At 46.7% G+C, this 57,671-nt stretch carries 46 protein-coding genes (2 of these 46 cut by a window edge); 19 read left to right on the top strand and 27 right to left on the bottom strand.

Going from position 1 to position 57,671, the window contains the following annotated elements; all coding sequences use genetic code 11:
• A protein-coding gene (locus CEQ32_RS14955; protein WP_088586317.1) for a methyl-accepting chemotaxis protein crosses the window boundary here: on the top strand, positions 1-899 show its 3' portion. It extends 973 nt beyond the left edge of the window; the window shows 899 of its 1,872 coding nt (coding positions 974-1,872); its start codon lies off the left edge, out of view; it ends in the stop codon at positions 897-899.
• Positions 900-961: 62 nt separating this feature from the next.
• Here CEQ32_RS14955 and CEQ32_RS14950 read toward each other — a convergent pair whose 3' ends face one another.
• Positions 962-1,927, bottom strand: coding sequence for a LysR family transcriptional regulator (locus CEQ32_RS14950; RefSeq protein WP_037426682.1), 966 nt, complete (start codon positions 1,925-1,927; stop codon positions 962-964).
• A gap of 115 nt (positions 1,928-2,042) precedes the next feature.
• Between CEQ32_RS14950 and CEQ32_RS14945 the strand changes: the two genes are divergently transcribed.
• On the top strand, positions 2,043-3,251 hold the full coding sequence (locus CEQ32_RS14945) for a multidrug effflux MFS transporter (protein ID WP_037423563.1): 1,209 nt from the start codon (positions 2,043-2,045) through the stop codon (positions 3,249-3,251).
• A 72-nt stretch (positions 3,252-3,323) separates the two neighbouring features.
• Here the strand turns inward: CEQ32_RS14945 and CEQ32_RS14940 are convergent, their stop codons facing one another.
• Positions 3,324-4,160 carry a putative porin gene (locus CEQ32_RS14940; protein WP_088586316.1) on the bottom strand — a complete coding sequence of 279 codons (837 nt, stop codon included), beginning with the start codon at positions 4,158-4,160 and terminating at the stop codon, positions 3,324-3,326.
• 199 nt (positions 4,161-4,359) lie between these two features.
• On the opposite strand from CEQ32_RS14940, the gene CEQ32_RS14935 reads away from it, so the two are divergent.
• Complete coding sequence (locus tag CEQ32_RS14935) at positions 4,360-4,953, top strand: tRNA-uridine aminocarboxypropyltransferase (protein ID WP_037423561.1); 594 nt, start codon at positions 4,360-4,362, stop codon at positions 4,951-4,953.
• A gap of 299 nt (positions 4,954-5,252) precedes the next feature.
• On the opposite strand, the gene pdgA is transcribed toward CEQ32_RS14935, so the two are convergent.
• Positions 5,253-7,370: a diguanylate cyclase PdgA gene (gene pdgA, locus CEQ32_RS14930; protein WP_088586315.1), complete on the bottom strand. Its 2,118-nt coding sequence runs from the start codon at positions 7,368-7,370 to the stop codon at positions 5,253-5,255.
• A gap of 282 nt (positions 7,371-7,652) precedes the next feature.
• On the opposite strand from pdgA, the gene CEQ32_RS14925 reads away from it, so the two are divergent.
• Positions 7,653-8,006 (top strand): hypothetical protein, encoded by a 354-nt coding sequence (locus tag CEQ32_RS14925; RefSeq protein WP_037426688.1) that lies wholly within the window; start codon positions 7,653-7,655, stop codon positions 8,004-8,006.
• A gap of 66 nt (positions 8,007-8,072) precedes the next feature.
• A complete protein-coding gene (locus CEQ32_RS14920; RefSeq protein ID WP_088586314.1) occupies positions 8,073-8,711 on the top strand; it encodes a class I SAM-dependent methyltransferase in 639 nt (212 codons plus the stop codon).
• Here CEQ32_RS14920 and CEQ32_RS14915 read toward each other — a convergent pair.
• Entirely contained in the window at positions 8,708-9,064 is a 357-nt protein-coding gene (locus tag CEQ32_RS14915; protein ID WP_226871830.1) for a hypothetical protein, read from the bottom strand. The genes CEQ32_RS14920 and CEQ32_RS14915 overlap by 4 nt on opposite strands.
• 93 nt (positions 9,065-9,157) lie before the next feature.
• Here CEQ32_RS14915 and CEQ32_RS14910 point away from each other — a divergent pair, with 93 nt between their 5' ends.
• Together CEQ32_RS14910 and CEQ32_RS14905 are read left to right on the top strand one after the other, a co-directional pair.
• Complete coding sequence (locus CEQ32_RS14910; RefSeq protein WP_055647308.1) at positions 9,158-10,135, top strand: hypothetical protein; 978 nt, start codon at positions 9,158-9,160, stop codon at positions 10,133-10,135.
• Positions 10,136-10,569: 434 nt separating this feature from the next.
• Complete coding sequence (locus CEQ32_RS14905) at positions 10,570-11,130, top strand: hypothetical protein (RefSeq protein WP_146128721.1); 561 nt, start codon at positions 10,570-10,572, stop codon at positions 11,128-11,130.
• A gap of 337 nt (positions 11,131-11,467) precedes the next feature.
• On the opposite strand, the gene CEQ32_RS14900 is transcribed toward CEQ32_RS14905, so the two are convergent.
• On the bottom strand, positions 11,468-12,358 hold the full coding sequence (locus tag CEQ32_RS14900) for a LysR family transcriptional regulator (RefSeq protein WP_050991407.1): 891 nt from the start codon (positions 12,356-12,358) through the stop codon (positions 11,468-11,470).
• A 280-nt stretch (positions 12,359-12,638) separates the two neighbouring features.
• Between CEQ32_RS14900 and CEQ32_RS23290 the strand changes: the two genes are divergently transcribed.
• The 4 genes from CEQ32_RS23290 (at position 12,639) to CEQ32_RS14880 (ending at position 22,095) form a co-directional block, all read left to right on the top strand.
• Positions 12,639-17,534, top strand: a complete 4,896-nt coding sequence (locus tag CEQ32_RS23290; protein ID WP_088586312.1) for a S8 family serine peptidase — start codon at positions 12,639-12,641, stop codon at positions 17,532-17,534.
• 205 nt (positions 17,535-17,739) lie between these two features.
• On the top strand, positions 17,740-19,152 hold the full coding sequence (locus tag CEQ32_RS14890; RefSeq protein ID WP_088586311.1) for an amidohydrolase: 1,413 nt from the start codon (positions 17,740-17,742) through the stop codon (positions 19,150-19,152).
• Positions 19,153-19,288: 136 nt separating this feature from the next.
• Positions 19,289-20,620: a M16 family metallopeptidase gene (locus CEQ32_RS14885; RefSeq protein WP_088586310.1), complete on the top strand. Its 1,332-nt coding sequence runs from the start codon at positions 19,289-19,291 to the stop codon at positions 20,618-20,620.
• Between the two features lie 11 nt (positions 20,621-20,631).
• Positions 20,632-22,095: a M16 family metallopeptidase gene (locus CEQ32_RS14880; RefSeq protein ID WP_413776997.1), complete on the top strand. Its 1,464-nt coding sequence runs from the start codon at positions 20,632-20,634 to the stop codon at positions 22,093-22,095.
• Positions 22,096-22,176: 81 nt separating this feature from the next.
• Here the strand turns inward: CEQ32_RS14880 and CEQ32_RS14875 are convergent, their stop codons facing one another.
• Positions 22,177-24,204 (bottom strand): alpha/beta hydrolase family protein, encoded by a 2,028-nt coding sequence (locus CEQ32_RS14875; protein ID WP_088586308.1) that lies wholly within the window; start codon positions 24,202-24,204, stop codon positions 22,177-22,179.
• Positions 24,205-24,449: 245 nt separating this feature from the next.
• On the opposite strand from CEQ32_RS14875, the gene CEQ32_RS14870 reads away from it, so the two are divergent.
• The gene (locus CEQ32_RS14870; RefSeq protein ID WP_088586307.1) at positions 24,450-25,004 is read left to right on the top strand and encodes a hypothetical protein; all 555 of its coding nucleotides are present in this window, start codon (positions 24,450-24,452) and stop codon (positions 25,002-25,004) included.
• 197 nt (positions 25,005-25,201) lie between these two features.
• Here CEQ32_RS14870 and CEQ32_RS14865 read toward each other — a convergent pair whose 3' ends face one another.
• Together CEQ32_RS14865 and CEQ32_RS14860 are read right to left on the bottom strand one after the other, a co-directional pair.
• Positions 25,202-26,491, bottom strand: coding sequence for a hypothetical protein (locus CEQ32_RS14865; RefSeq protein ID WP_088586306.1), 1,290 nt, complete (start codon positions 26,489-26,491; stop codon positions 25,202-25,204).
• 94 nt (positions 26,492-26,585) lie between these two features.
• The gene (locus CEQ32_RS14860; protein ID WP_088586305.1) at positions 26,586-27,266 is read right to left on the bottom strand and encodes a hypothetical protein; all 681 of its coding nucleotides are present in this window, start codon (positions 27,264-27,266) and stop codon (positions 26,586-26,588) included.
• Between the two features lie 466 nt (positions 27,267-27,732).
• Between CEQ32_RS14860 and CEQ32_RS14855 the strand changes: the two genes are divergently transcribed.
• Positions 27,733-28,047, top strand: a complete 315-nt coding sequence (locus CEQ32_RS14855) for a hypothetical protein (protein WP_088586304.1) — start codon at positions 27,733-27,735, stop codon at positions 28,045-28,047.
• Between the two features lie 349 nt (positions 28,048-28,396).
• Here CEQ32_RS14855 and CEQ32_RS14850 read toward each other — a convergent pair whose 3' ends face one another.
• On the bottom strand, positions 28,397-29,296 hold the full coding sequence (locus tag CEQ32_RS14850) for an IS982 family transposase (protein WP_088585327.1): 900 nt from the start codon (positions 29,294-29,296) through the stop codon (positions 28,397-28,399).
• A 104-nt stretch (positions 29,297-29,400) separates the two neighbouring features.
• The gene (trmL, locus tag CEQ32_RS14845) at positions 29,401-29,865 is read right to left on the bottom strand and encodes a tRNA (uridine(34)/cytosine(34)/5-carboxymethylaminomethyluridine(34)-2'-O)-methyltransferase TrmL (RefSeq protein WP_011624457.1); all 465 of its coding nucleotides are present in this window, start codon (positions 29,863-29,865) and stop codon (positions 29,401-29,403) included.
• Between the two features lie 196 nt (positions 29,866-30,061).
• On the opposite strand from trmL, the gene CEQ32_RS14840 reads away from it, so the two are divergent.
• Complete coding sequence (locus CEQ32_RS14840; protein WP_122040770.1) at positions 30,062-30,916, top strand: DMT family transporter; 855 nt, start codon at positions 30,062-30,064, stop codon at positions 30,914-30,916.
• Positions 30,917-31,852, top strand: a complete 936-nt coding sequence (locus CEQ32_RS14835) for a LysR family transcriptional regulator (RefSeq protein WP_088586303.1) — start codon at positions 30,917-30,919, stop codon at positions 31,850-31,852.
• On the opposite strand, the gene CEQ32_RS14830 is transcribed toward CEQ32_RS14835, so the two are convergent.
• Positions 31,845-32,717 carry a patatin family protein gene (locus CEQ32_RS14830; protein ID WP_088586302.1) on the bottom strand — a complete coding sequence of 291 codons (873 nt, stop codon included), beginning with the start codon at positions 32,715-32,717 and terminating at the stop codon, positions 31,845-31,847. The genes CEQ32_RS14835 and CEQ32_RS14830 overlap by 8 nt on opposite strands.
• Before the next feature lie 79 nt (positions 32,718-32,796).
• Entirely contained in the window at positions 32,797-33,759 is a 963-nt protein-coding gene (locus tag CEQ32_RS14825) for a LysR family transcriptional regulator (protein WP_088586301.1), read from the bottom strand.
• A 121-nt stretch (positions 33,760-33,880) separates the two neighbouring features.
• Here CEQ32_RS14825 and CEQ32_RS14820 point away from each other — a divergent pair, with 121 nt between their 5' ends.
• The gene (locus tag CEQ32_RS14820) at positions 33,881-35,872 is read left to right on the top strand and encodes a ligand-gated channel protein (protein WP_088586300.1); all 1,992 of its coding nucleotides are present in this window, start codon (positions 33,881-33,883) and stop codon (positions 35,870-35,872) included.
• A gap of 54 nt (positions 35,873-35,926) precedes the next feature.
• Here the strand turns inward: CEQ32_RS14820 and CEQ32_RS14815 are convergent, their stop codons facing one another.
• The 3 genes from CEQ32_RS14815 to CEQ32_RS14805 form a co-directional block, all read right to left on the bottom strand.
• A complete protein-coding gene (locus tag CEQ32_RS14815) occupies positions 35,927-36,868 on the bottom strand; it encodes a DUF4424 domain-containing protein (protein WP_037429199.1) in 942 nt (313 codons plus the stop codon).
• A 30-nt stretch (positions 36,869-36,898) separates the two neighbouring features.
• A complete protein-coding gene (locus CEQ32_RS14810; protein ID WP_037423496.1) occupies positions 36,899-37,132 on the bottom strand; it encodes a hypothetical protein in 234 nt (77 codons plus the stop codon).
• Positions 37,133-37,249: 117 nt separating this feature from the next.
• Entirely contained in the window at positions 37,250-38,587 is a 1,338-nt protein-coding gene (locus CEQ32_RS14805) for a coproporphyrinogen III oxidase family protein (RefSeq protein WP_037429197.1), read from the bottom strand.
• Between the two features lie 386 nt (positions 38,588-38,973).
• Between CEQ32_RS14805 and CEQ32_RS14800 the strand changes: the two genes are divergently transcribed.
• Complete coding sequence (locus CEQ32_RS14800; RefSeq protein WP_088586299.1) at positions 38,974-39,900, top strand: bile acid:sodium symporter family protein; 927 nt, start codon at positions 38,974-38,976, stop codon at positions 39,898-39,900.
• An 844-nt stretch (positions 39,901-40,744) separates the two neighbouring features.
• Complete coding sequence (locus CEQ32_RS14795) at positions 40,745-42,802, top strand: TonB-dependent receptor (protein ID WP_037429215.1); 2,058 nt, start codon at positions 40,745-40,747, stop codon at positions 42,800-42,802.
• Positions 42,803-42,882: 80 nt separating this feature from the next.
• On the opposite strand, the gene CEQ32_RS14790 is transcribed toward CEQ32_RS14795, so the two are convergent.
• The 12 genes from CEQ32_RS14790 to CEQ32_RS14735 form a co-directional block, all read right to left on the bottom strand.
• Complete coding sequence (locus CEQ32_RS14790) at positions 42,883-43,866, bottom strand: formate dehydrogenase subunit gamma (RefSeq protein WP_037423443.1); 984 nt, start codon at positions 43,864-43,866, stop codon at positions 42,883-42,885.
• A 76-nt stretch (positions 43,867-43,942) separates the two neighbouring features.
• A complete protein-coding gene (gene fdh3B, locus CEQ32_RS14785) occupies positions 43,943-44,512 on the bottom strand; it encodes a formate dehydrogenase FDH3 subunit beta (protein ID WP_037423445.1) in 570 nt (189 codons plus the stop codon).
• 29 nt (positions 44,513-44,541) lie between these two features.
• Positions 44,542-47,394: a molybdopterin-dependent oxidoreductase gene (locus CEQ32_RS14780; RefSeq protein ID WP_037429193.1), complete on the bottom strand. Its 2,853-nt coding sequence runs from the start codon at positions 47,392-47,394 to the stop codon at positions 44,542-44,544.
• A gap of 17 nt (positions 47,395-47,411) precedes the next feature.
• The gene (locus CEQ32_RS14775; protein WP_037423451.1) at positions 47,412-47,612 is read right to left on the bottom strand and encodes a twin-arginine translocation signal domain-containing protein; all 201 of its coding nucleotides are present in this window, start codon (positions 47,610-47,612) and stop codon (positions 47,412-47,414) included.
• Positions 47,613-47,991: 379 nt separating this feature from the next.
• A complete protein-coding gene (locus tag CEQ32_RS14770) occupies positions 47,992-49,020 on the bottom strand; it encodes a formate dehydrogenase subunit gamma (protein ID WP_037423454.1) in 1,029 nt (342 codons plus the stop codon).
• A 49-nt stretch (positions 49,021-49,069) separates the two neighbouring features.
• On the bottom strand, positions 49,070-49,666 hold the full coding sequence (fdh3B, locus tag CEQ32_RS14765; protein ID WP_011074129.1) for a formate dehydrogenase FDH3 subunit beta: 597 nt from the start codon (positions 49,664-49,666) through the stop codon (positions 49,070-49,072).
• A 26-nt stretch (positions 49,667-49,692) separates the two neighbouring features.
• The gene (locus CEQ32_RS14760) at positions 49,693-52,542 is read right to left on the bottom strand and encodes a molybdopterin-dependent oxidoreductase (protein WP_037429190.1); all 2,850 of its coding nucleotides are present in this window, start codon (positions 52,540-52,542) and stop codon (positions 49,693-49,695) included.
• A gap of 17 nt (positions 52,543-52,559) precedes the next feature.
• The gene (locus CEQ32_RS14755; RefSeq protein ID WP_011074127.1) at positions 52,560-52,757 is read right to left on the bottom strand and encodes a twin-arginine translocation signal domain-containing protein; all 198 of its coding nucleotides are present in this window, start codon (positions 52,755-52,757) and stop codon (positions 52,560-52,562) included.
• A gap of 166 nt (positions 52,758-52,923) precedes the next feature.
• The gene (locus CEQ32_RS14750) at positions 52,924-53,601 is read right to left on the bottom strand and encodes a molecular chaperone (protein WP_037429186.1); all 678 of its coding nucleotides are present in this window, start codon (positions 53,599-53,601) and stop codon (positions 52,924-52,926) included.
• A 10-nt stretch (positions 53,602-53,611) separates the two neighbouring features.
• On the bottom strand, positions 53,612-55,288 hold the full coding sequence (locus tag CEQ32_RS14745) for a 4Fe-4S binding protein (protein WP_088586298.1): 1,677 nt from the start codon (positions 55,286-55,288) through the stop codon (positions 53,612-53,614).
• 171 nt (positions 55,289-55,459) lie between these two features.
• Positions 55,460-56,116, bottom strand: coding sequence for a DUF3306 domain-containing protein (locus CEQ32_RS14740; protein ID WP_037429184.1), 657 nt, complete (start codon positions 56,114-56,116; stop codon positions 55,460-55,462).
• Positions 56,116-56,580, bottom strand: coding sequence for a DUF3305 domain-containing protein (locus tag CEQ32_RS14735; RefSeq protein WP_037429183.1), 465 nt, complete (start codon positions 56,578-56,580; stop codon positions 56,116-56,118). The genes CEQ32_RS14740 and CEQ32_RS14735 overlap by 1 nt, the downstream gene beginning before the upstream one ends.
• Positions 56,581-56,878: 298 nt before the next feature.
• Here CEQ32_RS14735 and CEQ32_RS14730 point away from each other — a divergent pair, with 298 nt between their 5' ends.
• A protein-coding gene (locus CEQ32_RS14730; RefSeq protein ID WP_055646686.1) for a formate dehydrogenase accessory sulfurtransferase FdhD crosses the window boundary here: on the top strand, positions 56,879-57,671 show its 5' portion. It continues 104 nt past the right edge of the window; the window shows 793 of its 897 coding nt (coding positions 1-793); the start codon lies at positions 56,879-56,881; its stop codon lies beyond the right edge, outside the window.

Raw genomic sequence — 57,671 nt, 5'->3', positions numbered from 1 at the left:
ATGAAGTGGGCGTACTGGCCGACAGCTTTAACCGATTTGTCGGCAGTCAGCATCAGCTCATCAGCCATATTCGTCAGTTGGCCAGTGAACTGGATGCGGACGCAGAGCGTAGTCTCAAAACTAACCATATTGCCGTGGCCGAATTACAGCGCCAGCAACAAGAAGTTGCCATGGTCGCGACCGCCGTAACCGAAATGGCAAGTGCTACTAATGAAATTGCCGCGAATGCGGAAAATACCGCTACAGCTGCGCAGCAATCAGCAGCGAGCAGCTTCCAAGGGAAAGAGTTAGTTAATAAGACCCGTAGTTCGATTAATTCTTTAGCGGATGAAGTCACTCAAGCAACTGAGGTCATTGAAGATTTAAGTCGTCACGCTCAGTCGATTTCTAGCATTTTAGCGACAATTCAAGGGATTGCTGAGCAGACTAACCTGTTAGCCCTCAATGCGGCGATTGAGGCTGCCCGTGCGGGTGAGCAGGGCCGTGGCTTTGCGGTGGTGGCCGATGAAGTGCGGGTGTTATCACGCCGAACACAAGATTCGACCCAAGAAGTACATGTGACCATTGAAACTCTGCAACGTACAACGGCGAAGGCGGTGAGTTTGATGGAAAGCAGCCAAGTGTTAGCGGGTCATAGTGTTGAAGATGCTAATGCCGCAGCGAAGGCGCTGGAGGAGATTACTCAAGCCGTACATGTGATTTCGGATATGGCAGGCCAAATTGCGACCGCAGCTGAAGAGCAAACCCAAGTAACGGGTGAAATCACTCAAAATACGGTGGCCATTAAGGATGTGACCGACGAAATTACCGAAGCAGCGAAGTCGGATCTGACCCAAGCTCAGGCATTAAAGGCGCGTGCTAATGATCTTAATGCGCAGGTCGCGACGTTTATTCTGTAAGTTTGCTTGAATAAAACAGCCCAGAATACGTCAGTGTTCTGGGCTGTTTATTGGTCACTCCATTAACCCTGCGGCAGCATCAGCTTTTCGACACTTTGGCAGATAGTGTCGCGCATCCATTTATGGCCTTGATCTTCATCATTACGTTGATGCCACAGTAACACATAGGCCATTGGCATAAACTCAAAGGGTAAAGGCAACAGCTTTAATGGATAGAGTTTACAGGCATGTAGGGCAAAGCTAGAAGGTAAGGTAAAAATCAAATCACTGTGGGCGCAAACACTCGCCGCGCCATAAAAATCTGGTACTGTGGTGCTAATTTTGCGCCTGTGCCCTAGGTCTGCCAGAAAATAATCCAGCGCCCACCAATCACTCCCTTCACAGCGCACTTGCACATGCGCCATCTCTAAGTACAAGGATAAATCCCATTGGGGCGAGGTGAGAGCGGCCATCAAGGGATGAGCTTGGCGCACCAAACATACCTGTCTATCGGTAAACAGGGTTTGGCAGGCAATGCCTTCTGGTAGTCGGTCAGTGTGTGAATCTGAGAGTGGGTGTAGATCCCGTCCTGAAATCCCAAAGTCAATTTGCCCTTGCTGCAAGTCATGCATAGATTTTTCGGTCCAGACATAGGAATCGAGCTTGATATTGGGCGCACTATTTAATAGTGGACCTATAAAATAGGGGATCAAGGTTTCGTAGGCACTTTCGACCATGGCAAAGGAAAACTGCCTATTACTGCTGGCTGGAGTAAACGTCGGTGGCTGAGTCAGTTGATATAAGTCCTGCAGAATATTCGGCAGCTTTTGTCCAATATTGAGCGCATGTGCTGTGGGTTTTAGGCCATGGGCAGTACGTTGGAATAGGGGATCATCTAACGTTTCTCGCAGGCGATTCAAGCTCTTGCTCAATGCCGACTGGCTAATGTGTAATCGGCTCGCTGCGCGGGTGACACTTTGCTCTTCGAGCAAAACCTTCAATATCACCAGTAGGTTGAGGTCGATTCTGGCTAAGTTGTCGAGATTCATAGATATTCCTCAAAGGAAATTCACTTTGGAAATTATACCATTTCTGTTCATACCTTGAGTTATTTAAACTACCGCCCACTGAAATACCTTTTACTGTTAAACCGAGATACATGTTATGCGGCGCAATCTGTTACCTATTTTGATGTCTTTGGTGCTACTCAGCCCATTGGCAATTGATATTTACTTACCTTCTATGCCCACCATGGCGGCAGAGTTCGCCGTATCTGCCAGCGAAGTGCAGTCGACACTGGTATTATTTTTATTTGCTATGGGCGTTGGGCAGATATTGATTGGCCCATTAGCAGACCGTTATGGTCGTCGCCCTGTGGCACTCTTTGGCGTGTTGTTATATGGCGCCAGCAGTTTGCTTGCGGCCGCCGCGATTGAATTCCATTGGTTACAAATTGCCCGGGTATTACAAGGTTTGGCTGCCTGTTCGACCTCCATTGTGGTCTTTAGTGCAGTGCGCGATTGTTACTCACCAAAAGAAGGCGCCAAGATTTACAGTTACTTAAATGGGGCTATTTGCGTGATCCCTGCTCTGGCGCCAACCTTAGGGGGTCTATTGGCCATGCAGTTTGGCTGGCGATCAACCTTTGTATTTATGACCTTGTACGCGATTTTGATGATGCTATTGGTGGGCTACCGTTTACCGGAAACTCGCCCAGCCAATACCGTGAGTACTGGACCTTTGTACCGTTGGAGCCGTTATAAACCCGTACTGAGCAATACCCATTTCCTGTTCTATGCCTTTGCTTGTATGTCAGCTATGGCGGCGATTTTAAGTTATGTGTCCTACTCACCCGTGTGGCTTATTGGCCATTTAGGGGTATCCGAGCTGGCCTTTAGTGGGTTATTTGGATTGAATGCATTGGTCAATATTGCCGCTTGTTTTGTTGCGCCAGTAGTGATCCGTAAATTAGGTAATCGTCCCACCGCGATCTTCGCATTAGCACTGCTGGTGCTCTCGGCGATATTAATTGTCACAGCGCAAGCCTTTGGCCCGAGTGTAGGAATGGCTGCTGCTTTTGCCTTTATGTTGCCTATGATGTTGTTGTGTATTGGTTTTGCATTCTTGTTAGGCCCAGCAACCAGTATGGCGCTTTCTGCCTTTGGCGAGCGAGCGGGAACGGCAACGGCAATGTTAGGTTTTATCCAAATGAGTGGCGCATCAGTGATCGCAGGCCTAGTTCAGCAAACAAGCCTGACTGCACCCTATGCGGTGGCGTTAGTGATGGGATTTTTCTCTATCGGCTTACTGTCAATGATGGCGTTAAGCCGATTCGACCACTGGCACCAAGAGCAATTAGCCGCAGAGCATTAATACGCCCTAAACGGCTAATTAAAGAAACACCCTTTGCCCGTAGCTTATTTGACCATAGCTACGGGCATTTTTTTAGAAGCGACCGTTAATTCCCAAGCTTAAACTAACGCCATCTTCATCGGGCTCGAAGGATTTTGAGGCGCGGGCGATGGCACTAAATGAATCGCTAATACGCCAATGATATGTTGTGTTGATACCGTAAGGGTCGGTTTCTTCTTGGACGCTATAATTGGCGCCTACAGACCAAGATCGTGTGAGATACCAATCTGCTGACAACATAAGCGCTGTGGTTTCATCGCTGTCCCTGACATCGCCGTTAGGGGTATTCTTTACCGTGAACTCCGATTGGCCAAAATAGAGTTGTGCGGTTAAATCTACGCCTGCGGTGCTTTGTAATGGAAGAAAACTTCGAACACCGAGGCTCAAGGTATCAAGGTCTGCACTCGCTCTGTCATCGAAGCCAATATCATAGTCTTTCTCGCTCTTGGTATAACCCAAGTAAACGCTTGAAGTTGAATTGAAGTAATAACCTACTGAGACACCATAAGTATCACTGTCAAATAAGTCTGTGCCTAGATTTTGGTAATTCGCACCTACAAACCATTTGGAGGTAAACACGTATTGGCCGTTCATTCCATAAGCATCTAAGTCGCCCTCAAAACCAGCATATTTGGCACCAATATTAGATGTTTGCGCTAAAAATCCGCTAAGTGCATAGGGAGTCGTCTCTTGGCTCACCGCGGTAAAGTAATAGCGGTAACCCGCATTCCAAGTACCCTCACTGAATTCTTCCGTTGAGCTAACGTAATCTAAGCTTGCATCGTGCTGATAAATATTATCTGTTGCGGCGAAGGTTGTTGAGCTGGCAAGAGCAAATAGAAGGGCGAGGTTAAGTCTTTTAATAAGCATTGCATTTCCTTTTGTTATGCTGACTGAGAGTGGTTTCCGGCAGTAGTGGAGACTTTTATCAGTCGTTGCGTCCTGTTAGCGGAAGATACACTTTGTTAATTTATTGTCAATAATGCTTTAGATTCAACCAGTAAACTGGATGTGATTCTTGATAATTCAAGCTGCTATACTGCTAGAAATTGTTTATCGAGAACGCGCTTTGAGCCGCCATTATTGCCCTACTTGCTGTTATCCAATCAATGCGTGCTTATGCTCCCATGTACAGCAGATAAAACCGCAGACGCAGCTGTTGGTATTACAGCACCCCTCTGAAGTCGAACATAAAAAGAATAGTGTTAGGGTGTTAAGCCTAGTGATACCCAATACTCAAGTATATGTGGGTGAGTCTGAAGCGGATTTTGCCTCGCTGCGGGAGCAATTAAGCCGATGTCAGCGCCCTGTTTATCTTGTATATCCCTCTGAGCAGAGCGCGAGTGTTGAAAGTCAGTCTATATGCGCTGATTGTGTGTTGCTATTAATCGATGGTACCTGGAGAAAAGCCTTTAAAATCTTGCAATTAAATCCATGGTTAACACAATTTCCGGCAGTGCATTTGGCCGAAGGCTATACGTCAAGATACAAGATCCGCAAATCAAGCCGCAGCGATAGTCTCTCAACCTTGGAGGCGTGTGCTTACATGTTAAAAGCGCTTGATGAGGGTTTAGATGTGAACCCGTTATTGGTCGCCTTTGATGCTATGGTTGCGATGCGATTGCAGGCGATGCCCGCAGAGGTGAGGTTGCGCTATGATTAATTTCACTTTTTAGAATTGCGGCAAGTGATTTTCATTTTTTGCATTTTTGAGACTCTGTACGAATTAAAATAGTTAAAATCTTATTCAGATCACGCTAACGTAACGTAAAACAAGGTTTAATAGTGACGATTCATTTGCACAGCAAATGATGAGATAGCTTTGCCAGCCAATTGCTTTGCAGGGGAGTGATTCCATATTTTATGGTGTGCTGGCAGGGCTATCGAGCCTATCGATAGCCAATCTATATTATCTTAATAAACAATCAGTCACTGTGTTTAAGCGCCTTTAATTGTCTCTATTTAAGCAATGTATTTCTCGGCTAAATAGGACTGAGTAAACTGCTCAACATAACTTGGATAACCAAATAAAAAGCCTTGGGCAAAGCCTTGTCCCATATGGGTAATAATGTCTTTTTGCTGTTGTGTCTCAATGCCTTCCGCCACAAAGTGAATGTTGAGCGCCTGTGCTAATTGCACAATGGCATGGCAGAGTTTTTGGCCTGATACATCATTCAAACGTAGAACAAACTCAGCATCAATCTTGACACTATCAATGGGCAAGGTACCTAAGCGGCTTAAAGAAGAAAGGCCAGTACCAAAGTCATCAATGGCAATGCCTACACCTAAGGCTTTAATACGTTCTAGCGTATAGCGAGCCTGTTCTGGTTGGCGTAGCAGTGCAGATTCGGTGATTTCTAAAATTAAGGCTTCAGCGGGTAGGGCGACCATTTCCAGCGCACTGACGACTTGGCCGACAAAGTCTACATGCTCTAATTGCAGCGGAGAGACGTTAACCGAAATCTTAAAATCGGGCTGATATTGTGCGCGCCATAGTGATGCTTGCTTGCAGGCTTGTTCGAGTACCCATTGTCCTATGCTGACAATGAGCCCCGTTTCCTCCAATAAAGGCACAAACTCAGCTGCCTCATAATGCTCGCTGGGAGACTTTTGCCAGCGCAGTAGTGCCTCTGCACCAATGGGGGTGTTGGTGTGCAAATCCACAATGGCCTGATAGGCGAGTTTAAACTGCTTTAAACTGTGGGCATGCCTGAGATTATTGATGAGTTTTAATTTAAGCTCAGCGGCTTGGCTCATCGCTTTATCATAAAACACTAAATGAGGCTGGTTCTTCTTTGCGCAATACATGGCGGTGTCGGCCAAACTAATCAGTTGGCCAGCCTGATCACCGTGTGTAGGAAACAGCGCGATACCAATACTGGTACCGAGGAAAAACTTTTGCCCTTCGATTTCGAACGGACTGTCGAATAAACTTAAAATTTGCTCTGCGAACTCTTGTATTTCTTCCTTACAACTACAATCTTGTAGCACTAAGGTAAATTCATCCCCACCCATACGGGCAATATCCGCTTTTTCGATACAACCCGCTTCTAAACGGGCGGCAACGAGTTGTAATACTCTATCGCCCATTGAATGGCCAAAGCTGTCATTGATATTTTTAAAGCCGTTGAGGTCTAAAAACATCAGTGCGCCGAGGGCGAGAGGATCGTCTTTTAATTTCTCAAGTGCGCCATTCAGTATCTGTTTAAGATGAAAACGATTTGGCAACCCCGTTAACGTATCATACATGGCGCGGGTGGTAAGTTGTGTCTCGAGCAGCTTTTTGGTGCTGATATCACTAAAGATATTCACATGATATTGAATGCCATCCGCAGCGATGCGCCGACTACTCTGCCATGCGGGAAACGTGCTGCCATCTGAGCGTTGTTTTAAGGCTTCACCCTGCCAAAACCCGCGCTGTTTTAAGGCCTGCAAACACTCGCTTTGTTCACTGAGATTAAGCGGGTTGGCTTCTAAAAAATCGGGCGTTTTATTGATTAATTGTTCCGCGCTATAGCCACAAATACGACACATCGCCTTATTGACCGCCAATACCTTATTGTCGGTGTCGGTGATATAAACGGCCTCGGCACTTTCTTCCAAGGTCGTCGAGAGGATTTCTTTCGGGATATGGGCAAAACCATCGGCAATGGCTGGCCTGACTTGAGTTCTACGGTTTAATGCTTGTAACTCGACCAGTACAACAGGTTGTTGCTGTAAATAACAACGATAGAGGTTTACTCGGGTGGGCAGTTCATTCCCTTGATGATTAAGGTGGAGCCAACTGAATTCGACATTAACCCCCGAGACGGCTTCAAGGATCATCTCCCGCGCAAATTCAACACTGTTACGCCCAGATGATTGAATTCTAGGGGAAAAATCATAAGGTGTGGCATTGACAAAGGTGTCATATTCAGTACCAAAGTAGTCTAAGGTGGCACTGTTTGCGCTAATAAAACTAAAGCCTTGGATCAGCGCGAGGGGTGTTTTATGGGGATGGGCTCGCCAAATAGAGAGTTTCTCTTGCAACAGCGGATCATCTGTTGTGAGTTTATTTAGCAAGTGCTGCCATCGAATCATTAGGATACTCCCTCGGTGACACAGATTAAGGTCACATCCTTTCCCTTAGTTTTTGTTTATATCAAATCGTACATCATTCATATGGGGTTAAAAATAAACCGAATCGATGTTTTGCTCAAATATAAATTAAAAAATAACAGTTTAAGATAGGTTCATTTGATTTACTTCAGCGAAAATCATGCTAACTCATCACGGCAAAATAATGTTTTATGCTATGTTTTGCCATGCAGGCTCAGTTTGGCCTGGCCATTTGTGAATTAAGGACTCTAGAGAAGGTGTAGGATGCAAAGACTAGTCAAAACTATCGTTTTAGGTATGTGTCTCGCCGCAGTGTTGCCCGCGGCGCATGCTGCTGAACAACCCAAACCTCGGTTAACCTTGGAGCAAAGGGCTGATAAGGCGCGTATCGACTCTGAGCGGATTGAACAACTGCAACTTGAAAAGGCGCGCCAAGCAGCCAAAACAACCTCAGCACGGGAAGAAACAATAAAACAGCAAACCAATCCGCAGGATTGGGAAGTGCAACAAAAGCTCAAGGCGCAAAAGCAATTTGATGAAAGGGAAAGCCGTGAGCAAAAATATCTGCAAGAAGCCAAGGAAGCTGCGGCCAAAGAGCGTAAAATCCCTAAACCTTAGCTGTTAATCGCGATCTATTTAAAGGCAATCTCTGCCGTTTGCCTTACGACTTTTTAGGAACTGCTGTTGAATACCTGTCCGCTGTGCCATAGCACCGATTTAGTGGCTTATCATCAAGATAAACGTCGTTGTTACCAACAATGCCAGCGCTGTGCTTTGGTGAGTGTCCCCGCCGAGTTTTATCTAAGCTCTGAAGCTGAAAAAGCCGAATATGACAAGCACGAAAATCACCCTCAGGACCTCGGTTATCAGCAGTTTTTAGATAGAACTCTCGCTCCTTTGTTGACCCGCTTTACTCCATCAGCGTTAGGGCTCGATTTTGGTTGTGGTGAAGGCAAAGTCTTAAGTCTGATGGCCAAAGCGCGGGGTTATCGGGTCGAGAACTACGATCTTTATTACGCTAACCACCCCGAGTTACTGACTCGGCAATACGATTTTATTACCCTGACCGAAGTTGTTGAGCATGTGAGTGATGCCGATGCTTTGCTGACTCTGTTGAAGGGGATGATCAAACCTCAAGGCATTTTGGCCGTGATGACCAAGCGAGTGCTTAATCCCACGGCATTTAGCGCTTGGCATTATAAAAATGATCCCACTCATATTAACTTTTACTCCGAAGCCACCTTTCAATGGCTCGCCGAGCATTACGGCTGGCGGCTCGAAGTGATAGATAAAGACGTGGTGTTTTTGCACCAAGCCCACTAATGCGTTGGAGGCTTTTGCTGTCGCAGATAAGTTGGGATTTGCAACTTGTCTAAATCAAACTTCGATTGTGCTGGTTCGGGTAAAGGTAAGGCTGGACGCTTAATAAAATCATGCACATTGATATAGCTATCATCAACAATCTGCACAGGGTCTGGTTTTGCTGTCTGCTCTAATCCAATTCCCGTGGCAATCACCATGATTTCGAGCTCTGACTCGAGTTCAGGATCTATGGTAAGCCCAATAATAACAAGCGCATCCTTGGGTAATTGCTTATGCACTGTCGCACCGATTTGGTTGTATTGACTGAGTTCGATGGTGTCTTTCACCCACCAGGCAATCGGAGACGCAGGCACGCAGACAATCGGACACCCAACCTTAATCGCGCGAATCGCGCGGTAGTTAATCTCCGACTATGCTTTGGTTAAGCATTAAACAAGGAGGTTTGTATGCCGCGCCCTCGTAGAACCCAGATAAGCCTTGAAGACACGCCTTATTACCATTGCTGTAGCCGAGTTGTTCGGCGGGCTTTTTTATGTGGCGATGATAGTTACTCGGGTAAAAACTATGACCATCGCCGCGCTTGGGTAGAATCGCTACTGTTTGAACTTGAAGCCGTTTTTGCTATTGATGTGGCGGCCTTTGCGGTGATGTCGAATCATCTGCATCTGGTGCTACGAGTCGATATCGAGACGGCAAATCACTGGACTGACCGCGAAGTGCTTGAGCAGTGGCATAAGTTGTTTAAAGGCGATGCGTTAACGCAAAAGTTCGCAAAAGGTGAGTTGGTTGAAGCGCATGAGGTGAGCAGATTAAAGCATTCAATCGCCCTTTATCGTAGTCGTTTGTGTGATATTTCATGGTTTATGCGCTGCCTCAACGAACCAATTGCAAGACAAGCAAATCAAGAGGATAACTGTACAGGTCGTTTCTGGGAAGGTCGTTTTAAATCGCAAGCCCTACTCGATGAAGCTGCGGTATTAGCCTGTATGGCCTATGTTGATTTGAATCCGATTCGAGCGCAACTTGCTGATACACTAGAACAATCCGACCATACCAGTATCCAACTACGTATTCGGGCCGCATTAAAAGGTGAGCAGCCGAGCAATCTCCTGCCATTTATTGGTAACGAGTGCGACAACCAACCCAATGGCATTGCGTTTTCCTTAACCGATTACCTTCAATTGGTGGATGATACAGGCCGAATTATTCGCAACGATAAACGTGGAAGCATCAGTGAAAGTAGCGGTAAGATACTGAACAGATTAAATATCCCCCATGATAATTGGCTTAAGCTGACAACCGAGTTTGGCAAGCTATTTTACGGTCCTGTGGGAACCTTGCAAGAACTGACCGATTACTGCGAACATCTCGAAAAGCGACGACGGCACTTTGCTGCAAGTTGTCAGCATTTTCACAGTAACTGATAACTGCTTATATTACTTCGAAAGCAATGCTTACCTTGCATCCCAAAAACACGATGGGATAACTTACCTCGTCTAAAACACTCTATTTTTGAAAGAATTAACTCAATTTATTGCCTCAGATACTGCCCCTGTGACTTTTGCACTCTCATTTAGGCAATTTTTAGATCTTACAAGTTGTAGACAAACGTAAAGTACATTATGTTGTTGATTTATATTGGGTGGCTAGATTTATTTTTGATTTAAAATGGGTGGCCGACTTATTTTGTTTTGGCTTTAGATAGCTCACACGCTGTATCTGAAAGGGGTGAGTTTGCCTTAAAGAAATTAGACGAGGCAGGGCGTGCCAATGTATCTTAACAAGCGCATGTTGTCGGACTGGCTTTCCGCTGTGCTCCAAACCAGCCGCAAATGCGGGCGTTAGTTTTTTTGATGCCATGAATAATCAAACTTTAAAAATACTTAATAATCTAAAAATATCTATAGATGAATCTATGCGGCACTATGAAATATGGTGGGAACTTGGGTATTCTCAGAATAGGATACAGTTTAAAGATCAGTTTGCATCACAACGATTTAATCACTTTTTACATGCATCATATGAAGCCCATGGAATAACAATGTATTTAGCTTTTGGAAGAGTATTTGATTCTGATTCACGTTCATCAAGTATCGCTTCTCTCAAAGAAAATTTAAGATTATTTGGTCACGCTGAATTAGTTAAAACTATTGAAGCCCAGTTGAAACCTCACGCCAATCTAGTCAAAAAAATATTAGATATTCGTAGTAAAACGATTGCTCATTCTGATTTGTCGCACTCCGAGAATTCTGTGTTCAAAAGCAATGCAATAACACCTGATGAATTAAAAGAATTGATTCATCAAATTAGAGAAACATATTACGATGTGTTGCGATATTTCAGTCTAACAACAACGCAACTTGAAGATGGCATATTTAGTGAGTCAACTTTAAATATGCTCAAACAATTACAAACCTAACAAATAATTATTGTGGGACAGCTACGCGGCACGCAATTAGACGTTATCTCCATAGAAATTTTAATCCGAAACTGACGAGTTAGAGCTAGGGGTCTATCACGCTTCTGTCCCAATCTTGTCCGGTAAGGATATCTATTCGTCGTTGTCTGATCATTTAACGGGGCGTAACTAATTCAGCATTCGTAATAAATGCCAAGGTTAATAAACTATATTTGACAGAATGTATGGCTAAAAATTATCTATAGCTTAATCGAGTGTTATCTTGTTTTTAATGCTCATTTTAATACTCATTTTAATGTCAGTGCGCTATATCTTCCGTAGTAAATCCAAACATCACTTAAAGTAGCAAACTTAAAAGGCGTTTTGCGGGAGCACTGATTTGGTTTTTAAGCATTACCACACTAAAAAATACGTTTAGTTTAGGCATATCGATGGGGGTTATTACTCGTACCGCATGCTTAATATCATCATCAAATAAGGTGATTTGTGGTGTTAATGCGACAATTTGAGAGTGTAATAGGGCGCCTTTTATCGGTGGGAAAGAATCGTAATGTAATAATCCCGAAAAGTCATTGCGATATTTATTAAACAGATCGCCAAATTGTTCACTGACGCCATAAGGTAAGTTTTTGGGTATGGCGAGTGGATATTTACGAATATCTTCTAGGGTTAAGCGATCTAAATACGTCAACGGATGTCCAGCTCTGGTACAAAAAACCGCTTCAAAAGAAGGTAAATTAAAGGATTGTATCGAGCTTTCGTGGCCAATAATCTCACCTTCAACATCAGTAATTAATAGTGTGAGTTCTCCGCGTAGCAATTTTTCCAGTTGTTGTTGCCAGGTACCAACTTCGAGATCGATATGAATGTCTGGGTATTGCTCAAAAAAACGTCCGAGAATCGGCCCTAGAATGGTATTTGCCGGTACAGGGCTTGCACCTATTGATAAATAGCCACTGCTCTTACCCTGCATATAGTGTAATTCTTTTCGAAGGGCTTCGACGTTTTGCAAAATATGCTGACTATGGCTGAGAACGAGCTCCCCAGCAGGGGTTAAAGAAGTTGATTGATTTCCCCTCAGCAACAGCTCTGTACCCAGTATATGTTCGAGTCGTTGAATGCTTCGGCTTAATGAAGGTTGAGCAAGATTTAATTTTTGGGCAGCTTTTTGAAAATTACGCTCTTTGGCTAAAATCTGGAAATTTTTAAGATGCTTAAACTCAATCACAAGTTATTTGTCAAGTAATTACAACATGTGTGCAACATACCCTTGTGGCTCAGTATCGACAAGTAGACGTTGGTGACAATTTGTATCTTTATCTTCATGTGAATAATTAACAATTATGAGTAAGTGTTTGTTTTGATTTTTTAATTATTTGGCGCTGTTCTCGTATAGTTTTTTGTCATCAACTGATACGTAAAATGCATTGGCTTTAAAGTATTGCTGACGGTAACTATTCATTCTGCAAATAACAAATTTGCAACATAAATCTAACAAGGAATGAGTAATGAAATTGAAGAAGATCAGCATAATGACCTTTGCGGCGCTATATGCGACCGGAATAGGGACGTTAGTTGCCAATCCTTTAGATAGGAACCAAGCCGAGCAAAAACTTATTGGTATCAAGCTGGCACCCGAACAAATATTAGCCAATAAAAATAAACCAACCCATCCGGCTTTGAATCGCGCTAATAGACCGGGTCAAATTGGTATGAACGTCCATCGCGCTGTAAATGGGAGTAGCAATAAGGCGCCATTTGCATGGGAAAAGGACATTGATGGAACGCATACCTATATTATTCAATTAATGGATGCTCCTGTTTCACTTTATCAGGGTGATAGACCTGAGTTTGCCGCCACGTCGCCTCGTAGCAATCAGCCCGCAATACGTTCTAATGAGCGTTTTGGGACAATCGATTTAAAGAGCAAAACCGTTAAAAACTACCAAGCTTTTTTAACGCGCTCTCAGGATGAAACCGCTAGCCAAATCAAGCGTGTTGCACCAGATGCTGAAATAAAGCGTCGCTTTAATGTGGCACTAAACGGTATGACCATGGTGTTAACTCAGGAGCAAGCCGCTGAAGTGGCTAAGTTGCCCAATGTTAAAGCGGTGACTCGGGCGAAGGAATATCAATTATTCACCGATGTCGGCCCTAAGCATATTGGCGCTGATATGATTTGGCAGGGCACGAGCACTCCCGACGGCGTTGCGATGCGTGGTGAGGGCATTATTGCCGGTATTATCGACACTGGGATTAACTCAGATCACCCCTCTTTTGCCGCAGTTTCGGCAGACGGTTATAAGCACGTCAACCCATTAGGCGAAGGCAATTATCTGGGCGACTGCCAAGAATATCCTTTGATGTGTAACAGTAAGCTTATCGGTGTACGTTCTTACGATATGATTACCGATACCTATAAAGATCCGATTTTCCAACCCGATCTGCCACCGTGGGAAGTGGATTATAAACGCCCACCCAATGGTGAAGATTACAACGGCCATGGTTCACATACTGCCAGTACTGTTGCGGGTAACGTGCTCTACAATGTGCCCTTTAAACTGAGTGGAACTGATGAAAAATCAGATGGTTTTGATACCTCTTTAGTCTTCCCCGAAATTTCAGGCGTTGCCCCAAGAGCCAACATTATTGCCTACCAAGTGTGTTATCCCGGTGGTGGTTCGTATGGCGAAAACTACGGTGGTTGTCCTGGCGATGCATTAGTCGCTGCTATTGAAGATGCCATTATCGACGGCGTCGATGTAATTAACTTCTCTATCGGTGGACTTGAAAGTCTGCCTTGGTACGATGCCGTTGAAATGGCGTTTTTAGCTGCGCGTGAATCGGGGATCTCTGTTGCTGCTTCGGCGGGTAACTGGGGACGCTATGGCCCAGGCTATATCGACCATGTCTCGCCTTGGTTAACATCCGTTGCTGCCAGTACCCATGGTCGCCAAATTGAACCTGTTGAAGGCTCGCTCACTTTTGCAGGTGAAAACGCACCTAATAAAATGGCAGGTTATGCCGTAACGGGAGATATCACTGGCCGTTTAGTTGATGCCGCAACCTATAGTGATCCACTGTGCTTGGCTCCTTTCCCAGCTGGCACATTCAATAGCGATGATATCGTGTTATGTAAGCGCGGTGAAAATGCTCGCGTACAGAAAGGTGTTAACGTTGCTGCGGGCGGTGCAGGTGGGATTATTTTATATAACGCCGTATCTTGGGACGATGGTACTGGCGCGAATAGCCTAAATTTAAACCCTTTCCCTATCCCTGGAATGCACATCGACGCGGCATCAGGCAATCAGCTTGTTGAATGGATTGCCAACACCACAGAGCCTAAAGTCACCATCACTGCGGGTAAGATTATCACCACTGAGCGCGAAGCCGATGTGTTAGCTGACTTCTCCTCCCGTGGTCCAAGTAGCACTAACCCCAATGTAATGGTGCCAAACGTGTCAGCCCCCGGGGTGGACGTGTTTGCTGCTTATTCTGACGAAATGCCTTTTAGCTTGTATCCCTCACCGAGTGATTATGAAGCCATTAGTGGTACTTCTATGGCAGGTCCACATGTGGCGGGCGCTTTAGCGTTATTAACCCAAGCGCACCCACAATGGACGCCTGCGATGATCCAGTCGGCACTGATGACCACCGCCGTGTTAGGTAAAGCTCCAACCTACGATAATCCGCCAAAATTAGTGGATGCAGCTTTCTACGATATGGGTAGCGGAGTGATTAACGTAGCCAGAGCGGTAAAAGCGGGTCTGGTGATGGATGAAAACGGTGACAATTATCGCGCAGCCAACCCCATGGAAGGTGGCGATGTGACCGCGTTAAACGTGCCTTATTTAGTCAATGCGGAATGTAAAAGTAGCTGCACTTGGATGCGTACCTTTACTGCCACGACAGACGGTGAGTGGAACGTGAGTGCGACCGAAATTACCACAGAAGGCGCGCCTTTCCTTGAGCTAAGTGTTTATCCGCAAACGATTAAGTTAAAAGCGGGTGAGCAGCAAAGTATTATGGTAACGGCGAAAATCCTCGATGTAACCTCTGTCAACGCTAACTCTTCCTCAAACGAAGTGTTTGGTAAAATTGACCTGAAACCGACGGATGCCAGTTTGCCAGATCAATACTTGCCCGTAATGGCACGTTTTACTGGCTCTAGCTTGCCTGAAATTGTCGCAGGAAAAATCCACCGCGATACTGGCACTATGTTGACACCAGAGTTAATGACCAAAGAAATCAGCGCGCTGAATGTCAAAGTGAGTGGCTTAACCGCAGGTACAGTCACAGAGCACAAACTTAATGCCGCCTATGTTGACTTTACAAAGCCTGAAACAATGGAAAATAATCCGGGTGTTTCGGTGCATTTCTTTGACGTACCAGAAGGCACTCGCCGCATCGTATGGGAAGAAGTCTCTGCAGATAATGCCGCATCAACGTCTTTAGATATTGGTATGGACTTGAATAGCAACGGCAAAGTGGAATGGTATGACGAGGCGATTTGTTACTCCTATACCGATGTTACCGACTATTGCGCGATCAATGATCCAACGCCAGGCCGTTACTGGGTGATGTTAGGTAACTTTAAGCGCCCATGGGGAGACGAGATTGATACCAAAGACAGCATTAAAGCGAGTCTGGCGATTATCTCCGACACTGATACTAAGCAACTGAATGTAACAGGGCCAGCAAGTACCAATGGTATCGATCCTTACCAATTGCAAATGAACTGGTCTGTCACAGGCAGTAAAGCGGGTGATCGCTTATACGGCTTGGTTGAAGTCGGTAATGGTGCGCAAAACGTTGGCAACATTGGCAAAATGGCCGTGCATTTAGTACATGAGGGCAATGATGTCAGTATCACGACCAGCCAACAACAAGCCAAAGAAGGCGATGTTGTTGAGGTTAAGATGCTGATGGCACCAAACCTACTCGGATTAGAGCGCGATGTGAATATTGCCTTAACACTGCCTGAAGGTTTGCAATTATTGCCTGACACGCTAAAAGCGAACAGCAATAACCAAGATCTTAAAGCTGGTCTCACTGTTGCTGCGCAGCAAATTACTCTGAAAGCGATGCAACAAGCGAGTAATGCGCAAAAACGTCAATACACCTTTACCACCAGCGAGACCGACGAGAGCTGTCGAATTCCCATCGGTTCAAATCCTTATTATTTGGATTTATTTACCGAGGCTGGAATCGCGTCTGAAGCGGCAATTGCTGGTCGGGTGAATGATACGGTAACTGTGCCATTAAGCGCATTTGGTATTGATCGTATCCCGCTGTATAACAATCCAGAGGAGTATTCACACAAAGATACCTTAAGTATTTCTCCTGGTGGATTTATTCAGCTCGATCAACTGCCACTGTTTTGGGCTGCTCACTATCCAATGGAAGAGCAATATTTCCCCGATACTGTGATTGCTCCGTTATGGCGTGGAGATGGTGTTACCATCCCTGAATATAATTTGGATACCGAAAGCATGGACGGCGTATCGCTTGCTGTTACCAATGACCGACGTTATCTGATTGTTGAATGGGATAATATGCGTCAGGATTTTGCCTTTGGTATTAACCATGATCCTGATTACGATGCCCGTTACAGTTTTGAGCTATTAGCCTCAACTCAGCTTAATTTTGCCCCTGGTGAACATGAGTTTATTTTTGCCTATGACAAATTAACCGGTAACAAAGCGCATTTAGGCTCAATTGGTTTACATGGTTACTATGGACCACGTGGCACCTTTGGCCCTGCGTATGGTTATATCGGTGATGGCTTTGCCTTTAACGATCTGGATAAGAAAATTGCAGAAGGCTTAGTGGTCTGTGCTAACTACACTGGGCCTGAAGCGACAGCAATCGAACTATCATTCTCAGCCCGTGTTGGTGCTAAAGCGGTAGGTCAAGATCTGCAGATTATTGCTAAAAGTGATTACACTGGCAGCAGTAGTGTGACCTCTAGCGGAAGCCTCAAAGTACCTTCAAACCTTGCGATAGGTGCACTCGGCAATATGTCTGTTGCTGAAAACACCAGCATCAGTTTTGAGGTGCTAGTGCAAGACAAAGAAAATACCGCTAATGGTATCCAAGTCACAGGCGCGCATATCACCTCAGTTGTTAATGGTAACCAAGTCACCATCACTCCCGAAAAAGATTGGCACGGTACAACCACTGTCACAGTGAAAGCCTTTGATAAGGTTTATCAAAATGACATGGTGCAAACGAGCTTCAACTTAGTCGTGAACTCTGATGGTGTGGAGCCAACGCCACCAACACCTCCAACACCACCTGTTGAAGAGACTAAAGAGAGCGATGGCGGTAGCTTGGGCTGGCTTGCTGTCCTGATGCTTGGCTTGATGGCCGCATCACGTCAAAAATGGAATGTTAATAAGTAAACTTCACCTTTAAGTAGTACCTTGTCTTTGGGCCTTCTAACGGAGGCCCTTTTTTATGCGTCCAAGTGTGGATTGTCATCGGCCATAAATGATGTGTTTATCCCACATTAATTCTTCGTTACAAGCCTTGCTATTAAATCTATTAACAATTTCTCAATGTCCGTGTAGTTTAGATAGCTTATAAAAACAACAATAGGTTATCGCTATGACTGTATCCTCGGTATCGCGCGCTTTATCAACATCTTCTGTCGCCACATCCTTTGCACCTTATGTGAGTTCATTCGGTGTGAGTACATCAAAATTGGCCAAGAGCTTACTGGCTTCCATCGTCACTTTGAGTTTAATGGGTGTAGGCTTAAGTTCTGCCTATGCGGCGCAGCCCGATGCGGCTAAGCTGGCGGCGGGTGTGGAGCAAAAGGTGCTCGACTGGCGCCGAGATTTACACCAGCATCCAGAGCTATCTAATCGCGAGTTTCGCACCAGCAAAATTATCGAAAAGCATCTGAAATCCCTCGGATTAGAAGTACAAACGGGCATCGCCCATACCGGGGTTGTTGCTATCTTGAAAGGCGAAAAGTTAAAGGGCGGTAAGCCCGGCCCTTTGATTGCGATCCGCGCTGATATGGATGCCTTGCCCGTGACCGAAGTCGTCGATGTGCCCTTTGCCTCTAAAGCGACAGATACCTATCGCGGTCAAACCGTAGGGGTGATGCATGCCTGCGGCCACGATACCCATGTGGCCATGCTGATGGGCGTGGCCGAGAACTTAGTGAAAGTGAAGGATAGCCTTGCCGGCGATGTGATGTTTATCTTCCAGCCTGCTGAAGAAGGTGCGCCCGATGGCGAAGAGGGCGGCGCGGAATTAATGCTCAAACAAGGGCTGTTTGCCAAGCGTAAACCCGACCAAGTGTTTGGGATGCATGTGACCTCGAGTATGCCAAGCGGCATGATTGGGGTGCGCAGCGGCCCAGCAATGGCGAGTGAAGATTCCTTTACGATCAAAGTGAAAGGTCGCCAAACCCATGGCTCGCGTCCGTGGAATGGTGTCGACCCTATTGTGGCCGCGGCGCAAATTATTACCAATGTGCAAACTATTGTCAGTCGTCAGGTGGATATTACCAAAGCGCCTGCCGTGGTGAGTTTTGGCGCGGTCAATGGCGGCATTCGCTCGAATATTATTCCTGATGAAGTCGAGTTGATTGGCACCATCCGCACCTTTGACCAGCCTATGCGTGCCGATATTAAGGTGCGCTTGGCCGAAATCGCCGAGTTATCGGCAAAAACCTTAGGCGCCACCGCGACAACCGAAATCCATCAAGGTTATCCCGTGGTGGTGAACAATCCCGAATTGGTCGCCAGTATGCGCCCCGTGCTTGCCAGCGTGGTTGGCGATAAGATGCTGATTGAGCCTGGATTAATCACAGGTGCCGAGGACTTTTCCTTCTATGCCTTAGAGTCCCCTGGGATGTTTTTCTTCCTCGGGGTGACGCCAAAGGGCACCGATCCTGAAACGGCGGCCAGTAACCATTCGCCAGCATTTTATGTGGATGAAAGCGCGTTAAAAGTTGGTGTTGAGGCCATGACTAAGGTTGCGCTTACGGCACTTAAGGCGCAATAAACCGCTTAAGCCTTATTCCGTCAGCTTTTCGGTATAACTTGAGCTTACAAAAAATTGGGCGGGAAGATCTTTTCGCCCTTGATTTGTTAATCAATATGCCCTCTTATGTGAATTTTTACAGCAAGGAGCGAACAAGATGAAGCGCACGCTATCGGCGCTGGTATTGGCGATGGGACTCTTTAATCCCTTGAGCCAAGCTCAGGCCACCACGGCAGAAGACATTAAGAGTTTCACGCTAGATAACGGCATGAAAATCATGGTGCTAGAGGACTCTTCTATTCCCAATGCCAACATGTATCTATTTTGGAAAGTCGGTTCCCGTAACGAAGTCCCGGGCATTACTGGTATCTCACATTTTTTCGAGCATATGATGTTTAACGGCTCGAAAAAATATGGCCCTAAGATGTTCGACCGTACGATGGAAGCTGCGGGCGGGGCTAACAATGCCTATACCACAGAGGATATGACGGTTTACACCGACTGGTTCCCAGCCAATGCGCTAGAAACTATGTTCGACCTCGAGGCCGATCGTATCGCCAACTTGGATATCAATCCAGAAATGGTGGAAAGCGAGCGTGGCGTAGTGCAGTCGGAGCGTTCAACTGGGCTTGAAAACTCTAACTGGAATACCCTCGAAGGCGAAGTTAAAGGCGTGGCCTTTTTAGCGCATCCCTATTCTTGGTCTGTGATTGGTCATGAATCGGATATCGCCGCTTGGACCTTGGAAGATTTAGTGCAATACCATAAGACCTATTACGCGCCAAACAATGCGGTCGTGGTGATTGCGGGTGATGTGAAGCTTGCCCAAGTTAAAGCCTTGGCCGACAAGTACTTTGCGCCTATTCCTGCGCAAACACCGCCAAAGGCCGTGCGTACCGTGGAGCCTGAGCAAAAGGGTGAGCGCCGTACCTTTGTTCAAAAAGCCTCGGTCAGTACGCCTAATGTGATGCTGGCTTACCATATTCCGGCAGCGACTCACGCAGATTTTTATGCGCTGGATTTATTAAGTTCGATTTTAAGCCAAGGCAATAGCTCGCGTTTATATCAAGCGCTGGTGGATAAACAAGTGGCCTTAGAAGCGCAAACCTATATGCCGATGTCGGTCGATCCCAATCTCTTTTACGTCATGGGTGTAGCTACGCCAGAGGTGAAAGCATCGACGCTAGAGCGGGGGCTGATTGAACAAATCGATGCCATTGCGACCCATGGCGTTAGCCAGCAAGAGCTAGATAAAGTTAAAAATATCAAGTTGATGGATTTTTACCGCGCGATGGAAACCATTAATGGTAAGGCCAACACTATCGGCACCTATGAAATGTATTTTGGCAGTTACGACAAGTTATTTAATGCGCCAGAGGCCTATAACAAGGTAACGCCTGCGGATATCCAACGTGTTGCCCAAACCTATTTACGCAAATCGAATCGCACGGTCGCGGTATTGGCGGCAAACGAGGAGAACTCTCAATGAAATCGATAGCAATGAAACTCTCCTTTGTAAAATCATCCTTTGTCAAATCATCTTGGCAACCGACGAAGTTATTGGTCGCATTGGCCCTAGGCACTAGCTTAGCCTTATCCGGCTGCGCCTCCACCACTGCATCCAAACGCGTCGATACCGGCAGCTTTGCCATGCCAAGTTACGACAAGTTAGTGCTAGATAACGGCCTTACAGTGTATTTAATGCCACAGCGCGAAGTGCCGTTGATCACCCTAAACGCGGTCGTGCGTGCAGGGGCGGTAAACGACACCACAGCAGGTATCGCCCAAATGACCGCCCAAGGTTTACTCCTTGGCGCGGCGGGTAAATCCAAGGCCGAGATTGAGCAACAAGTGGATTTTCTCGGCGCTAGCTTAGGGGCCGAAGCCGATAAAGAAGGTAGCTATCTGGCCGCCGATTTTATGGCGAAAGATACCGATGTGATGCTTGGCCTATTCAGCGCCGCGCTATTAAGCCCAGACTTTGATTCAGCAGAATTCGACAAGCTTAAGCAGCGCGCCATTGCGGGTTTACAGCAGGATAAAGAAAGCCCGCGCGCCGTGATTGGTCGTTACTTCGACAAACTGGTGTTCGGTGCTCATCCTTACGGTAATGCCTCATCGGGTAATCGTGAGTCACTTGAGCAAGTCACAGTGTCGCAGCTGCGCGCCTTCCATAAAAGCTACTATCAACCCGCCAATACCGCATTAACAGTGGTGGGGGATTTTGATGTGGCGGCGATGAAGGCCAAGCTAACTCAGACTTTTGGCCAGTGGAAAGGCAGCGAAAAACTCGTTCAGCCCGACTTAAACCAAGGTTTGCCTAAGTTAACTGAGGCCAAAGTGCTGCTGGTGGATAAGCCAGATGCAATGGAAACCACCTTTGTTATCGGCGGTTTAGGCATTAGCCGTGATAACCCAGACTATGTGGGGCTAACGGTAGTGAACACGATTTTAGGTGGTCGCTTTACCTCTTGGCTGAACGATGAGCTGCGGGTGAATGCGGGGCTAACCTATGGCGCGCGCTCCGGCTTTAGTCCTTATACCGACTCGGGCGTGTTTACCATTAGCACCTTCACTAAGACGGAAACCACTCAACAGGCGATTGATTTAGCCCTGAAAACCTATGCTCGTTTATGGGAAAAAGGCGTCGACCAAGCGACTCTGGATTCGGCTAAAGCCTATGTTAAAGGTCAGTTCCCGCCTAAGTTCGAAACCTCGGGCCAATTGGCAGGACTCTTATCTGGCATGTATCTGTACGGCTTCGATGATAAGTTTATCAACGAGTTCCAAGCTAAAGTGGACGGTTTAACCTTAGAAGAGACTCAAAGGTTAGTGAAAACTTACTTCCCGCAAAAGGACTTACAGTTTGTGCTGATCGGCAACGCCAGCAAGATTGCGCCTATCGCGGCCAAGTATGGCCAAGTGCAAACCGTTGATATTAATGCGGTGGGTTTTGGTCAATAACCACTGGCGTTAGTCTATTTCGCCCAATAAAAAGGTCTGCATAGTGCAGACCTTTTGCTTTTCTGTTCTAGGTTCTAGATGTTATTGCGCACCGGGCTTGGCGTAGTGAGCCATCCAATCTTTCACTTGGTTATACCAATAGATGGAGTTGTTAGGCTTCATAATCCAATGGTTTTCATCGGGGAAATAAATCATCCGCGATTCAACATTACGGGTTTGTAGAGTACGGAATAGCTCAAAACCTTGGCCGACAGGCACACGGTAATCGAGCTGACCATGGCTGACTAAGGTTGGGGTGTTAAAGTTGGCGGCAAAGTAATGGGGTGAAATCGCTTTATACAGCTCAGGATTATCCCAGTAGTTACCAAAGCGGGTGCTGTGGACGGCAAAGTCGGCCGACATTTGTGCGTACATGTCGTACACCGCGGCATGGATCAGCAGCGCCTTAAAGGGATGTGGCTGGCCTAAAATAATCGAGGTTAAGTAGCCCCCATAACTGGCGCCGCCGGCGACCATACGATCGCTATCGATCCAGCTTTGTTGCTTAAACCAGTCTGCCGCTTTGAGTACGTCTTCGAGGGATTTGTTTTTCCAATCTGGGTTAATGGCATCGGCAAACTCTTGTCCAAAGCCGCTAGAGCCGTGGAAGTTTGGCCACGCGGTGACATAACCCCAAGAGGCAAAGGTTTGCGCATTCCAGCGGTAATGGAAACCATCGCTAATGGCGTTGTGTGGGCCGCCGTGGATTAACATAAACAGCGGATACTTTTTGCTGCGGTCGAACCCGGGAGGATAGTGCACCCACATTTGAATGTCTTGGCCTTGGTAACCTTTGTAGGTGACCGACTCATAGGTGCCTAAATCGACATCCTTTAAAATATCGTCGTTAAACTGTTCTAAACGCTCGGTTTTACCATTGCGAGGATTGATGCTGACTAAACGCGCTGGATACAAAAAGCTTTGATTGGTCGCAATCAACTGGCCATCTTTAGCGATAGCAGGTTGGCTAAAGTCGGTAGCTTGGGTGATGGCCTTGGCCTTACCGCTCTTGGCATCGATATGGTAAATACGGTTAGTGGCGGCATCATCAATGCTGGCATAGAACCCCTTGCTGTCGGGTGTCCAGTTGAAGTCAGACACTGAGCGATCCCAATCCGCGGTGAGCGTGGTGAGTTTGCGACTGCTTACATCCAGCAGCATTAGCCTTGCCGTATCGGCATAAAATCCGGGGATTTTTTGGCGAGTAAAGGCGAGGGTTTTGCCGTTAGGGCTAAATGTTGGGTTCAGATCCGGCGCTGGGTTATCTGGAGTGATGTTTTCAGCCTTGCTGCTACCGATGGTGGCGAGGAACAAATCTAACTTAGGATCAACCCGATTATCCGAACCATAGGCGCTGAAGGCGATTAAGCTCTCATCGGGGGAAATATCATAACTTGAGCTGCTTTGGCTTGAGCGTGGCAGTTCATGGCCTAAAGGCTGAGTCACGGCTTCAACCGCGCCGCCTGTGGCTGGGATCCTAAATACATGGGCCTGACGACGCTCATCTAACCAATGATCGAACTGCGAATAGGGCAGCGCATTCCACTGGCGGGCGGAGACTTTATTATCTTTATCTGTCTTAAGCTGGGCCTTCATTTGCTCCCAATTCTGCTCAGGGAAGATATTGCTGATAAAATACAAATGCTTGCCAACCCACTTGATGCCATTGACGCCGGTGGGGATATCCGTGAGTTTGCTGGCTTCACCTGGGCCATCCATAGGTAACAGGTAAATTTGGCCCGCGTCATCATCGTTACGTTCGCTGATAAAAGCCAAGGTTTTACCATCTGGCGAAAACACCGGCTCGCTGACTTTTAAGCCTTTGGCGGTAATCGCACGGTTATTTTTACCTTCACCGTCGAAGCGCCACAGTTGGGTTGAACCTTTGTCTTCCTTAAGGTCGTACTCAGTCACAGGCGCAATAATATGCTCGCCCGTGGAGGATACCACTGGGCTACCTATGCGTTTGAGTTGCCAAAGTAATTCGACTGAGAGTGGTTTGCTTGCTTCTGCAAATGCCGTGCTGAAGGGCATGAGTAAGCTAAGCAGTAAGATGCCTGCCTTTTTCACTAGATGTCTCCTTATCATTCAGAGCGTTATTGTTATTTTTAGCTATTAATCCCCAAAGTATAGAAACTGAGCATGAAATCAAACTGAGTCTATCGGTGGCAAGAGTGACTTTTATGTAAGTAACTGTAACCACTGAGCACATTTTGATGGCAAGGTATGTTGGGTATGGCGAAAAGTGTTATGGCGTATTTGTGGCTAAGGTGTTTTAACGCTAATGTATTGGGAGATTGAAATAGGACTCGAATATGGCGTTAATCATCCCGCAAAAACTGGGCAAGCTATTGATCAAAAATGTATTGATACTCGCCTTGGGCTGCTTGGCTATCTTTCCTGCGCAAGCCGCTAAGGTCAGTTTTAAAGCCTTTTGCCCGCAAATGGTGGGGCAGTGGCAGGGCAATGCCGCTAAGGCAAGTGACACCCCTAGACAAGTGACGGTCAATGGATTTTGTTCCCATGATCAGCGCCAGTTGCTCCTCTCCGTAAGTGTCGGTACGCACGCTCCCTACAGCGAGACATGGTGGTTTCGAGAGCAAGGCGAGCAAGTGCTGTTAACCTACTACGACGGTGTCTCGCAGGAAAAGCAGCAACTCTTTAGTTTATATCAACAAAATGGCGATTATTCCTTGCTGGGCGAGGGAGTCGTGAATGCGCGCGCCGCCTTAATCCAACTGTTATTCGAAGCTAAATCGCCCCAAGGCGCATGGCAGTGGACGCAAAATATCCAATATTTAGACGATGATATCGACCGCTATCAGCTATTTCGTGGGATAGAGATGGCGCCTATCGCACCACCTCATTAAGCCGACTAATTCATGCTCGACAATACGCAACTCACTTTGGGACAAAAACGTTTTAGGTCGTCGGTGTATCAGGTGCATTTCGCATAAAAATTTCTATGGGCTAACGCCCGCCTCAACTGCCGGAGGCTACTGGCGCCTTTTGTGTGGGGTTTTGCACAAAAGGTGACAGTAGCCGGAGGTCAGATTGCAGGCGCTTGTTATAAGCTGGGCGCATATATAATGTCAGTGAAAGAATTTTGAACTATTCTCCAGTGACCACCCGGTATAGACCTGACCGAAGGATTATTTTCTAAGTCTTGATATATTGCACGTATCGAAACTTCTTTAAATTTTGTTTGCTCATCAATTTCAAAACGCAGCTCTGCTATTACATGAGTAACTGCTGCAGCTTGATCATCGACACTCAATACTTTGAATGAAGTCGGCACATGCTTTCCAAAATCTTGACGCGCCATACCAGCTTTTTTACCCTTAGGAGTGTCGGTAAAGTATAAAAGGGCATCAGCGATAGGGCCAAATCGCTTATTACACCAATGATCTAAAAAGGCAGCCACTGCATGTTCAGGTGTATTTTCAGGAAGTCTGGAAATATCCCCTTCAAATGGCAGATATGGAATATTCTCAGGTATTCTTGGCTTCCATTCTTCAATGGATTTTTTCATTAGGTTTGTTTCAGAGATTTGCTTAAATAGCTGTTTCCAGCTCACCTCCTCTTTTGGTTTTGGTTCCTTCTTCCCATCATCAAGTGCTCCAGCCCAATCTCTCGCTGCAAAGAGAGCGGCCCAGCACTTTGCTGCCACTACTTTGTTATCAAAGGCTAACTCTCGACCATGAAGTATCCCGTTTCTATATGGGATAGATATAGGGTCTTCATTAGTTTTATTTCTGCCTTTAGTGAGAATTGAAGCTAGTGTCTGGAGCCCTGACTCATGAGCTGCAATGCAATCCCATGCCGTTAGATCGACGTTCTCTGCAAAAAAACCTACATGCTTCGATACATCATTTACGAGACCATCAAGCAAGCTAAGCAATAGTGGAACACATGCATGATATCTACCACACAAGTAATCCTCACTGGCCAATTCCGCAAGCCTTATTCTTTTTCTAAAATCACGATTCCCATTAAATCGTAATATTCCCCACTTTAATGTTTCTTCATCATACGAATCGGCTAGATATTCTTCAGCACGCTCCAAGCCTTCCGATGCCTGTAATTCTATTGCAGTTTTCATGACATCAAAATTCATACTTTCATAGGCGATCCACCCATGCGAGGAGAAGGTTTCATTGAATTGGTCTGGCACCAAGAGAATATTCGCTTGCTCTTTTAGTTTTGAGAAATCTGAAAAAACACTATCCAATTTTGGGAATAGCTTTTTAGAAAATGGGATTAAGCGATAGAGACTCTCAAAGCTATCAAAAGCATTCATCTGCTCAATAATATCTTTTGCTGACGGGTTATCCGCAATCTTTGATTCCTTGCTCATACTATCCTCTAGGCTTATAACGTTTGGTTAAGGGGCGGGCTTTAGCCCGTCCCAGTGAGCGAGGCGAACGGTTTGAACCAGTTGTTATGCACAACTACCCACCTTTTTGTGACTGCAAATTTTTCAGCGTGCTTTCAAGCTTATTGATTCTTGATAAATTAATTCGGGCGCGCTTCCAAAATGACATTTTAGTAAAGTCAGATAAGGTTTGTGTGTAGATCTTGATTTCGTTGTACTTGCTCAATAGATAACGGTCGTATTCTAAGCGAAGCCCTACTAGCTCCCACTCTTGTTGGCCCTGAGGTGCTTTTCTTATTTCTATTGATAGGCTGTCGCGGAGTTTGACTACATTGACTAATTGAGAGTGGTGAGTGTTCAAGGCCGAGATTTGCATTCTTAGTAAAAATAACTCTGGGCTTTTGAATTTTGCTGGTATTTGTAAAAGTAAAGGTTGGTAGTCGATTAGGTTAGAGATGCCAGTGAGAGTCATGCGGCCAGTGCCTGGGCTTAAATTTGAAAGTTCATTATTTAAGATTCCAACATTTGAATCGCACCTTGTAATATTATCGAAAGCCAAATCCCTTACTTGCATTCTGACTATTTCATTGTATGAAATGGTTTTTAAGTAACCTGAAATCCAACCAGAAACTACAGATAAACATACACCAACTATAGCTCCAAGAACTGCTGCGAACAGAGTGAGATAAGTATTTGATGAGCTTAGCTGAGTAGAGAGAGCTAGCAGGTACTCACTTAGAAAATCTGAAAAGCTCATTCGGTAGTACCTTAATTTGTTAGCGATGACCTGCCTGAAAGGCTACGGTGTTTAAACTAGATTGTGCATAACATTTTATTAGTGCGCATGCGCGTTTACCTCGTTGGACCAGTGAAAACGCGCACAGTTAACTATCTGTATGCAAAGAACTTATCAGCATTCTGTTAAATATACCATCTGGAAAAACGCGCATGCGCGTTTCCCAAACCTATTATCTAACCTATAGGTTTTATAATTGCATGATTTTAATAATATTTATTTATATTGGAATGTGAATACGCGCACGAAGTTAGGATAAAAATCGTCATAATTTCAATATGACTGTATGCCTGTCCAGCTTTTAGGCATTCAAAGAATTGCAAAATTTGAGTGAATTGGATGAGAATTTCTAGGCGAGAAAGTCTGCGTTTGACTGCGCCACAGACAACGAGTCAACTCGTTTTGGGGCAATTAGCTTTTTTGCCAAATGAACCGTTCAATGGTCGTTAAGATTGCCATTGTTGCAACAGTGACCGTTGGCGACATGGATGTCGCCGTCGAGCCTATAGGGACATATTCACGGCGTGTCACTGAGGAAACAATGACAATTCATCCTACACACCTGACGACAAACTTATCTCGCTTTGGGGCAAAAGCTTTTAGCCAGATGAACAGTTCAATGGTCGTCAAAATTGTCACTATTGCAACAGTGGCCGTTGGCGGCATGGCCGCTCTTTCACATCTGACCCATAGGGATATGGGAAATGCCACAATGATGTTGGGAACATCATTGGCCATGTGAACGCGGCATTTACACTTCCATGTGTTGCAGATGCCGCCGTCGAGCCTATAGGGATAACTCTTGTTAAATAAAAAGGCGGCGTGTCACTGAGGAAACAGTGGCAATGTATACCGCTTCAGCCGTCGAGCCTAGCGGGACAACTCTGTTAAATAAAACCGCATTGTGTCAGTGGGAAACAATGATAATTCATCCAACATACCTGATGGCAAGGTTATCTGGTTTTGGTGTGAATTGAGTTAAAACAATTTTTCGGCGTGGATGGCTGAATGATTTGGCTGAGTGATTAGAAAATTGGCTGGTGAAGTCCAGCCTAATCCAAATCAGTATTCCTACCTAACCTCAGATCTGGTTAAGCCAGCACTAAATTAGAGCTATCTAACAGTTCAAGCTCCTGAGCTGTTAGATTTAACGATGGCTTTTCTTCTTTTAAACAATATGCAATCAATCCACCAAGTAGATTGAGCATGAACCCATGCTCGCTGCGGTGTCTTGAGTGTTCAATATAGGAAATGTTCTTCAATTGGTCATTCACTGTTTCAATGATGAATCGCTTTTTTAAGATTGCTCTATCCCATAGAGAAATAAACTTTTTCTTCATGTTCTTACGAACTGTGGTGATTAACTCAACGCCCTTTTCCAAAAGCTCACCTGTTAGGGCTTGGCTAATATAGCCTTTATCACCATAAAGCTTACCAAAAAGAGACTCAGCCATTTCACTGACAGGTTGCCTGTCATCGACATTACCTTTCGTCAGTTTTAACGCTACAATTTCACCCAAGTGATTGATAATAAGATGCAGTTTAAATCCAAACGACCAGCCCATAGTTCCCTTTCCATGTTCGGCAATGCCTTCAAAAACCTTATTTCGCTTCGCTCGAATAATATGACAGACTTCAATTTTAGTGGAGTCGACAAACTGAATTCCCGTTGGCTTTCCAAGCTTTGAAGTCAGATAGCTACACATAGGGACAACGACGCTAGGCATTAATGCAAGGAAACGAGTGTAGCTCAACAACTCTGGAAAATAGGGTTTTAGCTGGCGACAAACATAGTGCAGATAATAATTTTTGAAATCTCGGTAATGTGATTGATGGAAATGAATGATAATGGTCATCACTTCTGCGGGAGAAAGGCGACAAGGTCTATTACGCTTCATTTCACCATTATCAAGCAATAAGCGTTGCCAATGTGGGATAAATAACTGACAGAAATCATCGACATCACAGTAAGTTTCAACTAGTTTGTTCATGCTCGTTCCTTTTTCTAATCACTCTTGGTCGAATGATCGGATCAGGGAACGAGCATTTAGTTCCTTTTGGGAGCTAAATTCTTATCCGAAGCTCAGGTTACCTATTAAATTGCGCCTTCAAACCCGAGCTGACGCCAGGCTTCGTAGCTGATAATCGCCACGGCATTGGAAAGATTGAGGCTGCGACTGGTTGCCGCCATCGGAATGCGTAATCGCTGCTCGGTCGGGATCGACTCAATAATCGGCATCGGTAGACCACGGGTTTCAGGGCCAAATAACAGTACGTCATCCTTAGCAAAACTGAGTTCAGTGTGAGGGCGGCTGCCCTTAGTGGTACAGGCCATAATGCGTTTGCCTGCCATGGCTTCGAGGAAGGCATCGAAGTTTTTATGGCGAGTCACATTGGTTAAATCGGCATAGTCTAGGCCCGCGCGGCGCAGTTTTTTCTCTTCAAAATCAAACCCTAGTGGCTCAATTAGATGCAGTTGGCTGCCGTTGTTTGCGCAAAGGCGAATGATATTACCCGTGTTGGGTGCGATTTCTGGCTCATAGAGTGCGATATGGAACATGCTTGCCCGCCTATAAAAAATGACGCCCGATTATACGGCAAACAAGCCTTAAGCGCAGCTCTGCGTGCGCATATCTAAAGCGGCATAAATGCGAATCCATTTTCTTTTCTCCCTATTAACCTTATCTCAGCACTTGCCTGTTTTATTCTCTCAAAGTAATATATCTCAATATCAAGATACTTTTTAAGAAGTCATTATGCCGTTTGTGATTGCGTTACTCGCCCCAGTGTTTTGGGGGACTACCTATGCACTGGTGAGTCTTTACTTACAGGATATGTCGCCCTACTGGGTGGCGGTTTGGCGCGCGCTGCCTGCGGGCATATTGCTGCTGATGCTGCGACCACGTTTGCCGACGCTGGCATGGTCTAAATTAAGCTTGCTGGCGTTTTGTAATATTGGCGCCTTCTTTGCGCTGCTGTTTATCGGTGCCTATCGGCTACCGGGTGCCGTTGCGGGCACGCTGGGTGCGACATTGCCATTAATCTTTTTGATCCTCGCTTGGCTGATTGATAAAAAACGCCCGGGGATGAAGTGGTTACTGCTTGGCTTAATGGGTCTCGGTGGCGTGATTTTATTGCTTAATCCCTCGGCGGATCTCGACCCGATTGGTGTCCTGTGTATGCTGAGCGCGACAACGTTGATTGCCTTTTCTTCCCGCTGGATGCAGCGCTGGGATGTGGGCGACTTTTTAGTGCTCACCGCTTGGCAATTACTCTTGGGGGGATTGATGTTGATCCCGCTGGCGTGGTTTATGGCGGGGCCGCCACAGATACCGAGTATGAATGTGGTTCCTTCACTCATTTGGTTAGCTACCGCCAATACCGCGGTGGCTTATTGGGCTTGGCTCTGGTCAATGCGAAATTTAGGACCAGAAATCATGGGGATGGTGGCTTTAGTCAATCCCGTGGTTGCCGTATCATTAGGCGTATTGATTGTGGGTGAAGCCTTAGATATGCGCCAGTGGGCAGGGATTTTAGTGATTTTACTGTCGCTACTGCTGATGAAGTTGCCGCAAAACTTGAGGTGGAATCCCTTAAAAGCGAGGGGTTAGATGCTAAAACACTTAGACTTAAACTTACTGCCCGTACTGGAAATTCTCCTCGAGGAGCAGAGTGTCACGGCCGCGGCGGCGCGGCTGCATTTAAGTCAGTCGGCGGTGAGTAAGCAACTAACTCGCCTGCGCGAAGTGTTTGACGACCCCTTATTCGAACGTACCGCCTACGGTCTCAAGCCGACGCCCAAGGCACTGTCGCTGGCGCCCGACTTACGCCAATGCTTACAGCAATTAGCGCAATTTACTCGACCAGATAGTTTTGAGCCCGCCCTAAGCCAAAGGCAATTTCGAATGCATCTGGTCGAGACGACTTATTCGCTGACCTTTCCACACTTTATGCCTTCGCTTTTAGCGCAGGCGCCCGGTGTGAGCATTAATTGCCAAACCTGGCGGCTGGATACCATGGAAAGATTGATGCGCTGCGATATCGATCTCGCCATAGGTTGCCGCGAATGGGATGAACGTTCGCCCATGCATGTAAACCATATCCCGGATGATATCCATTATGTTGAATTGGTTCAGGATTACACAGTATGCCTGATGCGCCGTGACCATCCAGCCCTTTCGCAGGAATGGAATCTCGACACCTTTTTAAGCTATCGCCAGTTACAGGTCGCCTTTGGCGGCTTGGAGCATTGGTTGTTAGACGATGTGCTGCAAATCCAAGGGCGTAAACGGGATATTGCGGTGAATATGACGGATTTTCAGAGTGCGCTGGCCCTGTGCGAGCAGAGCGATTTGATCCTCTGTGCCCCTTCCCGTTATGCCTTAGCTGTGATGAAGTCGTTTGACCTTAAGTATTTACCTTCGCCAATTAAGCTGATCCCCGGTGCGTATCTGCTTATGTGGCATAAGCATTTTGAACACGATCTCAGCCATAAATGGTTGCGGGAACTGATTATCGACAATGTCCTTACCTCGCTCCCTAACTAACTTCTGCCCTAGTGTTTAGCCAAGCCCGCAGCTTAGGCAAAATCGCCTGTCCATCGGCGAGGCCTTGCTGATACACGGCGGTCACTTTATCGATATTGCGGTCAAGCCGCGAGAGATTAAGTGGCGCAGCAGGGCGGATCACAAAGGACTGGCCGCTGGCAACACTCTTGGTGAGTTCCTCGAGGGATTGGTTATAACGTTGGTGACGCACTTTAAGTGCAGCGGCTACCGCCGGATAAGCTTGATAACGCTTGCGCGCTAACCAATTGAACTTCATCGGTGATTTTCGATAGTTTGCGTCTTGAGTTAGGATCACTACTTGGCGTGAATAGCCCTCTTGCTGCGCCTTGGCTACAGGAATGGGCGCGGCGATACCGCCATCGAGGTAGGTTTGGTGGTTTATCCGATAGGGATTGGCCATAAAAGGCAGGCTAGAGGAGGCGATCAGCACGTCGAGCAATTTGTCGTGCTCCTGAAAATCGGCCATGCCAAAGTAATCGGTTTGTCCTGTCTGGCAATTAAATGCCCCGACCTTAAACTCGGTTCCACTGCCTAAAAAGGTTTTAAAATCAAAAGGCAGTAACTCATAGGCCATGCGCTTATAGGTAAAATCGGTATTGACGTAATTACCCGTGGCCAACCAGTGGCGTAGCCCCATATAGCGCTTATCCCGCAGATATTGCTGCTGAATTTTTAAATTGCGGCCAAATTGGCGTGAGACATAAGAAGCGGGATAAATCGCCCCCGCCGAAACACCAATGACATAGGGGAAGTGCAATTGTTGCTGCAAAAAGGCATCTAACACGCCGGCGGTATAAATTGCCCTCAGGCCGCCGCCCTCTAACACTAAGGCCACATCTTGCATTGAGTTACTACTGTTTAATCGAATGGATAGAACAGCATACTCTAACTCCACAGAGAAATGAAACGCGTGTCTACAAGGGTTAGGCGGGTATGGCTAATCTCGGTGTGCGCTCGCAGGCGCTGGACAGAGTTAGTGATGCTGGGCTTGGGTTAAAATCCATCTGGCTAAAATATTGGCTAAGGGCTGCGATGGCTTCTTTCACTTTGGCGGGCTGTTTATCCCGCGCCGAGGTCACGCTATAAACGCTGTAGGTGCGTAGCGACCATTCGGGTAAAAGTGTTACCAGTTGGCCAGATGCAAGGTATTGATACACTTCGGGTTCTGGCAATACGGCATAGCCCAATCCATCGAGGGTGAGTTGGATCAGCGTCTGCATATTATTGACGTTGATGCGCTGGGCTGGAAGCTCTATTCGCTCTTGAGTCTGTGAATGGGTTAAAAACTCGGGCTTAGCATAGCTGTGGCTAATACGGTTGAACCCTTGTAACTCGTGAGGATGCTGTAGGCTATGATGCTGGGGAATATAGCTCGGAGCGGCGCACAGCAGCATGCGCCAATCTGCCAAGGGGCGAGCGATAAGGTTCGAATCCGACAGCGGGCCGATGCAAATTGCCAGATCGATTCCTTCATTAACTATATCAATTGGGCCGTCCTGCAATTGCAGATTGAGACTGATCTGTGGATGGGCTGCCAACAAGTGCGCTAATGGTTGGCTGAGTAAACCGCTGCCAAAGCCGACTGGGGCGGCAATTTTAAGCTCCCCCGAAGGCGTGCCCTTTAATGCATGCAGCTGTTGTTCGGCGCTTTCTACTATTTTTATGATTTTAATGCAGTTTTCATAGAATAACGTTCCCGCCTCTGTGAGTGTGAGGTGGCGGGTATTACGGTGAAACAGACTAATTCCCATATCCATTTCAAGCTTGGCGACTTGTTGGCTCACCGCCGATGAACTCAGATTAAGCTGTGTTGCCGCAGCGCTCATCGAGCCTTTTTCCGCGATGGCGGCAAACACGATCATGCCCTTGACCATATTTCTATTCATTCTTAAGCAACTCTTACAAGTGATTACTCAAAGTCTAACTTGAGCCGATTGTAACATAGGGATACATTGGCGTATTGAAAATTATTATCATTTACAGACGGTCAAGGGAGATTTGTTGGTTATGTTGTTACGTCGTAAAAAGATCCTCGCACAGCTAGTTTCTGCCGCATTATTGCTACCAGCCACTCAGGCTTTGGCGGATGCCGCACTCGATCAAGACAAGATGATGGAAAGAATTGTCGTCACCGCATCGGGCTTTGAGCAGCAAGTGCGTGACGCGCCGGCATCGATTAGCGTGATTACCCGTGAGGATCTCGATACTCGTTTTTACCGTGATTTAACCGACGCAATGTTAGAGGTGCCTGGCGTGGTGGTGACTGGTGGTGCCGACCGTCGGGACATTAGTCTACGGGGCATGGGCAGCCAGTACACGTTGATCCTCGTCGATGGTAAACGCCAGTCTTCCCGCGAGACCCGCACCAACAGCGATGGTCCAGGTGTTGAAGGCGCTTGGACGCCGCCGCTCGCCGCAATCGATAGGATTGAAATTGTCCGCGGCCCCATGTCATCGCTTTATGGCTCTGACGCCATTGGTGGGGTGATCAACATCATTACCCGTAAAGTGCCCAATGAGTGGCAGGGGGAACTGCGCCTCGACACCACGCTGCAGGAAAAGTCGGCCTCGGGCAATGTGTATCAGGGCAACTTTTTTGTGAACGGTGGCTTGATTAAAGATCTGCTCGGCGTGCAGTTATACGGCCAATATACCCAGCGTGAAGAAGATAATATCTACGGTGGTTACCGAGGCCGTGATGCGGATAATCTCACCGCCAGATTTGCCCTTACGCCGAATCAAGACCATGACATTATGTTAGAAGTGGGCGTAGCCAACCAAGAACTGGACAGCACCTTAGGGAAAACCGTTGCGCCATTAGTGCCGGGGGCCAGTTGTGGCCGCAGTGGTTGCCCTGCATCGTCGACAACCGAGTATGAAAACAGCACGATTTCATTGTCGCATACCGGACGTTGGGACTTTGGCACATCGGATACTTATATCAAGCACGAAGTGTACGATAACAAGTCCCGCAAGATGAAAATCAAGAATACCGATGCTCAAACCAGTGTGATCGCCACCTTAGGTGAAAGTCATACGGCAACCTTTGGTGCTGCTTTCAATTATCAAGATCTCACCGATGAAACTGGTAATCAGGTCAGTGACTTAACCGATATTAGTCGCCGTCAATGGTCGGTGTTCTCAGAAGATGAATGGCGTATTGTCGATAATTTTGCCTTAACCTTGGGCCTGCGTTTAGACGATGATGAGAACTTTGGTGACCACCTTAGTCCACGGATTTACGGTGTTTGGGGGCTGACCGAGCACACTACCTTAAAAGGCGGTGTGTCGACGGGCTTTCGGGCGCCGAGCCTAAGGCAAACCGTGCCAGATTGGGGGCAGGTGAGCCGAGGCGGCAATATGTATGGTAATCCGGATTTGCAACCCGAAACCTCTGTGAACTATGAGTTAGGCATTTACACGGATTTGACCGATTCCATCACGGCCAGTGCTGGTGTGTTCTATAACGAGTTTGAGGACAAGATCACCCGTGTCGCTTGCCCTGCGACTCAATGTACTGATGGGCCGAATCAGTTTGGTTCCGACCCAACCACCTATGTGAATATCGATGAGGCAGTCACCCAAGGGGTTGAGCTGAGTATCGACTATAAAATCCTCAGCAACTTAGCGCTCACGGGTAACTACACTTATACCGATTCGGAGCAAAAAACGGGCGCTTACAAAGGGAGTCCATTGAACCAGCTACCTAAACATCTGGTGCAATTGTCGGTTAACTATGAGCCGATAGATAAGTTAAGCACTTGGCTGCGGGTTAACTATCGTGGTGAAGAGAGCCAACCAACCACTGGGCCTTCTTCAAGCAGTTTGATTGCGCCTTCCTATACGCTGTTAGATTTAGGGGCCAACTATCGCGTTAACGACAGCATTAAGTTCAGCGCGGGTATTTATAACGCTTTCGATAAGGAAATCACCCAAGAAGAATATGGCTACATCGAAGATGGCCGTCGTTACTGGTTAGGTATGACATATAGTTTTTAAATTTAAAAACAGTGATTTATAAAGAAGCCAGCACCTAGCTGGCTTCTTTTTTGATTATTCAATATTCGGTTTACGAATAAACAGGATGCTGAGATCTTGTTTTGGCGTGAACTGTTTTTGTTGGAATTCAAAGGTGAGTGGATCGGTTTTTTTAAGTTCACCATCAAAACACAGGCTAATGAGATCTGTGGGCTGGGATTTTTTCAGCGTCAGTTTGAAGTCCTTAATCGCCCCTTGCCAGTTATTGGCCGTGACCAAAATATAGCTAAGGTGATTCCATTCCACGCCATATTCAACATCTTCGCCGTCTTGTTTAACGATAAGGTTTCGCTTTCGAATGCCTTGCTTAGCGCTTTCATCTAAACAGGCAAGTTCAGTGTAAGTATCGATAATACTATTGGCAGTATCGGGGATGCCTGTTGAGAGGCTCGGCGTGTAACTGTGGCTGATGGAGACAGATTGGCCCGCAGGGAAGGTTTGCTGCCACACAAAGTAATCACTTAGGGTAAAGGCGATTTGTTGGTCCTCATCCAACCATTGACTGGGGAGCGCAGGTTTGCCCTTGGGGACTTTGCTATATTCGGCAAAATAGGCGACTTCCTCTACACCCCAGCCGAGTTTTTTAAGCTCGGCAGAAATATCGGTTTTATCGGCAAGTTGGGCGACGAGCCTGTGCTCGGTTGGCTGGGTTTTGCCATTCACTTTTAGGGTGAAGTTATCGATGCTGCTGTGATCGGCGGAGCCAAAAAACATCGGTGGCATAGGGAAGGCGATGGGGACGATAAGATCCTGCGAACTGGTGTTGGTAAACACATAATCGACCCTGATTTCGGCCTCGCTGATAAAGAGTGACTCTTTGTCCATACTGATATGCGGCTGATATTTAAGGGTGATTGAACCATTGGCATCCCCGAAACTGCTGTCGTTGGCAAAAACCGATGTGCTAAATAACAACGCGGTTAGAGTGCAAGCTAAGATGCGTAAATAAGATGGCATAAATATCTCAACGAATTGGAAATCAAAAGATTATTGATGGCGGGCAAGTTCGATGGCTGCGGCAATAGCATTGCGTGCTTGCGGGCTGTTTTTCCAGCAAGTGGTGCGTAACATGCTAGCGACGAGGTTGGCGATATCCTCGACCTCATGCTCGGCCAACTGCGCAAGTGAGCTAATACCGATTTCTTCAAAGCGTTTAATGACAGTCGGGCCAACGCCCTTAACGGCGAGTAGTGCTTGTTTTTCTTGATCAGTAAAACCCATAACGAATACTCCTTTATTACTGGGTTGGTCACGAATGCGAATAAACCGAGGCAAGAGTAGCGCGAAATCACCTTAACAAAAAGGCCCATAAAGGGCCTTTAGTGGTTTTACTCTTGCTTACATATCGCAGGGTTTGAGTGGTTTACGCAATTGGGCGCGCACGTTATCCATGCCAGCGTAAAACTCTTTCATCATTAACAGGCCCATCATCTTGCCGTTATCTGTGATGATCAGATTATCGGGATCGGTGGGGTCGTTCTTGATGGCGCCAATCAGCTTCATCGAGGTCATTTCCTTAAATAGGGCTGTGTCTAAGTTAACGCCAAAGGTTTCGCGGAAATATTTACGCGATAGGCGACCGGAGAACATCCCCAGCAGAAAGCGATATTGCATCACATCTTTTTTGCTGTAGTTCTTCTGTTGCTCGACGCCCATCTTGCCAGCGGCGATCCGCTCTTGGTATTTACGTAGCGAGAAGGTATTGACGTATAAAGTGTCATTCAAAAAGCTAAATGAGCCTGAACCAACCCCTAAATACTCATCGTAGTCGATTACATATTCATCAAAACCTTCGTCATTTGCTTTACCAAATGCCCATGCAGACAACTGATTATATTGACCATTTAAGCTGTTTAAGATCTGGCGATATTGGTTGGCCATATCCGCCTGTGGTGCGGCCAGTTTACCTTTAACACTCTTACGCGTTTGGTGCGTGATCATCAGCGGATAGGTGGTGATCTGTCTCGGGTCGAGGCGCGAGGCCATATCTAAGTCGTGCTGGATCACTTCATCGGTTTGGCCGCGGAAGCCAAAAATCAGGTCGACGTTGATAATGGGGAATAGCTCTTTAGCCGCCATAATCTTGTCGAAGGTTTGTTGACCTGTGCCGAATTTTTCAAGGCGGTCGGTCATTTTTAAAATGTCATCGTTAAAGCTTTGTACGCCGATGGACATACGATCCACTAAGCCCTTGAGTTGCTTAAAGCCTGGGCTGTCTAAATGCTGTGGATCCGACTCGCAAGACACTTCTTTAATGCTTGGGAATAAGGTCTTTGCATGCTCAATCGTACGGGCGAGTTCGTCTTCTAATACTGTGGTGGTGCCACCGCCAATGTACATAGATTCAAAGTCATAGCCTAAGGCTTTGACCATCTCCATCTCTTTACGTAGGGAGATAAAGTAAGCGCGCGCCTTGTCTTCCTTAAACATAAAACGATGGAAGGTGCAGTAAGAACACAAGGTATGGCAGAAGGGCACATGGGCATAAAGCATGTACTTTTTACCTTCGACCGGAGCGGGCATGATGTCGGCGGAGAGTGTATCAAGGCGAAGATTCTTATCGACATAATACTGCATGACTCGTTCCATCGAGCTGAGCATCCAGTTAGGGACGGTAATATTCGCTTGATAAGGCGTTGCGATCGCGCCGCTGAGCGTTTGAATAACTGAAGACATAACGATTCCTATCTGAGAGTGCTAACCGTAAACACCAAAATTGCTTTAGGTAATTCACGACCACCTAGCGCAATTAGACTACCTCGTATGGAGTAAATAAAACGTGAACTGGTTATAAGTTACGGTTTCCTAACAAGGAAATCACGGGCTTTTTGTTAAGCAGATCATGTTTTAGTAAACATAGATGCATATTTACTGAGGTTTTTGGCTCTTTGTTATTGAATTTGAGCGATTAACTTAAGAGCTCAATCGAAAGGCTGAAATGATTAAAAGTTGAGGTTCTTACTTGTGGACGCTTTGGCTTGTGCTGAGGGAGTCAGGCTGTCATTATCCCAGCGGACATTGCTTAATTTCCTCAAATCGCCTGAAATCTTGGAGGATTCCCATTGGTTAATATCAACCGCTTTTTTCCGCTATTTGCCTTACTCGGGGCGGGTACGGCGTATTTGATGCCCGCATGGTTTAGCGGATTAAAAACCAGCATAGTGCCGTTGCTGGTGGTGATTATGTTATCCATGGGATTGACCTTAGATTTGCAGGATTTTACCAATGCATTTAAGCAGAAACGCGCCGTTATCACTGGCTTAATCTTGCAATTTACCCTAATGCCCTTAAGTGCCTTAGTCATCAGTTTACTGTTAGGGCTCAATCGGGAGTTGACCATAGGCATGGTGCTGGTGGGGAGCGTGGCAGGCGGCACGGCATCGAACGTGATCTGCTATTTGGCCAAGGGGGATGTCGCCTTATCCATCACTATGACGGCGCTATCCACCTTAGTGGGTGTGGTGCTCACCCCGTTGATTATCCAGCTATTAATCGGCGAGATGGTCGCTATTCCTTTAGTGGATATGCTAGTCAGCCTCGTTAAAATCGTGCTTATCCCAGTAACTGTGGGTGTGGTGTTGAATCATTTCTTTAAACCGCAGGTGGCTAAACTTGCCCCCGCATTGCCCATTATTTCTATCGTGGCGATTGTGCTGGCCATCAGTATTATTGTGGCCTTAAATGCGGGGCAATTTGCGCAGGTGGGACCTGTGATTTTACTCGCGGTGTTTCTACATAATGGCTTAGGACTCGCCTTGGGTTATACCTGTTGCCGCTTGCTCGGCTTTAGTCACACCGTGTGTAAAACCATTTCGATTGAGGTGGGGCTGCAAAACTCGGGTCTCGCGACCGCTCTGTGTATCAAGTTTTTTAGCCCAGTCTCCGCCGTCCCCAGCGCGATTTTCTCAATTTGGCATAATCTCTCAGGCGCCATGCTGGCAGGCTACTGGGCGAGCCGAGTACAGAAACAGGCAGATGTATTGAAATAATTCCTGTAATGGTAGCGCTCGATTTATGGGTTGATAAGGCGAGAGTTACTGAGGGAAGATTTTTGCTCTGATTAGGGAAAACTTTGGTATCTATTGCGTTTAACCTCGGGACGAACAAGCAGAATATCAACTGCATTCAAAAAGATTTGTACCCGCGGAATAACCGTCCGACGCCAGTGTTGGTCATGAATTTACGACTGACTATTCGCTTCACGACTATCACTTCATTCAGTAAGCATGTGATCGAAACCCTTATCGCCAATACAGGACAAAAATATGGCCACTAGGCGCTTAATTGGACGTTATATAAATCCACCACGACACAGGTAGTAGGCTGATTGATATAAAGAAAGTTGCAATTCGAAATTGATGACTATTAGAGGGAGGAATTCCGACCATTAGTACTAACCAGCCTAATATGGATGCAATTCCTAAAAATAAATTGCTTATCGATAGTGATAGGTTGCCAATAATGATCCCCATGAACACTCCTATCGCTAGGTACATCAATTTTGCTTTTGAAATATCACCCATGGTTTCCGTGTTTCCGCTAATCCTCCTATTAGCAACTTAGAATATAGGCAGAAACAGAAGAACGCTATAGGGTGACTGCTTAAGTCTTTGTGGCCGAATATCTGTAGATATAAAGTTATTGTAACTGACTTATCTTATTAACACTTAAAGTGTTTTTCCTTTCAATACCTAATGTATTTGCGTTATATCACAAAGTGATTTATTGAATGTAAATGATATCGATTATCAATTGTGATTAAGGTTGTTTTAAGATAAATTGTCGGCATTTTTAGTTAACACCTTTTTATCAATGAGTGCCGTCGAGGTTTTTATGAAATGCAGGGCGTTTAAGAAAAGTGCAATTGCCGCAATAGTTTCGAGTTTACTGGTCTCTTCCGTTTATGCTGGTGTGGATGCGGAATCTTCAGAACCGATTGAAAAAATTACTGTTTATGGTGAAAAGATTGAGCGTAGCCTGAAGGATACGACGTCATCTATTTCAGTGATTGATAAGGAAACCCTCGATAGCGGCCAATACCAATCAACCTCAAGTGCCTTATCAGAGGTGCCGAACGTGGTGGTGTTATCCGGCTCTGTGCCCGATATCCGTGGGGTTTCTGGTAATGGTTCGGCCTCCGGATTTAACTCTTTCACCGGTGGGGCTCGTGCGCGGGTATCAACCTTAGTCGATGGTGTGGCGGAGCCTTTTGTTGCGGATCTTACCGGTGATACTGGGCTGTGGGATATTCAACAAATTGAGGTTTTCCGCGGTCCGCAATCGACGATTAATGGTCGTAACAGCATTGGCGGTACGGTATTTATTAAAACCGAAGATCCGACCTTCGATTGGCAGGGCGCGGCTCGCGTGGGTTATCGCAATCAAGATAACTTTATCGACAGTGCCGTGATGCTCTCAGGCCCCATCCTCGATGATGAGTTAGCATTTAGGGTGAGCGGGCAAAATGTGACGGGCGAAACCTACAATAAAGGCTTGGAATACGAGACGAATCCCGCCACATTTGACCAAAATGAGTTGATCACCAATCGCTGGCGCGGCAAATTTTTGTGGCAACCGAGCGCGATTGAGGATCTCAAAGTGCTTTATAGCTTTTCTTACAATGATGAGAAAGGTGACTCAGGGCGTAACTATTTTACCGGTGACGATCCATGGGCATATAAGCCGATTTCCCAACGTTATATCGAGACTAAATCGACAACTCACTCAGTGAAAGTGGATTATGACCTCGGGGAAGGGCAAGCCCTCGATCTGATTGTCGCCTATATGGATTACGATTGGGGCTTTGAAACCTATGAGCCTCTCGTGACCGCCCAGCAATATGTTGATATGGAGGACAAGAGTTATACCGTAGATGGCAAATATAGCTTTGGCCTTAAAGACAAAGATTTCAACGGTTTTGTTGGTTTAGCCTATTTTAAACGTAGCCAAGATTTTGGTAGTACTGGCAGCTCAATCTATAGTGGTGATGACAGCACTAAGTCAGCCTCCGTTTATGGTGAAGTCACCTATGGGCTCGCCGACTCGATCTGGATTACTGTTGGTGGCCGCGTGATGCGTGAGGAGCAATTACGTAACTTCAACATGCGCTATCAAGGTAGTCTACTTGAGGAAAAACTCGATGACGCCAATACCGTTACCCTGCCGAAGTTAGTACTGCAATACGCGCTGAATGATAATACCACCTTAGCGGCCAGTGTTCGTCGTGGTTATAACTCGGGTGGTGGCGCGCTGTCTTTGGTGGAAAGCGAGTATTACTACTACGATGAAGAGTTTGTAAATACCTATGAACTGAGTAGCCGTAGCGCATTTGCCAATGGCGATGTCAACTTAAGTGCTAATATCTTCTACAACGATTTTGATGGTTATCAAGCGTCTAATAGCGCCCGCAAAATTACCAATATCGATAAAGCCGTCAGTTACGGTATTGAAGCCGAATTCAGCGCCATGTTAACTGAAAACTGGCAGTTTATTTCGGGCGTAGGTTTACTCGATAGCGAAATCAAGCAAGCCGACCCTAGCTATGGGGATATTATCGGTAATCAGTTGAACTCAGCCCCGCACATTACTGCTAATGCCGGATTCAAGTATTGGATGAATGATGCGTTCTCTTTCGGTTTTTCAGGCAACTATGTTGGCGAGTATTTTGCGGATATTAATAATACCGAATCTAGAATAGCGGGTGATTATGTTGTTGCGCGTGTGAGCCTTGATTATCAAACCGATAGCTGGAGAGTTAGCGGCTTTGTCAACAACCTGTTTGATGAGCAAGCGTTGACGGTAAATGAACCCGCCAGCCGCAGTTACCCCGATGGTTATGCCGCGATTATCGATCCCAGAAATATCGGTGTCTCTGTGATGTATCGCTTCTAATCACTGGATCTAACGCACTTATTTTACCCATAAAAAAACCTCCACAATATGCTGTGGAGGTTTTTTATTTTCAGCGACTTTTACTCTTTATATTTCAACGTGCCGTTAGCTTTGATTTCGTCGTACCACAGGTTGTGGTGTTGGGTTGCCCAGTTTTCATCACAATAACCAGACACCATACACTCCATACCGCCTTCTGACATTACCGTTGCCATGAAGATATGCACGATAGAGAAAGCACAGATCACGATGGCGCTCACTGAGTGCAATACCAGCGCGATTAAGCTTAAGGTGCGGCTTGGTTCGAAAAGATTTGGGAACAGTAACAACATGCCCGATGCTGAAATGATTAACCCGAACAGGGCAAAGGCCCAGAACCACATTTTTTCACCGGCGTTGGCAAAGCCTGCATCAGGGTGTTTACCTTTGAATGGACCAAAGTTGATGTAACCACCAACAACCAGGAACCACTTCACGTCGTACATTTTTGGCAGCTGGTTCTTCGCCCATAACACTGTCATCAATGCCCAGCCGATCATAAACGGAATCGCCATCACATCATGGATTTGCTTAGCGCCATAGACGATAGCTTCCCAGATGCCTTCGCCCAACCAAGGTTGGAAGAAGAAGCGACCTGCTAATAAGGTTAAGCCCGTTAATATCAATAGTAAGCACGGAATCGCACCTAACCAGTGAATAGAAACGTCGAATTTAGACCAGCGATGCACTAACTTGCCTGAAAAACCATGGTGTAGCTTAGAAATGCCGTTCACCTTGATAAATAAGACAAAGATAATGATCATGCCGAATAGCGCTGCCATTAAAGCCGGCGCTAACCAGTCGCTACGTAGCTCCAACACCCGTAGATCATAAGTATTGATCGGCTGTGCGTGGAACTCGCTTTGTGAGGTAGTGTATCCCGTCGCGCCATCCTTCAGCTGTGCCCAAATTTGGGCATCAGAGGCTTGAGGTTGGATCGCCTGTCCATCACCACCATTGGCTAGACACACGGCACTAAATAGCAGTGCTATGGCTAGACCTATGTGTTTGAACCATTTGTTCATCATACATCCTCTCTCGCTTAGTGGCGCCTGCAAGCAGGCACCAAGCTAAGTCTGTGGACAGATCCTGTGACCTGAATTAATTCCAAGCCGCGTTTTTAGCACCACGGTAAGCCACGCGCTCACGGAAGATGTTCGAAACAACTTCTGCATCACCCGCTAATAAGGCTTTAGTGGCGCAGAGTTCTGCGCACATTGGCAGTTTGCCTTCAGCAATACGGTTTGAACCGTACTTCTGGCGCTCTGCCTCTGAGTGGTTTTCTTCTGGGCCACCGGCACAGAAGGTACATTTATCCATCTTACCGCGGCTACCAAAGGCACCTTTTTTCGGGAACTGTGGTGCGCCAAATGGGCAGGCGTACAAGCAGTAACCACAACCAATACAGGCATCTTTGTTATGTAGCACAATGCCGTCATCGGTTCTGTAGAAGCAGTTTGCTGGGCAAACCGCCATACATGGTGCATCTGAGCAATGCATACAGGCGACAGAGATTGATGCCTCACCTGGTTGACCATCGTTGATGGTTACCACGCGGCGGCGTTGGATACCCCACTCGAGAGCGGAGTCGTTTTCGTTTTTACATGCGGTGACACAGCCGTTACATTCGATGCAGCGCTTGGTATCACACAAAAATTTCATTGTAGCCATAGTGGCAATTCTCCTAGCTTAAGCTGCACTTACGCTTTAACGATCTGACAGAGCGACGCTTTGGTTTCCTGCATTTGGGTCACAGGGTCATAACCATAGGTCAGTGCTGTGTTACAGGATTCACCGATAACGTAAGGCACTGTGCCCTCAGGGTAGTTAGGCGCTAAGCTTTCGCCGTGCATCACACCCGCAAAGTGGTAAGGCATAAAGGTCACACCTGGTTTAACGCGTGGCGTTACCATGGCTTGTACTTTAATGCGGCCACCTTCGGCGCCCTCTAACCATACAAACTCACCGTTGCGGATACCGCGGTCGGCAGCGTCGCCTGGGTTGATTTCAACAAACATTTCCTGTTGAAGCTCAGCCAGCCATGGGTTAGAACGAGATTCTTCACCACCACCTTCATATTCCACTAAACGACCAGAGGTCAGTACTAATGGATATTTACCGCTGAAGTCTTTCTCTTGGATTGACTTGTACAGTGTTGGTAGACGATGAACTTGCATATCGTCGTAGGTTGGGTACTTAGCGACTAAGTCACGGCGTGCGGTGTATAACGGCTCGCGGTGCACAGGTACTTGGTCTGGGAAGGTCCAAACGATACAGCGGGCTTTGGCGTTACCAAATGGGATACAACCGTGCTTAATTGCCACGCGCACGATACCGCCTGACAGGTCAGTCTTCCAGTTTTTACCTTCGGCTTCGGCTTTTTCCTCGGCAGTCAGATCATCCCACCAACCCAATTGCTTGAGCATATCGGCAGTAAACTCAGGATAACCATCTTGGATTTCCGCACCTTTAGAGTAAGTGCCATCCGCCAAAATGCTTTGACCGTTGTATTCAACACCATAACGAGCACGGAAGTTACCGCCGCCGTCTTTTACGTGTTTGGCTTGGTTATACAGAATTTGGGTACCAGGATGTTTAGCTTCTGGTGTACCCCAACATGGCCAAGGTAAACCGTAGGTTTCGCCCTTCGCAGGCCCCCCTGCGGCTTCAAGCGTTTTATTGCTGAAGGTGCCCCAGTTTTGGGTGTGTAACTTGATACGCTCAGGGCTTTGACCTGTCATACCGATAGTCCACATACCGCGGTTAATTTCGCGAGTAATGTCTTCGATTACTGGTAAGCCGTTTTCTTTGGCGATGCGTTTAGTGTACTGCTCGTCAATACCGAGTTTTTGCGCTAAACGGTACATGATTTCGATGTCGGTTTTTGACTCGAATAAAGGTTGGATAACCTGCTCACGCCATTGGATAGAACGGCCTGAGTTAGACACTGAACCTTGTGTTTCAAACTGAGTCGCAGCAGGTAACAGATACACGCCATTCTTACGACGGTGCATAACACCTGCCATTGTTGGGAATGGGTCGACAACGACGACTGTATCCATCTTGTCTAAGGCATCACGCACTTCACGTTGACGGGTTTCAGTGTTGACCGATTGACCCCAGAAGAAGGCCATACGGATATTGTCTTTCTGAGCCAGTTTGCTCTTGTCTTCTAACACGCCATCGTGCCAGCGAGAACAAGGAATGCCTGGAGTGGTCATTGGATCTTTGCCTAAGTAGGCGTTTTGATCGAAACGGCTCTTCACCCATTCCATATCCAGATCCCACACGTGGGTCCAGTGAGTCCAAGCCGCAGAGGTTAAACCGTAGTAACCTGGTAAGTTATCGAATAACAGACCTAAGTCAGTCGCACCTTGTACGTTATCGTGACCACGGAAAATGTTAGTACCGCCACCAGATACGCCCATGTTACCTAAGGCTAATTGCAGAATACAGTAAGCACGAGTGTTAGCGTTACCGACGTGATGCTGAGTACCACCCATACACCAAATCACAGTACCAGGACGATTATCGGCCATCAGTTTAGCGGCTTGATAAACCACTTCTTCGCTTACGCCAGTGATATCCGCCACTTCTTTTGGCGGGAATTTTTTCACTTCTCTGCGGATACTTTCCATCTCGAATACGCGATGTTTGATAAAGGTTTTATCTTCCCAACCGTTTTCGAAAATGTGCCACAACATACCGTAGATAAACGGAATATCAGTACCAGGACGAATTGCACAGTGCAGATCTGAGTGCGCTGCTGTGCGAGAGAAACGTGGATCAACGACGATGATTTTCGCGTTATTTTTCTCTTTAGCGATCAGAATGTGTTGCATTGAAACCGGATGCGCTTCCGCTGGGTTTGCCCCGATCAGGAAGATAGCATTGGCATTCTGAATATCGTTGAAAGAGTTAGTTTGCGCACCGTAACCCCAAGTGTTAGCAACACCGGCTACCGTGGTAGAGTGACAAATACGAGCAGAGTGGTCGACGTTGTTTGTGCCCCACATGGCCGCCAGTTTGCGGTACATATAGCAGCCTTCGTTAGAAAACTTAGCGCTACCCATGAAGTACACTGAGTCTGGGCCAGATTCTTTACGAATGTTGAGCATTTGGTCGCCCACTTCGTTAATCGCATCTTCCCAAGAGATTTTTTTCCACTTGCCATCAACCAATTTCATTGGGTATTTCAGGCGTTTTTCACCGTGGCCATGCTCACGCAGTGCAGCACCTTTAGCGCAGTGACCGCCGGCGTTGAATGGGTGATCAAATGCGGGTTCCTGACCTGTCCATACACCGTTTTGTACTTCGGCATATAGACCGCAACCGACGGCACAGGCACTACAAATCGTACGTTTAACTTCGATAGGCGCATCGTGCGGTACATCTTTGGCTTCTGCGCGGCGCATCATGCCAGTACCCATCAGAGAAGCGGCTGCGATACCACCGGTAGCAATACCTGCTTGCTTCATAAATTGACGACGGCTAATGCCTAACGTCGGTTTGTCGGCCACTTTGGCGACATCGGACTTGCGAGTTAACTTCATCGCTGACTTCTCCTAGATTAGCTACGCAGGCTATCGTAATAGCTGATAATGTGCGCAGTTTCGTGGTAACCCTTAGGTTCTTTAGTTGTTACCTTGCTGCTCTCGCTGGCTTGGGCTGCACTGATGCCGGTAGCGGCAATTGCGGCGCCGGCTACGCTGCCAACGGTGAGTGCTTTAAGCAAAGAACGGCGAGTTAAATCGCTAGGTTGTTGCTTCATGCTGACTCCTGAAATAGGGATTATGGTTCTTGGGATGGCGCGACTTTTCGAGGAGTGGTGCTTGTTATCAAAAAGTGAAGATTAGAGGTGAAAAAGATAATAAAATCATCTTGCTTGCCGTTAATCATCGCGCGTGACGGCAATATAGTAGGAAAAGATTGAGTAGGATTTGATCTAGAACAGTTTGCGGTAACAGAAGATGATACGCCAATCCAAAAGCGTTAACTTGCTCATGCTTTGGCGGTTTATTTGAGATGACAAAATTGCCCGATTTCTACTTCAAAACAAAATGTTTGTTAATAAGTTGTTGGTTTGGTTTGGATAAAAAAACACCCCGCAGTGCGAGGTGTTTTTATCGGGTTAAGTATAACCCCTTGCGTTAGTCTTTATAACGCAGACTGCCGTTGGCTTTGATTTCGTCATACCATAAATTGTGGTGTTGGATTGCCCAGTTTTCGTCACAATAGCCTGACTTCATGCACTCCATACCGCCTTCACTGAGTACGGTCGCCATCCAGATATGCACTATGGTAAAGGCAATCAGGATAACGGCACTGATCGAGTGGATCAGCAGCGCGCCCATCGAGGCTTCACGGGGTAGGTCTAAGCCGGGTAATACCAACATGATGCCAGATACACTGATAAACAGCCCGAATAGGGTCAGTGTCCAGAACCACATTTTCTCACCGGCGTTGGCAAAACCACTGTCAGGGTGTTTACCTTTGAATGGGCCAAAGTTGATATAGCCACCGACCACTAAGAACCATTTAAGATCGTACATCTTAAAGGTTTGAAGTGGCATCCATTTCACTACGCAGACAATCCACGCCATGATAAAGACGGGGCCAGCCCAGTCATGCACAGTTTTACTACCGTAGATCAGTGGTGCCCAGATATCTGGCCCAAGCAGCTCCTGCACGACATGCTTACCGAGCATAATAGTTAAGCCAGTAAACATCAGTGCAAGACAGCTAATTGCCATGATCCAATGGATCCACAAATCTGCCTTTGACCAACGTACAACCATCTTGCCCGAGAAACCGTGGCTGAGTTTTGAAGGACCATTCACCAGATAAAACAGTAAGAAAGCACCAAACACACCCGTCACGGCCAAGGCCATAATCGGGGTGATATATTGATTCCTTATTTCTTTACCTTGGTTACCGGCAACGTTAATCAATACCCCAGTTTCGACCCCTTTGGCCGTGGTATAGCCAGTTTCACCCGACTTTACCGCACGCCACAGATCGGCTTCGCTGGTTTGCGCTTTCGCCTGCTGTTGGCTCGATTGCTGATCACTTGCCAGTACTGAGCCTGCGCTCATGACTGAGCCAAGTCCCAATCCCATCACGAGTACCATCAGAGCAAACAGACTGCGCAGTGATTTGTTTAACTGTTTGTTTAACATTTTCACTCCTTGCCAGAGGTTAGGGATCACTCCCTAACCTTCACTCTGCTTAGTTAATCTCACCGGTTTTTGGGTTGTAGCCCCAAATCACGTTAGGATTGCCTCGAGATGCCATACGTTGACGGTAAATGTTTGATACCACTTCCGCATCGCCAGCGAGCAGTGCTTTAGTTGCACAAAGCTCTGCACACATAGGTAGCTTGCCTTCAGCAATACGGTTGGCACCGTATTTCTTGTGCTCGGCTTCGGAGAAGGTTTCTTCTGGGCCACCGGCGCAGAAGGTACACTTATCCATTTTACCGCGGCTACCAAAGGCGGTTTTCTTCGGAAATTGCGGTGCACCGAATGGACAGGCATAGAAGCAGTAACCACAACCGATACAGGTATCTTTGTTGTGCAGCACAATGCCATCGTCAGTACGGTAGAAACAATCTGCCGGACATACGGCCATGCAAGGAGCGTCGGTACAGTGCATACATGCGACTGAAATCGATGCTTCACCTGGTTGACCATCGTTAATTGTCACCACGCGGCGACGTTGAATACCCCACTCCAGCGCGGAGTCGTTTTCGTTTTTACATGCTGTGACGCAGCCGTTACACTCGATGCAGCGTTTGGTGTCACACAAAAATTTCATGACTGCCATAATGGCTTATCTCCTCATCAAGTTGGTTAGGCTTTGCTTATCTGGCACAAGCTGGACTTCGTTTCTTGCATCTGAGTCACAACGTCATAGCCGTAAGTTAAAATGGTGTTTGCCGACTCACCTATCACATAAGGCACAGTGCCTTCTGGATAGTTTTTCGCTAGGCTTTCGCCTTCAAATACCCCTGCGAAGTGGTACGGCATAAAACATTCACCCGGTACAACCCGTGGCGTCACCATTGCCTTCACTGTGATCTTGGCGCCTTCAGGGCTATGAACGAAGACATTGTCACCGTCACGAATACCACGGTCAGCAGCGTCTGCCGGGTTCATTTCGATAAACATTTCTTGTTGTAGCTCGGCTAACCAAGGGTTAGAACGAGATTCTTCACCACCACCTTCGTATTCCACTAAACGACCAGAGGTCAGTGTCAGTGGGAAACCTTGGGTAAAGTCCTTATCCTGAATCGACTTATAAAGTGTCGGTAGACGCGCAACCATACGGTCTTCGTAGGTTGGGTACTTAGCGACTAAGTCACGACGAGGAGTGTAGAGTGGTTCGCGATGTAGTGGGATATCATCTGGGAAGGTCCAAACGATACAACGTGCTTTCGCGTTACCGTAGGGAATACAGCCATGTTTAATGGCAACACGTTGAATGCCGCCAGAAATATCTGTCTTCCAGTTTTTGCCTTCGGCGTGTTTTTTCTCTTCTTCGGTTAAATCGTCCCACCAACCCAATTGCTTGAGCATATCGGCGGTAAATTCGGGGTAACCATCTTGGATTTCACTACCCTTAGAGTAAGTGCCTTCAGCAAGAATATTGACGCCATTGTGCTCAACACCATAGCGGGCACGGAAGTTACCACCACCATCTTTAACGTGTTTGGCTTCGTTATACAGAATTTGGGTGCCAGGGTGTTTCATTTCTGGCGTGCCCCAACATGGCCATGGTAAGCCATAGGTCTCACCCTTGGCTGGGCCTCCCGGTGCTTCTAGGCTGTCAGCATTAAAAGTACCCCAGTTTTCTTGGTGCATTTTTAAGCGTTCTGGGCTATGACCTGTGTAGCCGATTGTCCACATACCTTTGTTAAATTCGCGGGTAATATCTTCAATCAATGGCTCATCACCGTTGACTTTGATTTGTTTGAACAGTTCTTTATCTATGCCTACTTTCTTAGCGAGTTTGCACATGATCACGTGATCTGGCAGTGATTCGAACAGCGGCTCTATCACCTTCGAACGCCATTGAACCGAGCGGTTTGTGGCTGACACTGAGCCGTAGGTTTCAAACTGAGTCGCAGCGGGTAGCAGATACACCCCATCCTTACGTTGATGCATCACGCCTGCCATGGTTGGGAATGGGTCCACAACCACCACAGTATCCATTTTATTCAGTGCTTCACGTACTTCGCGGCCACGGGTTTCAGTGTTGACTGATTGCCCCCAGAAGAACGCTAAACGAATATTGTCCTTTTGCGCGATTTTGGTTTTATCTTCAAGTACGCCATCGTGCCAGCGAGAGCAGGGAATACCGGTTGAAGTTTGTGGTGTTTGACCTAAGTATTCGCCTTGGTCGAAACGGCTTGCCACCCATTTAGGATCGAGATCCCACACATTGGCCCAGTGGTTCCATGCTGCAGTGGTTAAACCGTAATAACCGGGTAAGTTATCGAATAACAAACCAAAGTCAGTTGCACCTTGTACGTTATCGTGGCCACGGAAAATGTTAGTACCACCACCAGGAACCCCCATGTTACCTAAAGCTAATTGCAATAAGCAGTATGAGCGGGTATTGGCATTACCGACGTGGTGCTGAGTACCACCCATACACCAAATAATGGTGCCGGGTTTGGTTTCAGCCATCATCTTGGCAACACGATACATTTGTGCCTTAGGTACGCCCACTACGTTTTCAACTTCTTCTGGGGTGTACTTTTTCACTTCTTCGCGGATACGTTCCATGCCGTAAACACGATGCTTGATAAATTCTTTATCTTCCCAGCCATTTTCAAAAATGTGCCATAACAGGCCATAAATGAACGGAATATCGGTACCTGGGCGGATATGCACGTACTCATCAGACTTAGCTGCAGTACGGGTGAAACGAGGATCAACGACAATAATTTTGGCGCCGCGCTCTTTACCAATCAAAATATGTTGCATTGCAACTGGATGAGCTTCACTTGGGTTTGCCCCAATAAACATGATGCACTTAGAGTTGCGAATATCGTTAATCGAGTTAGTTTGCGCACCGTAGCCCCAAGTGTTTGCAACACCGGCTACTGTGGTAGAGTGACAAATACGGGCTGAGTGGTCGACGTTGTTCGTGCCCCACAATGCGGCAAATTTGCGATATAAATAAGCCTGTTCATTTGAGAACTTAGCACTACCCATAAAGTAGATAGAATCTGGACCTGATTCTTGACGAATCGCCATCATCTTATCGCCCACTTCATTGATGGCTTGATCCCAAGAGATCTTCTTCCACTTACCGCCTTCTAACTTCATTGGGTATTTCAGGCGTTTTTCGCCATGGCCGTGCTCACGCAGAGCTGCACCTTTAGCACAGTGACCGCCTTGGTTGAATGGATGGTCAAATGCGGGTTCTTGGCCTGTCCACACACCGTTTTGTACTTCAGCATAGATACCACAACCCACAGCGCAGTGAGAGCAAATGGTACGCTTAACTTCAGTCGGTGCATTGTGGGGGATATCTTTGGCTTCTGCTTTACGCATCATGCCAGTACCTAGCATTGACGCTGCAGCAATACCACCAGTGGCAAGACCTGCCGATTTTAAAAATTGGCGACGATTGAGACCGAGGGCGGGCGCTTTAGGCTCGACAACTTGGTCTGTTTTGCGGGTTAATCGCATCACACACACTCCTCTGGTTAGTTGTTCAACGACGCATAGTAATTACGGATATGGTCGGTTTCGCGATAGTTGTCACTCTTAGGTTCGCTTGGGGCAACAGTGGGGGTCGCAGCCAATGCTTGGCTACTCACAGTCGCTACCGCGCCAGCCGCACTGCCGAGTGCTAATGCTTTGAGCAGTTGACGGCGGCCCATGTCGGAAGCTTGCTTCTTCATAGTGTCTCCTTGTGTTACTAAATGAGGTGATACAAACCACGACCACCTCGGTTACTGTGGAAGCCTAAGCTTCCTTTTTGTGGCAAAGGTGAACGTTAAGTCCACCTTTGCCTATCAAACTTATATGCGATAGACAGCAAGATACTGCTCGCAAATTAGCTAAAGTTTAGTTCATTAATTCCGCTTGTTTTTCGATATCGCTGGCAGCGGGTTGTAGCTCCGCACTGCCAGGGCAATTCACAGGAATGTCTAAACTGAGTTGCTCAAACTCGGTGGCTTCCATCTCGAAAAACGCTTTAGCAAGCTGAGCGACCGTAGCGTAAAAGGCGGCACTAGGTGCTTTACCTAGGTTGTCGCAGAAGCGCTGAATCCAACTGCCAATATGGCGTTGGTAAAACGCTAGTTGACGATAACCTGGAGCCTCAAGAATTAATGTGCCCATCACTTCACACAGAGCAGCCACATGATCTTCGGGCTCTTTGACGTTTTCTTCGCGCTCAAAACCGAGTTGCATCAAGTCTTGGCGCAGCAGTGCTAAGGGTTTGTCCATTAATGAGCCAGTCATAAACCAACTGCCATAGGGCAAGATTTCGCCACAACCCACACCGAGGAACAGTGCAAAATACTCATCTTCTAATTGTTCACTGCTGAATTGCTTTGCAGCCAGTTGTACAGATAACCAAGCCTTGGTCATCTCATTGTCTTCATTGGCATCGATTTCAAGGTTGGCCAAAAATTGCAGCAGCTCAGGGCTAGGATGGCGACGCAAAAGGGCGGCTAACAGTTGATAGATATCGGCTCTCAACTGATCGTTTTCTGATACTTGTCTTACTGATTCGGTCATAGCGGATCTCTTATCGCAGTTGCTTTTCAGGATCTTGAAGAATGTCTTCAAACATGTCTTTTACCCGGCAATCACCACACATTTTCAAGCGTTCAATATTGGCTGAAAATGCACTGTGCGCGCCGACCATATCCAGCATCCGATGCACCATAGATTGGGTCGCAAAAGGAGAGCCGCAGCGAATACATTCGAACGGGGCTTCTTCTTTCAGGGTTTGTAATTGCTGACGAGCAGCTTTATCAAAGTTAATTTGTGGCGTCAGGCTGATGACCTTTTCAGGGCAAGCCGCCTCACATAAGCCACATTGCACACAGTTTTGCTCAATAAAGTGTAGTGCAGGTTTGTCGCCACCATCTTGTAATGCCATGGTGGGGCAAATCGCCACGCAGGACATACAGAGCGTACATTTCTCGACATTGACGCTGACGTTGCCGTAGGGAACGTTGTTGATACTTAAACAGCTGTTGATTTCACCCGCTTGGCTGTTTAGATGGTCAATCGCATCAAACAGAGTGTTACGTTTGCTGGTGGACGCAAAAGCGCCGGGCACAATCACTGGCCAATCGAGGCTGATGTCGAGCACAGGCTCCAAATTCGCCAGCATGCTTGGGTCGATAAGACTCAAGCGCTGCGGTTGACCCATTTCATCTAAAATGCTGTTGGCTAAAGCCAGTTCACCTTTCAACATTTGTGTGAGCGTAGGGGCAGTTGCCTCGGTATTGAGGATTAACACTTGGCGTGCGCCCCAAGCTAGTGAAGCTAACCAATGGTCAATGCTGGCAACGGTGATTTCTTCGAGGGCGACAGGGAGCACATCCCCGGCTAAGTCGTCCCCTATCAAGCTCGCGCCAACCGCGTTGTCGTGGAACAATATCACTGGTGCTGTTTGCGCTTGCTCACGGTAACGACTGATGATTTTATTCAGGTAAGAATGCAGTGCCTGTGGGGTCGGTAAGTCATAACTAATGGCCCCCGTTGGGCAGGCACTCGAGCAGCTGCCAGCGCCGTGGCAAAGGTAGGGGTCGACCTCAATTTTTTTAGCGACACTACTAATCGCATCAGCTGGGCAGAAGTTGAGGCAACGGTTACAGCCGTTGATACCGTTGCGGTCATGGGCGCACAGGTCGGCATTAATTTTGACGTAGCGAGGTTTATCAAATTGGCCAACCAGTTCGGGGAGTTGCTCTAGTGCATCGGCGAGCTTTATGTCGTCTTGGCCAACATAGAAATACCCCGGTGGTAGCATTTCGAGATTCAAGCAAGGTGTGCTGCTTAAATCGAGTATCAAATCAAAGTGCGGTTTACGAATGGCGACAACACTTAATTCCGCTGCACCGTTTTGATGCTCAACGCTAACTTGGAACTGCCCTAAAAATCCTTTAATACCGATCAGTTTGTTGTAGTAACTTTCGACATTCGTGGCGGCAGCCATCACCTGCTCAAGGTGTGCTTCATCTTGGCTGGTAATGGCTTCGTTCGCTAAAATGACGCGGCTTGCCATAGTGGACAATTTGTCCGCTGCGAGGCGTGCGAGATCCTCAGGGCCAATAATTAGCACTGTGCCTTCAGTGGTGTAACTCACTGTTGGCGGGATCAGATTCTGTAAAATCTGTGTTTGGGCTAACACATTTTGCCGCGCTTGTTTTAGCGCAGCCTGGGTTTGATTGGTTGTCAAATGAGTGCTCACATTGCGTTCCTGAACAGTACGTTGGCTGCTCTTTTATCGCTGTTTTGTTACAGATTCAGGCATTGATTTGATACTAAGTCATTGCCTTTTCTGCTTTTATCTAAGTTTTGTACTCTTAGTACAGCAATTCACATACCAAAGTTATAGACATAAAAATTAGCTAAACTGACATTAAACAACTGGCTTTTGCATCTGAGCTAATGGCTCTGGTGCATTTTGGGGTAGGTCATCAGTCTCCCCATCCAAATTGTCCGCAATCGGTATGGTGGCTAATTCGGTTTCGATATCACTGTTTTTTGATTCGATGGTATTTTCTGCACCGATCACTACATCGTCTGGTGTTGAGGTCGGTTCGATCTCTGATTCTTCACTGTCTTTGGTGATATAGCGGAATACTTTCTGGGCTAATTCAGCTGAGACTTCGCGTGTTAGTTTCGGTTGGTTGCTGTAATCAAGAGCATATTCCAAAAGACCATCTATCTCATTGAAATGCGGTTGTTTCCAAAGGGCGCGTAGCGCTGCCGTTTTTGCTGCTGGGTCAACATTCGCCCCCATAAACTGAGCGAAACTGCCACCAATCTCAATCTCGTCAGGATTAGGGAGATCTTCTGCCGTGAGGATGCGATGAGGGTCTTCATTTGCCTGGCTAAGCGCATCTTGTGATTCTTGCGCAGCGGTAGGCTCTTGAGTGATCTCTTCTGCCTTATTATCAACAAGTTCTTCCGCAGTCGTTTGCGTTTTAACAGCGGCTTCTTCAGCTGCCACTTGCTCACGACGTTGACTCCAACGGCTAAAAAAACCGTTTGCCTTTGGGGTTGAATCAGTCATTAGTCCCTCCGCAATGGATCGTGGCTTGGACCTTGATTTTTACGGTGATCGACATGCTTACGACGATAAGCAGCGATTTCAACTTCACCATATTGAGTGATAAAGGCTTCGATCCAACAGGCAATCGCTTCAGGCATTAGCGTGTTGATTACGGGCGTATTGCCTTCAAGACAGCCCGCAGCAACATTTTGATCTGCCGAAAGTAACGCGGGTACCCAAGTACCGTCTGCCATTTCATCACAGACTAAGTACAACATCGCATTGTCCATATCGAGGTTGATGCGGTAACTGGCGCGCTCATCTTTGTGCAGCTCTAGCAGTACTAAGGTCGCTCCTTCGGGGGCTTCGTGGGTTGTGGGAAGTAAATGATCGATTTCCCATTGTACTGAGGTCCAACGACCCACCTGTTTCTCTACTTTTTTGAGTGAAACGTACATGGGCCAAACACTAGTAGTATGTTGCATTGTCTCTCCGTTTCAACCGTAAGGGAGATAAGCCTTAGCATCCGGCGCTATTTCCCCTGCTTATCGTGATAAAAGGTCACTGCAATATTAATGCCATTAAACAGGGGGAATTAGTTTGAAGTGGATCATCAAAATAGGGTTAAAAGCGAGACATTTTGTCTGAGTGGACATTTTGTCTGAGACATTTTGATGCGCCAGAATGTTTCGTATTGCGACGGATCACGCATTTAGCCCTGAGTTTTATACCTAGGTATAAATATTGCTATGCTGATGCCATCACTCGTAAAGCGGTAACATTATGATTTCTGATAACAGTTCTAATATTGCTCAGCAGATGCTCGCCAATGACCATCCTTCTCTACCCAAGCGAAGCTTTTCCTTTGTAAAAACTCAAGCTGAAGTGCCGTTAACTATTGCCGTCAAAGCAGTGGATGAGTCAGGAGTGGTTATTGATAAGCATGTTGCCTGTGAGCGACCTTTAACGGTTTATCTGAACTGGCGCCCGATAGTGACCCTGATGACATTGGGGGCAAAGCCTGAGTCATTAGCTCTTGGTTATCTTAAAAATCAGGGTTTTATCTCGGATGTTGCTCAATTAGAGTCTGTAATTGTTGATTGGGATGTGAATTCTGCCGCGGTATTAACGCATGAGCACACCGCCGATCTCGAACAAAAGTTATCTGAAAAAACCGTTACTTCCGGCTGTGGCCAAGGGACTGTATATGGCAGTTTTATGCAGGATTTAGATGGTATTCAGCTACCTACCCCAAGCCTTAAGCAGAGTACGCTCTACAGCTTGCTCAAAAACATCAATGAATATAATGAGACCTACAAAAATGCAGGTGCAGTGCACGGCTGTGGTGTTTGTGAAGCTGACCAGATCCTTGCTTTTGTAGAAGATGTTGGCCGTCATAACGCGGTGGATACCTTGGCGGGAGATATGTGGTTAGCACAGGATCGGGGCGATAACAAAATCTTCTATACCACAGGACGGTTAACCTCGGAGATGGTGATTAAGGTCGCCAAAATGGGGATACCCGTATTGCTGTCGCGAAGTGGTGTAACGCAAATGGGTCTGGAGCTTGCCCAAA

The organism is Shewanella sp. FDAARGOS_354 (genome assembly GCF_002209245.2).
Classification (GTDB): domain Bacteria; phylum Pseudomonadota; class Gammaproteobacteria; order Enterobacterales; family Shewanellaceae; genus Shewanella; species Shewanella xiamenensis.
Note: the sequence above shows the minus strand (reverse complement) of the source record. Positions and strands in the feature narration are given on the sequence as shown.

Coding starts and splice junctions, on each gene's coding strand:
- CEQ32_RS14950 (WP_037426682.1), bottom strand. CDS start 1,927: ATGAATCTCGACAACTTAGCCAGAATCGACCTCAACCTACTGGTGATA.
- CEQ32_RS14945 (WP_037423563.1), top strand. CDS start 2,043: ATGCGGCGCAATCTGTTACCTATTTTGATGTCTTTGGTGCTACTCAGC.
- CEQ32_RS14940 (WP_088586316.1), bottom strand. CDS start 4,160: ATGCTTATTAAAAGACTTAACCTCGCCCTTCTATTTGCTCTTGCCAGC.
- pdgA (WP_088586315.1), bottom strand. CDS start 7,370: ATGATTCGATGGCAGCACTTGCTAAATAAACTCACAACAGATGATCCG.
- CEQ32_RS14925 (WP_037426688.1), top strand. CDS start 7,653: ATGCAAAGACTAGTCAAAACTATCGTTTTAGGTATGTGTCTCGCCGCA.
- CEQ32_RS14910 (WP_055647308.1), top strand. CDS start 9,158: ATGCCGCGCCCTCGTAGAACCCAGATAAGCCTTGAAGACACGCCTTAT.
- CEQ32_RS14905 (WP_146128721.1), top strand. CDS start 10,570: ATGAATAATCAAACTTTAAAAATACTTAATAATCTAAAAATATCTATA.
- CEQ32_RS23290 (WP_088586312.1), top strand. CDS start 12,639: ATGAAATTGAAGAAGATCAGCATAATGACCTTTGCGGCGCTATATGCG.
- CEQ32_RS14890 (WP_088586311.1), top strand. CDS start 17,740: ATGACTGTATCCTCGGTATCGCGCGCTTTATCAACATCTTCTGTCGCC.
- CEQ32_RS14885 (WP_088586310.1), top strand. CDS start 19,289: ATGAAGCGCACGCTATCGGCGCTGGTATTGGCGATGGGACTCTTTAAT.
- CEQ32_RS14880 (WP_413776997.1), top strand. CDS start 20,632: ATGAAACTCTCCTTTGTAAAATCATCCTTTGTCAAATCATCTTGGCAA.
- CEQ32_RS14870 (WP_088586307.1), top strand. CDS start 24,450: ATGGCGTTAATCATCCCGCAAAAACTGGGCAAGCTATTGATCAAAAAT.
- CEQ32_RS14865 (WP_088586306.1), bottom strand. CDS start 26,491: ATGAGCAAGGAATCAAAGATTGCGGATAACCCGTCAGCAAAAGATATT.
- CEQ32_RS14860 (WP_088586305.1), bottom strand. CDS start 27,266: ATGAGCTTTTCAGATTTTCTAAGTGAGTACCTGCTAGCTCTCTCTACT.
- CEQ32_RS14855 (WP_088586304.1), top strand. CDS start 27,733: ATGAACCGTTCAATGGTCGTTAAGATTGCCATTGTTGCAACAGTGACC.
- CEQ32_RS14850 (WP_088585327.1), bottom strand. CDS start 29,296: ATGAACAAACTAGTTGAAACTTACTGTGATGTCGATGATTTCTGTCAG.
- trmL (WP_011624457.1), bottom strand. CDS start 29,865: ATGTTCCATATCGCACTCTATGAGCCAGAAATCGCACCCAACACGGGT.
- CEQ32_RS14840 (WP_122040770.1), top strand. CDS start 30,062: ATGCCGTTTGTGATTGCGTTACTCGCCCCAGTGTTTTGGGGGACTACC.
- CEQ32_RS14835 (WP_088586303.1), top strand. CDS start 30,917: ATGCTAAAACACTTAGACTTAAACTTACTGCCCGTACTGGAAATTCTC.
- CEQ32_RS14830 (WP_088586302.1), bottom strand. CDS start 32,717: ATGCAAGATGTGGCCTTAGTGTTAGAGGGCGGCGGCCTGAGGGCAATT.
- CEQ32_RS14825 (WP_088586301.1), bottom strand. CDS start 33,759: ATGAATAGAAATATGGTCAAGGGCATGATCGTGTTTGCCGCCATCGCG.
- CEQ32_RS14820 (WP_088586300.1), top strand. CDS start 33,881: ATGTTGTTACGTCGTAAAAAGATCCTCGCACAGCTAGTTTCTGCCGCA.
- CEQ32_RS14815 (WP_037429199.1), bottom strand. CDS start 36,868: ATGCCATCTTATTTACGCATCTTAGCTTGCACTCTAACCGCGTTGTTA.
- CEQ32_RS14810 (WP_037423496.1), bottom strand. CDS start 37,132: ATGGGTTTTACTGATCAAGAAAAACAAGCACTACTCGCCGTTAAGGGC.
- CEQ32_RS14805 (WP_037429197.1), bottom strand. CDS start 38,587: ATGTCTTCAGTTATTCAAACGCTCAGCGGCGCGATCGCAACGCCTTAT.
- CEQ32_RS14795 (WP_037429215.1), top strand. CDS start 40,745: ATGAAATGCAGGGCGTTTAAGAAAAGTGCAATTGCCGCAATAGTTTCG.
- CEQ32_RS14790 (WP_037423443.1), bottom strand. CDS start 43,866: ATGAACAAATGGTTCAAACACATAGGTCTAGCCATAGCACTGCTATTT.
- fdh3B (WP_037423445.1), bottom strand. CDS start 44,512: ATGGCTACAATGAAATTTTTGTGTGATACCAAGCGCTGCATCGAATGT.
- CEQ32_RS14780 (WP_037429193.1), bottom strand. CDS start 47,394: ATGAAGTTAACTCGCAAGTCCGATGTCGCCAAAGTGGCCGACAAACCG.
- CEQ32_RS14775 (WP_037423451.1), bottom strand. CDS start 47,612: ATGAAGCAACAACCTAGCGATTTAACTCGCCGTTCTTTGCTTAAAGCA.
- CEQ32_RS14770 (WP_037423454.1), bottom strand. CDS start 49,020: ATGTTAAACAAACAGTTAAACAAATCACTGCGCAGTCTGTTTGCTCTG.
- fdh3B (WP_011074129.1), bottom strand. CDS start 49,666: ATGGCAGTCATGAAATTTTTGTGTGACACCAAACGCTGCATCGAGTGT.
- CEQ32_RS14760 (WP_037429190.1), bottom strand. CDS start 52,542: ATGCGATTAACCCGCAAAACAGACCAAGTTGTCGAGCCTAAAGCGCCC.
- CEQ32_RS14755 (WP_011074127.1), bottom strand. CDS start 52,757: ATGAAGAAGCAAGCTTCCGACATGGGCCGCCGTCAACTGCTCAAAGCA.
- CEQ32_RS14750 (WP_037429186.1), bottom strand. CDS start 53,601: ATGACCGAATCAGTAAGACAAGTATCAGAAAACGATCAGTTGAGAGCC.
- CEQ32_RS14740 (WP_037429184.1), bottom strand. CDS start 56,116: ATGACTGATTCAACCCCAAAGGCAAACGGTTTTTTTAGCCGTTGGAGT.
- CEQ32_RS14735 (WP_037429183.1), bottom strand. CDS start 56,580: ATGCAACATACTACTAGTGTTTGGCCCATGTACGTTTCACTCAAAAAA.